Below are 57,671 nucleotides of genomic sequence, written 5' to 3'. Positions count from 1 at the left end.
TCGAAAAGTCGTTGCGCAATGCATTAAGCTCTTGGATTGCCTCATTTTGCTCTTCCATAGTAGAAGCTTGCTTAAATTTTGTTAAAGCCTCATTAAACTTTACTTTGTCTTCTTCCAAATTTGGACGTTTGTACGCATAGTCTTTAAATGTAACCAATGATATTCTCCTCCTGGTCGCTTCTTCGAAATCCGAAACGTTTTCCTTTCCATTGTTCATTATTTTCTGATAAATTGCAACTGAAATTTATAATTTGATATTTTATAGATAATATTATATTATGTTTATAAAATAATAAACAATGAATGGTTGTGTTTGTGTTATGGAGATTTCGGAATTATTTTGGAACGCTGATTTAAAACAATTAAAAGCAGGTTATGTGGAAGAAAAGGAAGCTTTTATTTGCTTAGTTTGTGGTGAAAATGTAGAAAAGTGTATTATTTATCCACATGAAGAGGTTTTATTGGAATCAGAGCGATTTATGAAGCTGCATATGGAACAGGCGCATGGATCTATGTTTCAATATTTAATCGGGTTGAATAAAAAACTAACAGGGTTAACGGACCATCAAAATAGTTTACTCCGATTATTTTACGAAGGGAAAAGCGATGCAGAAATTCAAGCCGAATTAAATATAGGTAGCAGTTCCACTATAAGAAATCATCGGTTCGTATTAAAAGAAAAAGAACGCCAAGCGAAAATCTTTTTAACGATGATGGAATTATTGAAGGAAAAAGACGAACATGCACCAACATTTTTACCGGTTCATAAAAATGCGACAATGGTAGATGACAGATACAATATGACGGAAGAAGAACAACAAGAAGTGGAAAAGAAATTTTTTCTGGAAGGTACGGATGGTCCGCTAGTAAAATTCCCGAAAAAAGAGAAACAAAAATTAGCAACATTGCGCGTCATCATTAAGCGATTCGAACAAGAAAAAGTGTATAGCGAAAAAGAAATAAACGAAGTACTCAAAAATGTATATGCAGACTTCGTTACTTTAAGACGTTATTTAATCGAATATGGATTTTTAGACCGTAAAGACGACGGTAGCGAATACTGGGTGAAAAATTAATATTACTCAGCAAAAAGCCTACTAAGTAAAGTTGAAGCCTCCGACGGATGTTAGCCTAAATACGTTGTATCCATGTGACAATGGCTAATTGATCTGCATCACTACTGGGCTAAGTTTTAATTCGCCAAGGCATATTGAATAAGAGAGGATTGAGAAAAATGGAAAGAAAAAAAGAACTAAAACAAGCATACAAAGAAGTAAAAGTAGAATGCGGCATTTATATGATTACAAATAAACAAAACGGTAAAAAATTTGTTGCATCTACACGCAATTTTAAAACACTTAATGGCACAAAATTCACACTCGAAAATGGATTACATACAAATAAAGAGCTGCAAAAAGAGTGGAACGAATATGGAAAAGATTCATTTGAAATAGAGCGATTAGAAGTATTAAAAATTCCAGAAAACCAATATATGAATGAAAAGAAGGAACTAGAAAAGTTGTTAGATAAGTGGATGGAACAATTGCAGCCATACGGGGATGGTGGTTATCACAAGAGGTCCTAGGATCAAGGCCTAGAAGAAAAGCTTCAAACGCTTATCTATTGCTAATGTAGAGTTCACTTAGTGCAGAAAAAGTAGCCTAATAGGCTACTTTTTTGTATAAACAAATTCACTTACCGTTCAACGGGAAACCAACCTTCAATTTCTAAAATTAATTTCCACAGAGGCGTTGGAATAACTGCCTGATACTTGTCGTTGTGTTTTAAGTGAAAAGAAATGGTGTCCACTTCGCTTTTTTCTACTTTTTCAACCCAATGTGGATCGACAATTAGTGCTCGTCCAATTGCCACAAAGTCTGTTGCGCCTTTTTCTAACAATAGTGCTGCATCATCAGGTGTATGAACACTCCCTACACCAATTAGTGGTACACGTTTATTGATATATTCAGCAATACACTCAGTACGCGATTTTTCACTTATGATACCTCTACGTGGTTTTGCCCAAGCGTCCGTTGTTGCAATATGAAGATAATCAATATCTGCTTGGATTAATTCATCGATTAAAGAGAAGGTTTCTTTCATTGTAATACCAGGTGTTTCTGGCTCTTCTGGTGAAAAACGATAGCCGATTAAAAATGGTTTTGTTGCATATTGTTGAATTACCTTTTTTACTTCGTCAATTAGTTTTAAAGAGAATAGAGCCGTATGTTGAAATTCATCTGTTCTATAATTAGAATGTGGTGAGACAAATTGCTGGATTAAATATCCGCTCGCTCCATGTAATTCAACGCCATCAAAACCTGCTTCAATAGCTCGGCGTGTTGCTTCTCCAAAATTAGTAATAGTTTCATACACTTCTTCAGTTGTTAATGCCCTTGGAGCCTTATTAATGCTATAAAAACCACGATCTTCAAGAGGGGCAATGGAGCTAGCGCTAACTGTTTCTTCATTTGGGATGAGTCTTGGGACAGCTAAACGACCACCATGATAAAGTTGAACAATACCTTTAGCTCCACCAGAATGTATAGCCTCTGCCAATTGAGATAGCCCTTTAATTGTTCCATCATGGTCAATACCCATTTGACCGTTGAATCCCTTTCCACTTTTTGAAACGTATGCACATGCCGTTATTATTGTACCGACACCATTTGCACGTTCTCTGTAATAATCAAGCTCTTCTTGCGAATACATAGTCGTTCTCATCAGCGGAGAAGGTTGTCATTGGAGCCATCATGAGTCGATTTTTTACATGGACACCACTTTTAAATGTATAATCTTGAAATAGATTTTGATAGTTGGCTTTCATTGTAATCTCCTTTAAAAAAACACCTCTTCAAGTAAGAGAAGAGGTGTACTATTTTTTATACGTATTGTTTCATCCATTCCTGGAAGTTGGAAATGACAGCGTCTAAGAAATCGATAGTCGATTCGTCTGTTAAGTTACCTTCTGCATCAAACTTCTCATGTACTGCACCTACATATACTTCATTCATTGGTAATAATGGAGAGTTTAAGCCACTTGCAAATAGTATATCTCGTAAATGCATTTGTGCTTTAACTGATCCTAAAATACCCATTGATGAGCCCATAATAATAGAAGGTTTACCGTTCATTACTTTGTCTACTCGACTTAACCAGTCAATCGCATTCCCTAACACACCAGGAATAGTTGAATTGTATTCAGGCGTTACCCAAAGAACTGCATCCGCATCTTTAACTTTTGCTTTAAAGTCAAGGACTTCTTTTGGTGCATCCAATTCGATATCTTGGTTGTACATAGGTAAAGTAGATAAGTCTAAAATTTCTAAATCAAATTGGCTAGCATACCGTTTTTGAACATGCTTTGCCAGTTGTAAATTATATGAATCTTTTCGAATACTTCCTACGATTGCTACTACTTTCATGTGAATTCCTCCAAAGTTTAATGTATATTGACTAAAGTTTCTATTTCTTTCGTAATGGCTTTGCTTCCAATATTCAACTTCGAAACAATTTGTTTTATGTTGCTCCGAGAAATTTGTTCAGCAGGTGCCGCAATTGCTAATGCAGCAATTACTACCATATTACGAAACACAGGCACGGCTATACAACGGGTCCCAATGTTTCGCTCCTCATCATCAAAAGCAAAGCCATCTTGATGGATCGCTTTTAAATGATACCGAAATAGTTGTGAGTCTTGAAACGTATTTTTCGTTGCACGTTCAAGTGACATTTTATCGAGTAAAGACGCTAATGGTTCTTCGGCTAAATTGGCCAGGATTACTTTACCTAAAGCGGAAAGATGTAGTTTTGAACGATTTCCAATTTCCGTGTCTGCGGGTTCTTGAAATGGGGCATGTAAAATTTGCGTCATGACTAAGTCTGTGCCGTCAACTTTGCCTATATACGTACTCATCTGTAAGTTATTCGCTGCTTGATAAATGGAACGTAACGAAGTCCAATCCATTGCAGAACGTTTTTCAAAACTCTCACAAAACATTTTGTGGTTAATAAAATACTGAGTATGAATTTTATATACGTAACCCATTTCTTCTAATGTTGTTAATAAACGAAATGCTGTAGATTTACTTAAGTTATGTTTGTCCATCACTTCTCTTAAAGTAATACCTTGATGATTCTTTACCAATTCTAAAATTTGAAGTCCTTTTTTTAGTGTAGATACTTCATTCTTTGTCATTTTGCTCACCTCAGTCTTCTGCAAGTATAAATGCTTTATGTTTTAGACTCAAAATAAACAGACGGAGTTTCATTATTTGAAACTCCATGCCTAGTTTCCCAAAGAAAAGAGAGGCTGGTTATGACGTTAGTCACGACCTGCCTCTCTTTTTTAAAAGAATAAGTATAAAATTTTGTATGCTATGAACCCAGTGTTGTTGGTATTTTAAAGAATTGACTCTGCTAACTGAACCATCCCTAGCTACATTTAGACTGTATAACTAAATCATCATTTTCCTGAAATATAAGTCTTTAAAAGTGCGGCGCGCTCACGCAACCGTACCTTCGCCTCCACAACTCTCGGCGTTTCCGCAGCTACAACATCCACTTCCCAGTTTAGCTTATGCGCAAGCATTTTTGCCCGTTGCAAATGATAGTCGCTCGTAATAATTGTCACCGATTCCACATTATCCGGCAATAACTCTTGCGAAAATGACAAGTTTTCATAAGTAGAGGTTGACCGGTTTTCCAAGATGATTCTCTCTTCCGCTAACCCATTTTCCAAAAGAAAATTTTTCATGACGACAGCTTCTTCTATATCTTCATCGGCACCTTGTCCACCAGATACGACAAATTTCACATGTGGATTATTTTTTGAATACGCAAGCGCCGCTTCTAAACGATAACGTAATGCAAGTGAAGGAACATTCCCTTTTTTCACTTTTGCACCAAGCACGATAGCATATTCATTGGATCCATTTGCTTTCGGCTCAAGCCCATCCTCTAGCCATTTAGTCGTGACCATCCACAAGCCAATTCCACCGGTAGCGATAATTACTAAAGGAACAAGCATGATCCACCTCGTTTTTTTCTTCATAAGACTCACTCATTTCGTTTAAACAGACGGTTTCTTTTTCTTTAAAAACGCAGATATTCGTGGCTCTTCTTTTCGAACTAACCGACGAAAGTTTTCGATATGTAAAACAAGTGCCATGACCAACAAAAAAATTGCGACGGCAATAGGGGCAACCCCTTCAGCAAACCAAATGGAAGCAACTATAAATACGGCATAAAATACAAATACACCGATTAATAAGAAGTCCGTTAAAAAAGTCGTACCAATTAATAATAAAAGTCCAATAAGTCCAATAGGCCAATAAATAGCAAATAGAATACCAATAATAGATGCAGTCCCTTTTCCACCTTTAAAGCCAGTATAAACCGGAAAATTATGTCCTAAAATAATGGAAGCACCAGCTAGATAAAGCAATAAATCCTGTTCCACAGCAGTAAATGAGCCATACTGTTGCATAAAAAAGCGCACACCTAAAATAACGAATACACCTTTTAAAATATCAATTATTGCAACGAGGATTCCGTACTTCATTCCTAAAACGATCGCGGCATTCGAAGCTCCTGAATTTTTAAGCCCTTCTTTTTTAATATTAACGCCGCTAAGAACCTGTGCAACTTTGGACCCGTGAATTGCTCCGATTAAATAGCTAATAATTATTATACTCAATATCCAAATTACCATGACATCACCTCATCTCTTTATAAATATATACATAACATTTAACGTATGAATAATAAAGAAGTTTCAGAATTTTTCACAAAAACACTTGACGAACAGATTAATAGAATCTTATACTTTGTATCAAGATGGAAAAACTTAATCTAATACTCTTATCAAGAGTGGCGGAGGGACTAGGCCCTGCGATGCCCGGCAACCAACGAGTTCTAAACTTGGAAAGGTGCTAATTCCTACAAATTCGGTCTGAGAATTTGGAAGATAAGAGGAGGAACATGCGAAATTGCACCCCTCTTCTTAATCGAAGTGGGGTTTTTGTTTGTCCTAAAAAAAATCTGCTCCCAATGTGTCCATCTAAACTATTTTCTAGGAGGAATTCAAAATGACAAATCTTCAAAAAGAAACAGTTCTTTTGCACGGTGGTCAACAACCAGATCCGGTAACAGGTTCACGGGCAGTACCTATTCACAAAACGACTTCTTACGTTTTTCGCGATACAGAGCATGCACAAAATCTTTTTGCATTAAAAGAAACAGGTAATATTTACTCTCGTATTATGAATCCGACTGTCGATGTTTTTGAACAACGGGTGGCTCTTCTTGAAGGTGGAACGGCTGCTGTTGCACTATCTTCTGGTATGGCGGCAATTGCGTTCTCCATTTTGAATATTGCGGGAGCAGGCGACGAAATAATCGCAGCAGAAAACTTATACGGCGGTACATTTAATTTATTCGCACATACATTGCCTCGTTACGGCATTACGGTAAGATTTGTCGATTCTACTAATCCGGAAAACTTCCGTGCTGCAGTGACAGATAAAACAAAAGGTTTCTTTGCAGAAACGATCGGAAACCCAAGCTTAAATATATTAGATATAGAAAAAGTAGCAGCAATTGCAAATGAAGTAGGCGTTCCGCTTTTAATAGATAACACATTCGCTACTCCGTATGGAACGAACCCGATCAAGCACGGTGCTCATATTGTTATCCATTCTGCAACAAAATGGATTGGCGGTCACGGAACTACAATTGGTGGAATTGTTGTAGACGGAGGAAATTTTGACTGGAACTCAGACAAATTCCCAGGATTTACAGAGCCGGACGTAACATATCACGGTTTAAGATATGGAATTGATGTACCAAACGTCGCATTTGCGATTAAATTACGTGTACAGCTTTTGCGGGATTTCGGTCCTTCATTAAGTCCAGAAGCAGCATTTTCGTTTTTACAAGGGTTAGAAACACTACATCTTCGAGTTCCAAAACACAATGAAAATGCACAAATCCTTGCCGAATACTTAGTGAACCATGAAGGAGTAGAGTGGGTAAATTACTTAGGTCTTGAAGATCATCCATCTCATGAATTAGCGAAAAAATATTTACAAAACGGATTTGGTTCCATCTTAAACTTTGGAGTAAAAGGTGGAAAAGAAGCTGGTCGCCATATTATTGATAATATTGAAATTTGGTCACATGTAGCAAACGTAGGAGATGCGAAATCACTAATCATTCACCCAGCTTCTACGACACATCAACAGTTAACACCAGAAGACTTATTAAAAACAGGCGTTACAGAGGACTTAATCCGCTTATCTGTAGGGTTAGAAGCGGTAGAAGATTTGCAAAATGCTTTGGATAAAGTACTCGTAGAAAAAACAAATGTCCTCTCTAGATAGAATTTTGTTGTTTATTGAGCGGGAATAGTCTACAATAAATAAAATAGTCAATCACGAATTACTCAGAATATAAAAAAACGCTCAATTGTGCAGATTTAGTTGGAGGAGAAAGTATGGCGAAAATAAAAGCAGCAATCTTAGGTTTCGGAACAGTCGGCCAAGGGATATATAATATTGTAAACGAAAAAAGAGAAGACTTGAAAAGATCGTTAGGGTTAGACATTGAAATTAGCGCTATTCTTGTCAATAACTTAGCAAAAGATAGAATAGCAACGCCTGGTGTGCTAGTGACAGATGATTTTGAAGATATTATGAATATTCAAGGACTTCAAGTAGTCTTTGAAGCAATCGTCAATGAAGAACCAGCGTATGGCTATTTATGTCGAGCGATCGATAAAGGATGTCACGTCATTACGGCAAATAAAGTGATGTTCTCTAAATATAGTATTCCTCTACAAGAGCGTGCGAAATCACGCGGCGTATTTGTCGGGTATGAAGCAACTACAGCTGGTGGAGTTCCTGTTATTAAAACATTGAAGAATTTACTTCAAGTCAATTCAGTGAAGAAAATTCAAGGGATTTTAAATGGAACATCGAATTACATTTTAACGCAAATGCGTGTAGATGAATGCCAGTTTGAAGATGCCCTCAAGGAAGCACAGCTCTTAGGTTATGCAGAAGCAGATCCATATAATGACGTCTCTGGTCAAGATGCATTCCGTAAATTAATGATTTTAAGTGCGCTCGCTTTTGGTAAACAGCCAAACTGGAACGATGTAAAGGTAGTAGGAATTGATGAAATTTCATTAGAGGATGTTAGAAAAGCGAAGCAAGAAGGTCTTCGTTACCGCCATGTTGCAGAAATCGAACAAGATGAAAACGGAGAACTATTTGCATCAGTTGGACCGCAGCTTGTAGGCCCAGATCATCCTTTGTATGCGATAGAAGGAGTAAATAACGCTGTATCACTGGATACAAACTATATTGGAACACTAACATTAGTAGGACCAGGAGCGGGTATGTATCCTACTGCAAGTGTAATGGTAGAGGATTACGCTGAAATTATTGGAAAACGTGCTGGATTTTTTATTACGATCTAAAATCTACACAAGTAAAAAATAGGATGATCTCTACTTGTAGAGTATCATCCTATTTTTTGTTATGTCTGTAGTTTTTCGACTGTGTGAATCCAATAAATGGCTTAGGGCAACCAATCCATCATTGAAAGCAACCAGTTCTACTCGGAAAGCAACTAAATCAGCACGAGAGCAACCAATTCTTAAAAAAACAAGTTTACTTGGATTGAGGCGCTAATGAATGCGGTGTATTATCTTGGCACCAAAAATCAAAAGAGCTTTCCCACATCTGGAGAAAGCCCCTTTTCGTTTAACTATTTAAACTTTAATCTTCATCTTTCACATCAATATCATCAGGAATCGGCGTGTTTCGCCATTCATCAATTTGGCGTTTTAACTCTTCGACTTGCTCCAAATGTGTGTGGAATTGTGCACTATTAACGTAATAATCTTCACCATCGAAGATTGCACGAATCTTTTTTTCAGCAATATAGCGTTTCACTTGTTCAATAGGCATAGATAAATAATTCGCAGTTTCTTCTACTGTCATATACATGGGGAATGCCTCCTATCTATATAAGTATAAGATACGATGGTCACTATCTCAATATGTGCTATATTGAAAGTAAAACGAGAATTTTCAGGAGAGGTGATGGGTTTGTCTGTAATACCATACATTTTCGTGTTACTTGGTGCCATTTTATGGGGGACGACAGGAACGGCGCAAACGTTTTTACCAGAAAATGCACATCCTTTCGTTATTAGTGCGGGGCGATCAGCGGTTGGTGGTTTTTCTTTATTAATCGTAATGATTCTATTAAAGAAAATAAAGTTTAAAAGTTGGCCTTGGAGAGAGACAATCTATGCTGCAATCTGTATATCACTTTTCCAATTATTATTTTTTTCATCGGTTAAATTAACAGGAGTGGCTATTGCGAGTGTAGTTGCCATAGGAAGTGCTCCTGTATTTTCAGGACTAATCGAGTGGGTATTTTTAAAATTGAGACCGTCAAAAATTTGGAGAATATCGACAGCTTTTGCGTTACTAGGATGCATTTTTTTATTTATGAATAAAGGAGAAATTACGATCAATCCGATTGGCGTCATGTATTCATTAATCGCCGGGCTTGGATTTGCGATATATACGATGTCTAGTAAATCGCTTTTACAAAAAGAAGAGGCCATTCCTGTAGTCGCTATGACTTTTTCTGTGAGTGCCGTATTATTATCGCCATTTTGGTTTTTGTATGATGTTAGCTGGTTGCAAAACGTAGGAAATGTAGGGATTATTTTTTACTTAGGGGTGGCAACGACGAGTGTGGCGTATGTGTTATATGGAAGAGGGCTTCACAAAATCCCTTCTTCATCGGCATTAACGTTGTCGCTCGCAGAACCGACCACTGCTGCATTGTTAGGGGTATTTATCGTAGGAGAAATTCTGAGCGCAACGTCTTGGATTGGGATTTTATTGTTACTTGGAAGTATTGTTGTTTTAACAGTTGGTAGTAGGTCTACTAAGCAAGAAGTAGTTGTTTAATTACCAATAAGTAGGTAAGGGCAACTAATTGGCTCACGAGAGCAACTAAAAGTAACTCTAGAGCAACTAATTCACCTGCGAGAGCAACCAGATGTAAACGGAAAGCAACTAAATCGCATAATAAAAAGCTATCTTCATCTGAGATAGCTTTTTTCGCTATTAAAATCCTAAAGCACTCCTGACATCTGCTGTATACGTCTGGCTTACTGGTAGCTCCGTGCCGTCTTGGAGTAGCACAAGCAAATTAGAAGAGAAATCTCGTATGATTCGATCGATAAAAGCTACATTGACAATATAAGATCGGTGAATGCGTAAAAATGATTCTGGTAGTCGTTGTTGTAATTCTTTCAGCGGAATACTCGTTTTGTAAGGCTCTTTATCTGCGTAAAACCATGTTTTTTTCTGAAGGCTCTCCATATATGCAATTTTCTCAATTGGTATTGGTCGCCATTCTTCTTCTAATTTCCCTGTTAAGAAACGATAGGGAGTTGGATTTATAACCGGTTGTTTTGAAGGCAGTATAACAATAAGAGCTCCAGTTTCTTCTAAAATATTGATAGGATAGGCGATTCCATAATAAGGTTCGCTTAGAATGAAATCCTCTACTATCCCCTCTGTTCTACAACAGGTCTGCATAGCTATTTCAGTAATGCTCCCTTCTTTCACTTTTTGCCCATTCTCTAGCCGCAGATTTTGTTTTTTGGCATCACAATAAATGTACTCATCCCTTACAGCGATAGCGATAGAAGCTTCTTTGGGAATCCAATCCTCCAACATGGCGATATATGGTAATAGTTCATCCTTCGATATTTCCATCCATTCCCCTCCATTATAAGAATTCCTCGTTCATCGGCCTTATTTCCATTTCATCCTCTAAAAACAGTTGTTTATCTGAAAAACCATGCAAAATTCTGAATATTGTTATATAGTAGATTACAAGAAAACAAACTGTTATGGAACAGTGCAAAAGTAATATTTTTAACTGTTTCATACATTAAATGAGGAGAGGATGATGAATATGTTAACAAGACAACAACAAGTAGAACAATTACGTGCAGAGTGGGATCAAGAGAATCGTTGGAAAGGGATTGAACGCCCTTACTCACCAGAAGAAGTGATTAAACTTCGCGGCTCCTTACAAATTGAACATACGCTAGCTCGCAAAGGTGCGGAGCGTTTATGGAATTCGCTTCATAAGGAAGATTTTGTTAATGCGCTTGGAGCTCTAACAGGAAATCAAGCAGTACAACAAGTAAAAGCAGGACTTCAAGCGATTTACTTAAGTGGTTGGCAAGTTGCGGCAGACGCTAACTTGTCAGGTCAAATGTATCCAGACCAAAGCCTTTACCCCGCAAACAGTGTACCAGCAGTTGTAAAACGTATTAACCAAGCATTACAACGTGCAGATCAAATTGACCAAGCGGAAGGAAGAGAAGATCATTTCGATTGGTTCGCACCAATTATTGCAGATGCAGAAGCTGGTTTTGGCGGTCCGCTAAACGTATTTGAGCTAATGAAAGGCATGATTGAGGCAGGGGCAGCAGGTGTTCACTTAGAAGACCAGTTAGCTTCTGAAAAGAAATGTGGTCATCTTGGTGGTAAAGTACTGCTTCCCACACAAAATGCGATTCGCAATTTAATCGCTGCTCGCCTAGCAGCAGATGTGTCCGGTGTTCCAACTGTATTAATCGCCCGTACAGATGCGGATGCGGCAGATATGGTAACAAGTGATATCGATCCACGAGACGCAGAATTTATTACAGGAGAAAGAACGCCAGAAGGATTTTTCCGAACAAAACCAGGTATCGAGCAGGCGATCGCACGAGGTTTAGCATATGCACCTTATGCAGATCTTATCTGGTGTGAAACGTCGCACCCGAGCCTAGACGAAGCAAAACAATTCGCCGATGCGATTCATGCGCAATTTCCTGGGAAATTACTCGCATATAACTGTTCACCTTCCTTCAACTGGAAAGCAAACTTAGATGATGAAACAATTGCAAAATACCAAGTGGAGTTAGGGAAAATGGGCTACAAATTCCAATTCGTAACGCTTGCAGGATTCCATGCATTAAACCACAGTATGTTCGAACTAGCGCATGACTACAAAACAAATGGAATGGCAGCTTACTCTAAGCTTCAACAAGCAGAGTTCGCAAACGAAGAAAAGGGTTACACAGCGACGAAGCATCAGCGTGAAGTAGGTACTGGATACTTCGATGACATTTCACAAGTAATTTCTGGAGGAACTTCGTCTACGACAGCGATGAAAGGTTCTACAGAAGTAGCACAATTTATATAATCAATCATGGGGATGGGAGGTTATTAATAAATGAAACAAACCACTGCTAAAAACATTGAAATAGTTGGAAAAGAAACAACAGCAAGTAGAGAAATTCTAACAGCAGAAGCACTAGACTTCATAGCATCGATTCACCGCTTGTTTAATGAAAGAAGAAAAGAACTTCTAGAAACTAGACAAGAACGTCAAAGGCAACTTGATAATGGCGGAACATTAGACTTTTTAAAAGAAACGAAAGCCATTCGAGAAGGGGACTGGACAATTGCTCCACTTCCGAAAGACCTTCAGGACCGCCGAGTTGAAATTACAGGTCCTGTCAATCGCAAAATGGTCATTAATGCGTTAAACTCTGGTGCCAAAACATTTATGGCTTGCTTTGAAGATGCCACTTCACCTACTTGGGAAAATATGATTGAAGGTCAAATGAACATGCGAGACGCTGTTCGAAAAGCGATTTCTTTTAAGCAAGATAACGGGAAGGAGTATCGTTTAAAGGAAGAAACTGCTGTACTAATGATTCGTCCAAGGGGCTTACATTTGCTTGAAAAGAATGTACTCATTGATGGAGAACAGATTGCAGGTAGCTTCTTCGATTTCGGATTATACTTTTTCCATAATGTGAAGGAATTGCTAGCTCGCGGAACCGGTCCTTACTTTTATTTGCCAAAGCTAGAAAGTCATTTAGAAGCACGATTATGGAATGACATTTTCCTATTTGCACAAAAGCAGTTAGGTGTTCCGAATGGAACGATTAAAGCAACTGTATTAATCGAAACCATTATGGCAGCATTCGAAATGGATGAAATATTATATGAGTTGCGAGATCATTCGGCTGGGCTGAACTGTGGGCGTTGGGATTATATTTTCAGTTATATTAAACGTCTTCGCAATCAACCAGATGTCATTTTACCGGATCGTGGTCAAGTAACGATGACATCACCATTTATGCGTGCGTATACGCAACTTTGCATTCAAACTTGTCATCGTAGAAATGCCCCAGCAATTGGTGGGATGGCAGCACAAATTCCGATTAAAGGTGACGAAGCGGCGAATGAAGCGGCATTTGCAAAAGTGCGAGAAGACAAACGAAGAGAAGCAACCGATGGGCATGATGGAACGTGGGTAGCACATCCGGGTCTAGTCTCTGTAGCTTTAGGTGAATTTAATGAGCATATGCCTACGCCTAATCAGATTCATCGGAAACGAGAAGATGTGAAGGTGGCAGCAAGGAACTTATTGGAAGTCCCTCAAGGCTCCATTACAGAAGATGGTTTACGTTTAAATTGTAGTGTAGGGGTTCAATATATTGCTTCATGGTTACGCGGAAACGGAGCAGCACCGATCAATCATTTAATGGAAGATGCTGCTACTGCTGAAATTTCGCGGACACAAGTATGGCAATGGATTCGCCATCCAGAAGGGAAACTAGAAGATGGCCGTAAAGTTACGGAAAGTTTAGTACGAGAAACATTGCGAGAAGAACTAGAGAAGCTAGAAAAAACATTTGGCAACGAAAACTATGCAAATGGTCGTTACAACGAAGCAGCTGAGCTTTTCCTTTCCTTAATAAGTGAACAAGATTTTGTTGAATTTCTCACGTTGCCAGGCTATGAAAAATTATAGGAGGTGATTTGCATGAAAACAACTACTCAAGAAGTAAATACAAAGCATTGTCGTGAATGCGGATGTGAGATTCATGAGAAAGTAGAATCATCCCTTTACGAATGTGAACGTTGCATCGGCATGAACGAAGAATAAGTCAAAATGAAAGCCCTATCCTTCTTGTACAAGAAGGATGGGGTTTTTAGGGTTTAGGAAACGATAAAGTTTATGATAGGTAAAATAAAATAAAATAAAATGAAATTAGCAGTATTTTCTTGTTGTAAAAAGAACATATGTTTCATATACTAAACGAAAAGGGGGAACATTTGTGCGTGATTTGTTAGAGAAATATTTCATCCGAGGACAGAATATTGAATTAATATACCTATCTAAATCGAATGAAATTAGTAAGAGAAGAGTTAAAATATTGAACGTACAAGAAAACTCTTTTCAAGTGTATTGCTTTAAAAGGAAGGCAAAACGAACATTTCTACTAATGAACGTATTAGCAATCGCTCCTGTTAGTCAAAAAGAAAGCAAGGTGATCTAGGTGGATAGTTTGGATGAAGCGATGGATAGACTAGATTTATCGAAAGTACGGGATCGAGGAAGTAAAAAATGGGTTGCGATGATGCTGCCAGAACACGTCAAACTTCTTAGAGAATACATGGAAGAACAAAAGAAGGCTCCTCGCCCTGTACTAGATGAATGGGATTTAGATATCATTCAAGAAAATATTCAACTAGCGATGAAACGAAATGTAGAAGTTGAAATAAAAACATGGAGAAACGGAGCGTTTTATATTCACTTAGGGAAGGTAACTTGGGTGGATATAAATAGAAGAACTATTGAAATGGAAGACGTTCTTACATCATTCACATTGCAACTAGATGAAATCGTGGATGTAACGATTTTGTTATAACAAAAAGATGCAAAATAAACCACCGACCAAAAAGTGGCAGGTGGTTTTATTGTGCGGAAAAATTTCCGAAATTAAGCTTTTACTGGACTAAATTCATGAACCCATACAGTCATATGAGGCAACCAAGGCATACCCGGATGATAAGACAAAATAGATTGTTTATAGTCTTCTACCGATTCAAAGCCTTCTTGTTGTGCATGCGCATCAGTCAAATCGCCGAGCGGTTGAATATACACATCATCAATAACAAAAGACTGGCCATTAAGTTCCATCATTTCCCCAATATCTGCATAACGTCCGTTGCGTCGGGTAGCAGTTTTTTTCCCCTGTAATACTAGTTCTATATCGGATTCCTTCGTGATTAATCGTTCAATTGAACAAGTTTTGGGAGGTAAATTTGTTTTTTCATTATTTGTCATGTGAAGCCCACCTTGTTAAATAATTTTACTTTGCTATATATATCTAAGTGTATATGTTAAAGGCATTTCGGGCTAGGATTATAAAAGAATATTTTAGTTAGGTGAATGAGTATAGACTTGATCTCGTGTAAATGGCTCTGACACAACGAGATGTGCAAGTGTAACTGGAGATTTACCTTCCTTTTCAAAATAAATTTCTTCTACCTCGGGAAAGTTATCGAAATAGGAACGTACAATCGTTCCGATGAACATGTTCTCCCCAGCACTTCCTTGTACATTACTTAATCCACTGTCCATATTTAATATTAGCTTCGTGTTATTATTCTCCAAACGATAATCAATTAATCCAACTTCCAGCACCATAATCTTATCAAAAATTTGACGGACTATATCATCTGAAGGATCAATGGTTATTTCATATGGTTCTACATACTCGGCATTCGCATCCGCTTGATAGACGGTAATTGTTTCCGTTGATACAGTGCTTCCTGGTTCTTCATTTCCAGCCCACTTATAAGCTGTCTGTTCTTTTTGTTCACTTAATTCATTAGAAGTAGACCACGCAATGAGCGTATAAGAACCAGCAGGTACTTCTGCTAACTCGGTTTGTAGCTCAAGTGGTATGACTATTTCTTCATTTGGCTTTAGTACTTTTTCTTGAAGCATTAAGACAAACGTTTTATTGGCTGAATACGTATAAACAATATTATTTTCATTGTCTAAAAGTTGATATTCAATTTCCTGTCCACTTGGATATATTAAGCTCTTCTCGGCTTCTGTGTCATTTTTAATCGTAAAAGTGGCATTGCCGTCCTCATTTACTTCTAATTTAGTTAAAATAGTTTTGTCTTCCTGCGGTTGCGGGTCTCCTCCACCTGTAGTCGGATCTCCATTACTTGTTCCACAGCTCGCTAGGAGCAAGATGATGAAAATCGAAAATAGGCCCCAAATAAGTTTTTTCATGGAATCACTCCTTTATAGGATTAGACTGTTTACCTCGTAGAAAGTTACATGCTCATCATTTTCCTTTTTTCTTAAGAAATTCTTCATAATTATCCTTCTGAAATGTTAAGAAATGAACGGTACAATAAGAAACATAAGAAGAAAAAGGAAGGCATCCTAAGTACGCCACATCCTGTGGCAACGGATGCATGACCCGCATCGTGCGGGCCCACGGGAGGTAAGCAGATGACGCAGTTTACAGTATTAGTGACTGATGATGACCAAGATATTCGTGATGGTATCGAAATTTACTTGAAAAATGAAGGCTACAACGTGTTGAAAGCCGGAGATGGACTAGAAGCTTTGCAATTAATAGAAGAAAATGAAGTACATGTCATTGTATTAGATATTATGATGCCAAAAATGGACGGGATAGCAGCGACATTTAAAATAAGAGAGCAAAAAAATATCCCAATAATTATGCTGAGTGCGAAAGCAGAGGATTCGGATAAAATTCATGGATTATCCGTTGGAGCAGATGATTATGTAACGAAACCTTTCCATCCAATGGAGCTAGTGGCACGTGTGAAGTCACAACTTAGACGCTATACGAAGCTTGGCACTTACCAAGGGCAGAAAGCGGTTATTGAAGTAGATGGACTCGTGTTAAACAAAGAAGCAAAAGAACTTACTGTTGAAGGGGAATCGGTGAAACTTACTCCAATTGAATTCAAAATAACAGAGCTACTCATGGTGAACGCAGGGCGAGTTTTCTCCATTAATGAAATATACGAGCGTGTGTGGCATGAACCAGCCTACAACGCAGAGAACATCGTAGCAGTGCATATTCGAAAAATACGCGAAAAAATAGAAGCAGATCCGAAAAACCCAAGATATGTGAAGGTGGTGTGGGGAGTTGGCTATAAAATCGACAAGTAAATGGAGCTTACTACTGTCAATTTTAGCAATTGCGTGCGGCATCATTTGTCTAACCTACTGTCTAGCGAACTGGATGCCACTAATCGAAATTAAAGAAAGTTTTGTTCAAATTATACGAAATATGAAAGGGGGAGTTGCAGGATGAAGCATGCAATAGGAAGAAATACATTACTTAGCACGTTGGCGGTAATCGCCATATTAGGGCTGTTTATACTAATCGAACAAGGACGAAACTTTATCGGTACAAGCTATTTCGATAGTGATGATTTTGGGTGGCAGCTATCTGAATTCGAATCATCCATAGTCCCACTACTTTTAGCACCGCCAGATAAAGAAGAAGTGAAGAAAAAAATTACGGTGACACCAGAGGAAATAGAGGAATACCGCTATAGATATGGGGACCTAGAGAGCCAATTAGATTCCATCAGAAATCAATATCAAAGTGAGACAGGGGAAGTAACAACAGAAACAGCGACAGAGGAAGTACAAGAAGGTGCATCTGAAGAAGTAAGGACAGTGCAAACACCGGACGAGGCTAAACTTGCAGAACGTGACAAAAAGTTAGCGGATATCACGAAAAACTTCACAGATGATAGCTATGTAGAACAAAAGATTCGAGCAGAAAAAGAAGCGCAGGTAGATGCTTATTACAAAGCCATCGAACATGCAAAAAATGATTTATTAAGTCAAAAAGAGGACTTTGTATATGACTTAAAAAATGTCGAAACAGGAGAGCGCTTTACGAACGGAGAAATAAGCTCCAAAAACGCTTTTAAAAAGGAGTATTCCACTAAGTATGGACATTTAAGAGAGCGCACTGTTTATCAACAAGTGGATGATAGCTGGCTAGTAACTGATATGATGGGAAATCCATTTGCACGTTTTGAAGGAACCATTGCTATTCCGGAATCGAGTATTTTAAGTGGACATAGAGCTTCTGAATATCAATACTTTTTAACAAACCAACGCAAGTTTTATGGAGTAGTCGTAGCAGGAATTTTAGCGGCGGTTGCATTTATTTTATTATGGAGAAAAAATAGCGAAACGTTTCGACATAAAAGCAAGGAAGAAAAATATCGTCAGTTGCCGATCGATGTAAAATTAGCATTTTTCCTAATAAGTATTTTGTTGGCTATTACTACCACGACAAGTTTAGTGGGATTTGTTTTATATAATGATTATGACATGCAAGTATTTACTTTTATTTTTGCAATAATTTTTACAGCGTTCACGCTATATCAATGGAAGTGGATGCGCGCAGGTTTTGGTACAGTAGATTGGAAAAATAGCCTTACTTATAGCTGGGGAAGATCATTACAAGGGTTTTTCTTGAAACAGTCTATCGGGCTTCAAACGCTCATCATGTTAATCGTTGTGTTTTTCTGGGGCGTTGGAACGTTACTTGTACTCATGCTACCAGTGGCATTAATCGTGTGGATACCAGCAACTTTATTAATAGGAATCCCAGTACTTGTTGTTCTAATGTCCAGAATGTCGTATTTAAACCGTATCTTCGTGAAGACAGAGGAAATGGCGAAAGGTGTTATTGGAAATGAAGTTGAAATAAAAGGGAAGTCAGCAATTGCTGAGCATGCGGAGCGTTTAAATGAAATACGCAACCTAATCAAATCTTCTCATTCTGAGCAAGCAAAAAGTGAACGTTTAAAAACGGAGCTTATCACAAACGTCAGTCATGATCTTCGCACGCCATTAACATCTATCATTACGTATACAGATTTGTTGAAAAATCCAAGTATAACAGATGAAGAGCGAGCATCTTATATTGCAATTTTGGATAAAAAATCGATGCGTTTAAAAACACTGATCGAGGATTTATTCGAAGTGTCGAAAATGGCATCGGGCAATATCGAATTAGATAAAAGAAAGGTCGATTTAACGCAATTACTGCAACAGGCTATAGCTGAACACCAAGAGGAAATTGATAAATCTGGGCTAGAATATCGAGTGGCAATCGGTATAAAACCAATCATGTCTTATGTCGATGGACAAAAATGGTGGAGAGTACTTGATAACTTAATCATCAATACGTTGAAGTATGCACTGGCAAACACAAGAGTGTATATCAACTTGGATCTAGTCGATGGAGAAGCGGTTTTCGTTATCAAAAATATTGCGAAGTATGAATTAGGAAATGATGTGAATGAATTAACCGAGCGATTCAAACGAGCAGACACATCGCGCCACACAGACGGCTCCGGACTAGGTCTGGCAATAGCGCAATCGATCGTCGATTTACACGGCGGCAGTTTACGAATGGAAGTAGATGGAGATTTGTTTAAAGTAACCGTGAAAATTGCAGTGATTTAACAAGAGCGGGGAATCCAATGGAGGATTTCCTGCTTTTTTATGGGGTGTTTGGTGGTTAGTTGGAAAAAAAGAGCGTTTAGTTGGAATGTTGGAGCATTTAGTTGGAATTTTTCATAGTTTAGTTGGAAAAAAACACACTTTAGTTGGAAAACGCAAATTTCACAAAAAAAGGGCCACTGTTCGTTTTTAACAGTGGCTCTATTCTTTAATAGAAATAGTTATTCTTGTAGCTCCGATAACGCTTTGGTTTTTTGCATGATGTAATAACGAGATTTATGATGATTGACGGGATGAAGAGCCATTTTGTTTAGCAGGTAGTTTGCTGCAAACTTGTCTTTGAGTTCGAGAAAGTAGACGCATTCACTATTGGAAATAGTATCTTTGACAAGGTAGAACCAATCTTCAATAGCTTGTTGTTGCATTATCTTTTTAGGTGTATTGCAATTTATGCAGTTTCTTTGGTTGTTTATTTTGACATGACAGTTTGGGCAAAATAATCCTATTTTTATGTGAGAAAGTTCTAATGGATAGACTTTGGCTAATGGCTTAGGGATGAATTCATTCGATCTCGATAATAGATTAGTAAGTGATTGATGAAATTTTTGAGTTGAAATAGCATCAGGGAGTTGGTTGTATTCTTCGATATGGTGGGAAATATCGCAGCCCATCGTAATGTTGGCATACTGTGGGGGAAGTACAACATGTGTTTTAGAATAGGCAAGCACTATGAGACTTTTTATTGGGATGTTCACTTTGTATTGTTGCAATAGAAGTTTCAGTTTTTGTACATGTCGTTTTAATTGCTGTTCGGGGCATTTCAATGGCGTCGTTTCGCCGTCGATTTCTCGAATTAATTGGTTGGGATTTCGTTGGAAGTATATTTTGCCACGGATATTTTTAATTTCTAATATTGCGAAGTATTTTTTGGTTAGAATAAGCGTGTCGATTTGAAGGTAATTATTTTCATCTATTTGGATGTGGAGATCTTTCAAAATAGCATAATGCTTCGGAAAGTTTACTTGTTTGAGAAAGTTGTCGACGTAGCTTTCTCCGCTATATCCAGCTTCGATGGCTCGAATCTTTTTTTCTATTTCGAGATAAAGGCTTTGGTTCTTAGATATACGGTGTAGCAAACGTTTATACACTTGAACAGTTTTGGGTAATATTCGTGGATTATCTACGAGAATTCCTCCTTTTAGACAAAATAGTATTGTATATTGTATTGAAAATACCATTTCATTAGAAAATAAGCAAGGTGTAAATACTTAGTTGGAAAAACAAGAGTTTTAGTTGGAATTTTGGAGCATTTAGTTGGAATTTTTCATAGTTTAGTTGGAAAAAACGAGCGTTTAGTTGGAAAACTGTCATTCAACCCAGAAAACCTTATGGGCATAAAAAATACCCATAAAAAACAGAGGAAAAGCTAGCAAAAACAAAAAAGAGAACTCCCCATCATGCAGCAGGTCATCCTCTTTTATGTCTATAACGGTTTCTGGATTCATCTTTTTCTTTCTTTAACTCTTCCATTTGGCCTAACAATTGATCGAGCTTATTTTGAATGTCAGTAATTTGTTGTTGCTGATCTTGCGCTGCCTTCTCAACTTCCTTAAAATCACGATTTGCTTCATACAACGCAATACCTGTTCCGATGGTATCTACAACATATCCAATCGAAAGAATGACAGATGCTATAAACCCAACAGTTAAGCCAAAGTTAGGTGGTAATCCATCATCATTCGGTTCGTCAGGTCTCATATATGCTAACATCCTTTTCTTCGTCTTTTCATTAGCATATGACAAATATCCATTATCGGTTATTTTTTCGGTGTAACAAGCTGATGTTCAAATGCATAAATAACCGCTTGCGTTCGGTCACTTACTTCCAGTTTCGATAAAATATTACTAACATGCGTTTTCGCTGTTTTTAATGCGATAAAAAGGGTGTCCGCAATGTCTTGATTTGTTTTTCCTTCCGCCATAAGGAGCAATACTTCAACTTCACGGTCCGTTAAATCTTCATGCAATGCATGTTCAGAACCTTGGCGCATGCGCTTCATCATTTTATTCGTTACTTCAGGTTCTAGAACGGCATCACCACTAAGTGTTTTACGAATGGAGTCGGCTATATGGGATGCTTTGGACGTCTTCAGCAAATAACTGATTGCACCGGCTTCAAGCGCGGGATATACTTTATCGTCATCGATAAAGCTTGTGACAATCATTACTTTTGCTTCCGGCCACTTTTGTACGATTTCACGTGTCGCTTCTGCACCATTCATAATGGGCATGACCATATCCATTAAAATGATATCCGGTTTATGCTGGAGTGCCATTTCTACTGCTTCTTGCCCGTTTACTGCTTCTGCGACAACATCCATATCAGGCTGCGCTTGTAAATAAGCAGATACGCCAATTCGAACCATTTCATGATCATCCGCTAATAATATTCGAATCATTTTCTATCTCCTTTTCACGGTTCGTTTCCGTCAGTATTTCACTTTTCTCAATCGGTAATTTCACTTCAACAATCGTCCCTTGAGAAGGAACCGAAACGACTTTGCAAGTAGCACCAATTTCGACTGCTCGTTCTTTTACATTTTCCAAGCCGTACGAGCCTGTTTTTGCATCTGTCAATTCAAATCCAACACCATTATCTTGTACTCTGAAAATAGCAAGACCATCACGTTCAACAAACAATATATCGACCTCTGTAGCTTTTGCATGACGCAACGTGTTTGACAGAGTTTCTTGCGCAATGCGGAATAAATGATCTTCTGCTCCTTTTGGTAGCACCACTTCTTCTAATCGGTAACGTATAGTAAAAAAGACTTTTTGTTGTAGCTCGACTAAAAGCTCTTCCATACCTTGTTTCAATGATTTATCATGCAATGCTGCTGGACGAAGATGGAGAAGTAATGCCCGCATTTCGAGCTGGGCTTGTTGTACAATTTTTTCCGTTTGCATTAATGTTTTGGAGGCTTTTCCGTGCTGCGATTCCTCTATTTCTACCATTGTAGAAAGAAGCATCGATGCCGCAAATAATTGTTGTGAAACTGAATCATGCAATTCTCGTGCTAGTCTTTGTCTTTCTTGGATGATTCGTTCTTGAATAAGCTTATCTTGTGCTTCTGCTTTTTCATTTGTAATTCGTTGTAATGTTTTTCGTTGCGTTAATATAAGTTGTTCTAATTGAGTAGCTGTAACATGTAGTCGCTTGGAATACATATACTTTTTCTTGTTAGGAACATAAGTTTCTGCTTCTAATAGTGGTCGTAAGCTGGATTCGATTTTTTTTTCTTGGTCTCGTACCTTTTGGAGTGTATTTAATGAAAAACTAAAACTCATAAATGCTAAAACAATAATAATCCAAACTCCAAGAGGTATTTCCGCATACGTATTCTCCAGTAAAGACCACCACATTAAATCGTTTGGCCAACCCCAAACGACATATAAAAGAAGTGCTGCGAGTGCCAGTAAAATAATAAATATAGAAAATCCTTGCCCTAGAAATATCTTCATTTGCGAATCACCTCGATATCCCCAATCCAAGTAGATACAGTGATCACTAACTCTGCAGCATATGTCACACCATCCAAATAACCATCCTTTAATACGATTGATTGGTTCCATAAGCGCTGAGCGCCACGTCCGAAAATATTCGCCTCTCCAATAATGGTTGCATAATGGAGTCGCACAGGAATTTCATACGGCACATAAATGACCACTTTTCCGAGCGTTTGGCGAATAGAAATAAAAGAAGTGCCTTTCGGTAAAACTGTTTCCGTTACATCAATCACATGCTCCCCGTAAAAACCTTGTACATGAACATCCTGCCATTCATATGCTTGAAAAGGAGTCGTCTGAGCGGAAAATAACTTATTCTGAATGATACTATTTGGCGTTTCTTCATATACATTCCCAAATGGGCGCACTACGTTACGAATCGGTTCATTTTTCCATAGTTTATAAAGGATGTACAACATAATAGCCATCAATAAAAGTCGTAAACTCCACATAGAAAAAACAGCAATAAGCAGAAAGATAACCCCAGACCAAAATAAAAAACGACGTTGTTTACGAAGGCTAAAGTAGATCATTCCAATGCCAAGAAGGGCTAATACAATACTACCGTTTCCAAAAACTGTAGCCTCAATGAACATAAGAAAAACAAAACAGATGAGAATAAAGGCAAGCTTGTTCGTTTGGTTTTCCTTCATAACGTTTCCCCCCTTTTTACAAACAGTAAGATACAGACTTAAGACGTTAAGTACATAGCTTATTGTTCGTTATGATATAGAGAAAGGAGAAGATTACTTCTCCTCCAATCATTATCTATAGTTTACACAATTTCCTGCTTAGTTTGTGCGTTTTTTTCTAACATTACTAAACGTTGCTCCATTGAAGTTACTTCATGTTCTTTTTCAATCTTTTGTCCTAGGCGTTCAATATAATGTTCCATCTCTTGGAAAGTGCCGAAGTTTTTTTCTTTTTGTTCCGGTTGTAGCACGCGATCCATTTGGTGATGTGCACGTGTGACATTTTCTTTGCCCATTAATTGTAATTGGCGAACTTTCATGTCTTTAATCTTGTGCTTCATCTCTTCGTATTTACGTTCTAAACCGAAAAGTTCTTCTGTCGTTTGTAAAATACTATTTTTTAGTACAGCGGTTCTTTCGCTATAAGCATCTACTTCTGCTTGTGCAAAAGCAACTAAATCTTCTTCACCGCTTGCAGTTGCAAGCTCTACTTGAGAGCTTCGTTTTTCTACCATTTGAGTAGTTTCTTCCAGTTCTTTTTCAAGCTGTTGTTTTAATTGGCCTTGGCGTTCTAACCATTTACCAGTTTGCTCTGTTTGTTTTTCTGCTTCACGAATGTATTGGTTTAGCATTGCGATTGGGTTTTTTTCTTCTTTTTTATCGAATAGTTTGTGTAAATCTGCCTCTACTGAATATTTGAATCGATTCCATAATGATGTCATGTTTGTTTCCTCCTTATTTTGAAAGTTCGTTCCATTGTTTTTCGAAATTGACAAATGGGTCATCTGATTTTACTACTGGTTTGGAAAAGCTTACGGATTCGTTATTCCACTTTTTAACTACGTACCAGACACCTACGATTGCTAAAATTCCGAAGAAACCAGGTACGTTCACTACCGCAGAGATTAATCCTAGAATACCAACGCTTGCCCAAAAGATTTTTAAAAAAGTAGATTCACTCTTTAAATAGAAGTGCATTCCTGCGAATACGATTAACGCTGACACACCTAATCCTAATAGGGAACCTAAGTTAGCAAGAGCTACGATTCCTGCAGTAATACCGAGTACTAATAAACCAAATTTTTTCATGTGAGTGTTCCTCCTCTCGTTTGTAGTTATAGCTTACCAATTCCACGAACTTCTCCAAACGGGCTTAGAATTGATTTTCGTATCGGTCTAGAGACTTAGTAGTAGTTAGATCAATCACGCCTTGGAGTGATTGAGTCCAAATTTTGAATTACAATTAACTCCTTTCAAAATTTGTGACATCCGCCGGAGGCTTAACTTGCTTACGCAGAAGCAAGTTGGAATCTGTTATACTAATGAAAAATACATAAAATGGAGAGCAAAAATGAAGAGAGTGGGCGCTATTGTACTAGCAATTGTTGTTTATACTGCCATTGTGTTTTATTTTGGTTGGTGTGTTTTCACATGGTTGGAAGTATTCTTACCAGTGAATAAGGTGATTTTCTCCATTGTATGGACACTCATTGGATATGCCTTATTTATCGCAAGAATCGACCACCGATTACGGTTATTTCATATAGTAGGCTCCTACTGGATGATTATTATGCAATATGGAATTATCCTTTTTCCAATAGCGACTATTTGCACGTGGATTTTCCCGTCACAACTAATAGTTATTGGTTCGATAGTTCTTTTGCTATTTATAATAAGTATTGTCGTAGGTTCGTACAATGCCTACACGCCAGTCGTTCGCGAGCTATCGATTACATTGCCAAAAAAAGATTCGAAGTTGGAAGAGTTAAAAGTAGTAGTTGCTTCTGATTTCCATCTTGGTTTATTATCCAATAAGGCGCATTTACAACGTTTTGTGAAAAAATCGAATGAACAGCAACCAGATGTCGTATTATTAGTAGGGGATTTAGTGGATGACGATCCGATTTGGTTTGTGAAAAAAGGGATGTCCGAAGTGATGAAACAACTTACTTCTACGTATGGTAATTACGGGGTACTTGGAAATCATGAGTACTATGGCAAGAAAATTCCCTTACTAGTAGAGGAGATGGATGCGTCTAATGTGCAAATGCTATTAGATGAAACTATTTTAGTAGCGGATTCGTTCTATTTAACTGGTAGGGAAGACTTGACGAATAAAGAAAGAAAGCAACTTTCAGAGCTAGTTCCACTTAAACAGAATCTTCCTTGGTTTGTGATGGATCATACGCCTTCGAATTTATTCATTCCAGAAAAAGAAGGAGTCGATTTTCATGTATCTGGACATACACATCGAGGACAGATGTGGCCAAACCATCTTTTTACACGGAAATTATTTGAACTCGATTATGGATATAAGCAAAAAGGAAGCTTGCATGCAATCGTATCATCCGGTTTTGGTTTTTGGGGACCACCAATTCGTTTAGGGAGTCAATCAGAATTTTGGATAGTAAACATTAAGTTAGAGGACGTGGGAGTATAATGGAAGCATGGATTGCAGACTGGATGAACCAGTTTGGATACCTGGGTGTATTTTTATTAATATTAGTAGAAAATATTTTCCCACCAATTCCTTCAGAAGTAATTTTAACACTCGGAGGATTTATGACGACAACAACATTGATGACCAAGTTTGGTATAATTGTTGCGTCGACTGCTGGTTCGGTTAGTGGAGCAGCTATTTTATATTGGATCGGTACACTGTTAGATGTAGAGCGTTTAGAGAAAATAGTGCAGAAGTATGGGAAGTTTTTACGACTGACGATTAAAGATATTCATAAAGCAGACGCTTGGTTCGACAAGTATGGAGTGTGGGCGGTATTTTTCGGGAGACTAGTTCCGCTTGTTAGAAGTCTAATATCCATTCCAGCTGGTATGTCGAATATGAAGTTTAGCTTGTTTTTATTGTTCACCACGCTTGGAACACTTATTTGGAATACGGTTTTAGTTTCAGTTGGAGCAGCAGTCGGTGAGAATTGGGATGAAATTGTAGGGTATATGGATATTTACTCCAATATTGTGTATGCTATTTTAGCAATTGTAGGTATCGCATTTCTTGTTTGGTATTTTAAAAAACGTGACTAAGGAGATCTTATGGAATTTCTAGAATTATTAAGAGCATTAATATTAGGGTTTGTTGAAGGTATGACGGAGTTTGCACCTGTTTCTTCCACTGGTCATATGATTATTGTGGATGATATGTGGCTGAAAACAGAGAGCTTTTTAGGAATGTATTCTGCAAATACGTTTAAGATTGTCGTACAATTGGGGTCGATTTTAGCTGTAGTCGTTGTTATGTGGAAACGTTTATTTAGTCTAGTAGGATTGTATAAAATAGATAGTGAACAATCGAGTAAACAGTTTAATTTGTTGCATGTAATTGTTGGGATGCTTCCTGCAGTTATTTTAGGATTCGCGCTTAAAGATTTTATCGACGATAATTTATTTGGTGTAAAAACAGTTATATTTAGTCTTGTAGCAGGATCTATATTAATGATAATTGCAGATAAGCTCGGACCCAAAAAGCCGAAAATCGTTAGTCTGGACCAAATTACATATGCACAAGCATTTAAAGTAGGATTGGTTCAATGTCTATCATTATGGCCAGGTTTCTCCCGTTCAGGTGCAACGATTTCTGGTGGTGTTTTGTTTGGAATGAGTCATAAAACAGCAGCAGATTTTACATTCATCATGGCTGTGCCAATTATGGCTGGAGCAAGCTTAGTGTCCGTACTGAAAAACTGGGAACATATTAGTATGGATGATATGGGATTTTATGTAGTAGGTTTTATAAGTGCATTTGTATTCGCTCTAATTTCGATCAAATTTTTCTTAAAGCTTATTTCACGTATTAAACTAATGCCGTTTGCTATTTATCGTTTAGTGTTAGCGGCAGTGTTAGCAATTATCGTTTTTATGTAATGAAAAGAGGTGGACATTTGTAGATGTCCATCTTTTTATTTGATCAAATAACTGTTAAAATGATTCTTTTGATGCAATTGATTCTTTCCACTGTACAAGCCTAAACACAATATGTTAGGCTATATAAAGAAATGAAACACTATATGTAGTATGTGAGCGATAATTAGGTACCTTTATGGATTAAAAGGGAATTCGGTAAAATACCGAAGCTGTCCCCGCAACTGTAAATGTGGACGACTGTTGAAATAACCACTGCGAGCAATCGTGGGAAGGACAGCAGGAGGATGAAGCATGAGCCAGTAGACCTGCCTTTTTATCGTACAAAGCAACACTTTCTTCGGGGGTTGAGAGGTGGAAGCGAAGGACACTCTCTTAATCTTTCCGATTTAATTGTCCTGTTGTTTCCTACTTTACATTTTGAGCGTTGGCTCAGCCGAAGAGGTTTGAGACATCGCTTTTTATATCCACAAAAGTGCACACTCCTCATACCAACCCACTAACCCAATAAATAGGGAGGAATTTACATGACAACTATTTCAAACACAGAAAAACAAGAGGTATTACATAAACTAATCCAAGAATTTGGAGAAGAAAAAATAGCACCACTTATAAAAGCACACGAAAGATGGACAATGAAATTTCCAGAAGGGACAATTTCGGAATGGTCCAAGTCGATGTCGCTAGAAGCACTAAGCTATTTAGACGAACAAGAAACGTATTGGACGTTTGTCGCAGCTCGTATCCATTTAGCAGATGTGTATGAAGAAATAGCGATGAATAGAGGGACAACTCCCGACGCAGTATATAGAAAATTTGCAAGCAATGTGCAAAAACTCATTTCCAAAGGACTTTACGACAAGCGCATTGCTGAAGCGTACTCAGATGAGGAATTACAACAGCTAGCGGAAATAATCGTGCCAGAGCGTGATTATTTATTCACCTATATCGCATTGAAAACATTGCTAGATCGATATGTTGCAAAAGACTTTGATAAGTCAACTGTCGAGCTTCCACAAGAACGCTGGATGATGATTGCTATGACGCTAATGAAAGACGAAAAAGAAAATCGTCTTGCCAAAGTAAAAGAGTCTTACTGGGCAATGAGCAGCTTATATATGACTGTTGCAACTCCAACCTTATCGAATGCAGGGAAACCTCATGGGCAGCTTTCAAGTTGTTTCATTGATACAGTCGATGATAGTTTACAAGGAATTTATGATAGCAATACAGACGTTGCGACCCTTTCAAAATTTGGCGGTGGAATCGGCGTATATATGGGGAAAGTAAGAAGTAGAGGTTCGTCGATTCGTGGATTTGTCGGAGCATCAAGCGGGGTATTGCCATGGATCAAACAATTAAATAATACGGCAGTAAGTGTCGACCAGCTTGGTCAACGTCAAGGGGCAATTGCTGTCTACTTGGATGTTTGGCATAAAGATATTTTCACATTTTTAGATTTGCGATTAAATAATGGAGATGATCGTCTTCGCGCACATGATATTTTCACAGGGGTATGCCTACCAGATTTATTCATGGAAAAGGTAGATGCACGTGAAGAATGGCATTTATTTGACCCACATGAAGTTCGCCAGTTAAAAGGTTATTCATTAGAAGACTTTTACGATGAAAAACGTGGCGACGGGTCATTCCGCGAAAAGTACGAGGAATGTGTGAACGACAGTCGTTTATCTCGTGAAACAGTGCCGGCAATCGATTTGATGAAACGTATTATGCGCTCTCAACTCGAAACGGGTGTACCTTTTATGTTTTATCGCGATGAAGTAAATCGAAGCAATCCAAATAAGCATGCAGGTATGGTGTACAGCAGTAATCTATGTACGGAAATTTTCCAAAACCAAAGCGCTACTTCTTTCGAATCGATTCAATTAGAAGACGATATTATTGTAACTCGTCGTAAACCTGGAGATTTCGTTGTTTGTAACTTATCTTCTATTAATCTTGGACGAGCAGTTCCAGCAGATGTTTTGGAACGTCTTATCAAAATACAAGTGCGCATGCTTGATAATGTAATTGACTTGAATATGATTCCAGTTCCGCAAGCGCAGCGCACGAATGCAAGATATCGTGGAATCGGTTTAGGTACTTTTGGATGGCATCATTTACTTGCTTTAAATAGCATTCGCTGGGAATCAAACGAAGCAGTAGAGTTCGCAGATAAGTTATACGAAAAAGTCGCTTTCTTAACGATTCAAGCATCTAATGAGCTTGCGAAAGAAAAAGGGGCATATCCTTTATTTGAAGGGTCGGATTGGCAAACAGGAGCTTACTTTGAAAATCGCAACTACGAGAGCGATCAGTGGAATGAACTGCGCCATGAAGTAGCTACAAATGGTATTCGAAACGGCTATTTAATGGCAGTTGCACCGAACTCATCAACATCTATTCTAGCTGGAAGTACGGCGAGCATTGATCCGATTTTCCAAAAATTCTATTCCGAAGAGAAGAAGGATTATAAAATTCCAGTAACAGTGCCAGATTTGAATTCAGAGACAACATGGTTTTATAAATCAGCTTATTTCATCGATCAACATTGGACATTAAAACAAAATGCGGCACGCCAACGTCATATCGACCAAGGTGTTTCGCTAAACTTATACGTGCAAAACACCATTAAAGCAAAAGAATTACTAGACTTACACTTAGAAGCTTGGAACAGCGGGCTGAAAACGACTTATTACGTTCGTTCTACTTCCGTTGAATTAGTAGATTGTGACTCTTGCTCAAGCTAATGAAAGCAATCATTTGTTACTTAAGCTATAGCGGTAACACAGAAGAAATAGCTGAATTAATAAAGGATCATCTCGAAACAAGTGGATATGTTGTGGATATGTATATGATAGGATTCGGCGCAGTGCCGGACCTATCCACATATGACAAGTTGTTTTTTGGAACGTTTACATGGGATAGAGGAAGCACACCGGATGAAATGAAAGACTTCGCTCGGGAAGTTGGCTATAAACCGGAAAATGTATATGTATTTGGTTCTGGGGATACCCAATTTGGCGGAGATGACTTATTTTGTGGAGCTGTGGATAGATTAGTGAAGTTCTATAACTGTAACTACGACGGCTTAAAGATAGAGCAATCCCCAAGGGGAAGCCAGGAGAAAATAGTAAGTAAATGGATAGAAGGAGTTTTAGAAAATGGAGAAAGCAAAAACATTAGACCCTAGAAATCCTAATAAATCGACAGGAATTTTTAACGGCAAATCAAGTGGTATTTTAAATTGGAATGATATCGCTTATCCACACTGGTATAAAATATATAAGCGATTACTGGGAAATTACTGGCAAGCAGACGAAGTGAATATGTCGAGTGATGTAAAACAGTTCAAAAATTTAACGAAGCCAGAGCAAGATGCTTATTTAAAGGTTATCGGGTTACTTGCAACGCTTGATGCGCCACAAACAAGAACAGCATTATTACTGTCGTTATATGCAACGGATCCTTCCGTTCAATCCATTATGGCTGTAATCGCACAGCAAGAAGCGGTTCATAACGAAAGTTACTCATATGTTTTATCATCCGTTGTATCACTAGACCAACAAAATAAATCATTTGAGTTTGGAAGAACTGACGCTATTTTGTTGAAAAGAAATGAAAATATTGTTAAATACTATAATGAATTTGTGGAAAACCCTACAACTGAAAATATAGTCAAAACATTAACATATACAACATTATTAGAAGGCTTATTTTTCTATTCCGGTTTCGCATTTTTCTACAATTTAGCCCGTTACAATAAGATGGTTGGTACATCTACTATGATTAGCTATATCAACCGGGATGAACTGGAGCATGGTCGCTTTATCTCCGAATTGTTTAGAGCTACGTTATCCGAAAATCCAGAGCTTAATAACGAAGAACTAATAGGCTGGGTTTACGACCAATTCAAAGAATCGGTCGAGCACGAAATCGAATGGTCTAATTATGTTTTAAAGGACATCGAAGGAATCGATTTAGATGATATGGAAGGCTATATCAAATATCGTGCAAATAAAATGCTGCGTCTGCTCGGGCTTAATGAAATCTACCCTGAATATGTAGAAAATCCGATGAAATGGATTCGTGCATATGCGGACAATATAGATGGTACGAAAACAGATTTCTTTGAACAAAAATCTCGCCAATACGTTAAAGTGAATGCGATTGACAATGGATTTGATGATTTGTAATAAGCATAAGCGCTGGATCAGTTATGGATGACTGATCAAGCGCTTATTTTTATACTTTATTCCATTCTAAAATTTCAATCCGATTACCAAATGGATCATTTAAATATATTCGATTAGCCCCTGGTAAATCGGTATCTACAATGTAGCTAACTTCATTTTCCGTTAAATGTGTTTTCAGCGCATCCAAATTTTCTATTTGAAAAGCTGGGTGTGCTTTTTTAGCGGGCGCAAATGGTTCTTCAATGCCAATATGAATTTGATAATTTGCAAATGTGAACCAGACTCCGCCTTTTTTTCTTAATGACTCTGGCTTTTCGATTTCTTGAAACCCTAGTATTCCACTAAAAAACTGCTTTGCAATTGCTTCTGAACCTTTAGGAGCTGCTAATTGAACATGATCGATTGATTTAAAAATAAATGACATGATAAATCCCCCTTGTTTTGTTCTAGTTTAAGCTTAACCTAAAGTGAGTCATTTGAAAATTTTATTATAATTATAGATTGGAATAAATAAAACTAATGACCAGTTGGATTTCCCATTAAAGTATTTTAAACTTTTAACATTAAATGGTGAAGAGCAACTAACAGGCTAGTGAGAGCAATCAATTAAGAAGCAAGGGCAACCAAATCTACAATGAAAGCAACCAATTCACCATTGAAAGCAACTAAAAAAGTTTCCACCTCTAAACAAGGTGGAAACCAATTACATTTTCATCACTATTTTATTTACCGTATTCTTATTTCGAGCGGTAGATGCCATGTCAAGTTTCTTTTCAAAAAAAGCATTCGTAAATTTTGTCTGATGATAATTTTTCGACAAGCTAATAATGACATTTCGACGATTCCATACTACAAACTCATCATCTATTAAACTATCTAATAATGCTAATTGCTCGTCGGAAACTTCATGTGCTAAAAACATGACGTACACTTGATCTTTCAAGAAAATGGGATGTTGCTGAATCTCTTCTAGTTCTTCATTTGACCGGACAACGACTGGTATATCAAAGCCGTACGTTTCACGAAGCGCATTTTCCAATCGTAGAATGTCATACGCTGCGTTATCAAAAATCACATTCCCAGTTTGAATATACGTCCGCACATTTTCATAGTCCATTTCTTCAAACAACGCCTTTAATGACTTCATATCGACTTTATTTTTAGCGCCCAAATTAATCCCACGAAGTAAAGCAACAAAAGACACACTCATCACCCCTTAGTTAATATCTATTTCTATATTAACTAAGCCACAGCCCATTCGTACAGCTTAAAACTAATACAATTAAAAACAAAACGACTAATACTACATCTACTTTTCCAATCGAGATCACTTGGAAATAACTACTTCTACGCTCTCCCGTAAAGCCTCTTGCTTCCATAGCAAAAGCTGCACGCTCAGCCTTTCTAACAGCACCAGCAAGCATAGGAATTAGTATACGACGGATACCAAGCAACCGCTGCAAAGCATTTTTCTCCTGAGCAGCACCTCGAAGTCGATGAGCTTGTTGGATTTGCACAAATTCATCTTTTAAAACAGGAAGGAACTGATAACCGACCATCACACCATAAGCAATTTTAGGAGAAAGCTTTAATTGTTGCATTAAACTTAAAATAAACGTCACAGGATTCGTTGTGAAAGCAAATAATAAAGACAAACTAGAAAATGCTAAAACCCGAAAACTCAACGAAAGTGCATGATTTAACTGTACTTCCGTAATATGCATATTCCAAATAGACCACACAACAGGTCCTGATTGCTCCTCGGCAAAAACAAGCGTCGTCCAAAAGTAACCGAAAGCCGTCACGAAAAACGGCAGCATAAACAACAACCATTTTTTCCAGTTAATCTGGCTTAAGAAAACTTGTAGCACTAACACAGCAATCCAAAATACAAACGGCGTCCAAGGATCGAAAAAAAACGCCATCGTGAACATACAAACAGTAATTGCCAAAAACTTTACGGATGGATTCATCTTATGCAAAGCATGCTTCACGATGCATCACCTCTTTCGGAGGAAGCAGATGATGGTCCAACAACAATTGCTCATCACTCCACATAGCCCCAGCTTCAAACTTCCCAGTCAAACACCCATCCCTCATCAATAACACAGAATCCGCCAAACAATATGCAAATTCCATATCATGCGTGACGATTAAAAATGTCGTTCCCTCGCAAGCACGCTCATCAATCAATTGAAATAACTCAGCTAAAGCTGCAGCATCCTGACCGGAAGTAGGTTCATCCATTAAAATTACTTCTCGACCGTCGGAGAGCATGGCTGCAATCGCCACACGACGTTTTTGCCCGTGACTCACTGCAAAGGGATGTGCATCCGCAATAGGGAACAACTGCAATCGAGTCATCATTTCATCCACATTTATTCCACCGCCAAATCCAACTTCATCTTGCACGCTTTTAGTTAGAAATAAAAACTCAGGAGACTGTGGAACATACCCTAGTAACTTAGGCTCTACAGACCCGCTAGAAGGAATTAGCTGACATAATGCTTTCAACAGCGTGGACTTTCCGCTTCCATTTGGCCCGGCAAGCACTGCTATCTCACCCCGATTTAACGAAAAAGTAGTTTCTTGTAAAAAAGACTTTGCGCTTACTTTATTCACTACTAAAGAAACGTCGTCTTGTTTACTACTTTTTCTCTTGTCAAAGGGAGGGGGCTCCTTGTTTTCCTTTAAAGAAATGCTTCTATCAAAAAAATCTCCCCATAAATCGAGTCTATGCTCAATAGCAACTATGGTCATCGAACGCTTTTGCTGTAGCTCATCTAACCACTCAACATACTTTTTAGCCGTATATGGGTCTAGATGAGAAAGCGGTTCGTCCAATAATAGCACTTCCGGTTGCATTATGAGCGCACATGCAGTAGCAATACGTTGTTTTTGACCACCAGAAAGTTTTTGGATAACTGAGTGGCGAAACTCACTCAAGTCCGTCAGTGTCAACACTTCAGAAATCCTTTTCTCCATTTCTTCTCGCCTCACGTGCAAATTTTCAAGTGTAAAAGCGAGTTCTTCTTCGACTGTTTGCATGCAAAACTGCGAGTCGGGGTCCTGAAAAACTGTAGAAATTCGGTGATTTATTTCCCCGGGAATAAAAGAAGAGCTATCTTTCCCGAAAATTTTTATCGAACCATTCAAAACACCATCGCAATTATCTGGATACAATCGATTACATAAATAAAGCAAAGTTGTTTTCCCACATCCACTTGGACCGTTGATAACTACCCGTTCACCGCGCAAAACGGTAAGTGAAAGATCCTCAAGTATCCATTTTTCCTCATCCGGATACCGAAAACTCACTTGCTCAAATTGAATAATTTTATGCACGAGCCTCACCCTTTTTGGAGCGTGAAATCGCATATCCACGGAGAGAACCAGTGGCAAGTAATCCATCTGCTACTGCTTTACCACCTACTCCGGCAATCATTGCCCCACTTGCTATACGAATGCCAAGCATTAACGCCACATATCCAGTGCTATACACTGAAAATCCACCTAAAAAGTACCCATAAACAAAGCTAAATACCGAAGAACCGACTCCAGCAAGCATCAGTACCCATAGATCAAAGCGTTTATAACGAGTAGCAGCAAACACAGCTTCCGCCCCTAAACCTTGCACGAGACCTGAAAGTATTAAACGTGGTCCAACTGCATTGCCGAGTAAAACTTCAATTGCAGCAGCGATCGTCTCCGAAACGACTGCAGCACCAGGTTTACGAATAATATACATACAAATAATTGAGACGATAAACCAAATACCGAAAATCCATTCATACGCAATTGGACCAATAAAACCTGACCAAATATTACCAACATGTACAAACAATAAATACACGATTCCAAACACTACAGAAAATAAAGACATTAGAACAATCTCTTTTAACTTCCAAGATTTCAACATATTAAAGACCTCCGTGCGAAGGACTATTAATACTCATCGAAACTGTCATGACCAAGTGTTTATGTTCTTCAGAACGGGCGTGCGTAAATGTCTCTTCATAAAATGCAAACACATCATGTATATCTCCGTGAATACCGCTTGCATAATGCATGGATTCATTGAAGACACCAAGCTCTTTTGCACGTTCTACTTCTCTGTAAATGACGTCCATATAATTCGGATTATTCATTGGATATAGTGCAAATTGAGAAGATACGTATTGCTTCGTCGTATCCGTATTTGCGACGTTATCACCTTTATCTAAATACGCATCTCCTGAAGTATCCCCGGGACAACCGGCAGAGAAAGTCCCTGATAACGCAACGTGCTCACCAGTTTTGGCAGCATGTAGCGTAAGTGCTTTTGCGACGTTAAACACATGCACCTGTTTCCCGCGAATAACTGTCGACACATCATCTGTATGCATCCAAACATTCGAGGTATCCGTTTCTTGAAGTGCTCCTTTAATCACCGAAATAAAATCATTTGTCATCGGATGTAATGAAAAACGAAATCCGACGATAGGGCTTAAACCACATTGCATAATAAAAAACCTCCCGATAAATTTTCATAAAAAAAGACTACATCCGTGAAGATGCAGCCACTTATCCAATATGAAAAATTCGGAAAGTCACCGCACTTCCTCACGCAGGTATTATCCTGATCGAGTTATAAGGGATCGGAGCAAATGCTCGCATCTCAGCCATAATGGGCACCCCTAGTGCGAAAAACGGTATGTAGTTTTTTAAATGTGCCCCCAGTATACCCTACGAAAATATTATTGTAAATATAGTTGAAAAATTTCATTAACTCGTCCATGCTTAAATCATTAAGATATATGGAGGTAAAAGGTTTGAAAAAAATATTTATCACTCGTAAATTACCAGATGAAATAGTAAATCCATTAAAAGAAAAATTCGAGGTAAAGATGTGGCATAGTGAAGAAATTCAAATGACATATGAGGAGTTAAAAACGGAAGCAAAAGAGGCACATGCACTTTGGACGGTGCTTTCAGATAAAGTAGATCGTGAATTGATGGAAAGTCTACCGAACTTAAAAGTAATTAGTAACTTAGCAGTTGGCTACAATAATATTGATGTCGAAGCAGCAAAAGAGCGTGGTATCGTCGTAACAAACACACCAGGTGTATTAACGGAAACAACAGCGGATCTTACATTTTCCTTGCTTCTTGCTACTGCACGTCGTGTGACGGAGGCAGAACGTGATCTTCGTGCAGGTAAATGGAAATCATGGACGCCGATGGGGCTAACCGGTATGGATGTTTTTGGTGCAACGCTTGGAATTATCGGCATGGGGCGTATTGGAGAAGCTGTGGCAAGACGAGCAAAAGGATTTGGAATGAAAGTCTTGTATCACAATCGTTCTCGTAAAGTGGAAGCAGAAGAAAAATTCGGCTTCACGTATGTTGAACTGGACACACTTCTGCAAGAGTCAGATTTTGTTGTTTTATTAACTCCCCTAACACCTGAAACGAAGGGGTTAATCGGTGAGCGTGAATTGGAGCTTATGAAAGAAACGTCCGCCATTATTAACGTCGCACGTGGTGGTGTTGTTGATGAACAAGCTTTGTATGAAGCGCTAACGACAAATAAAATATGGGCGGCAGGACTCGATGTATTTGAAGTAGAACCAGTGCCAATGGATCATCCATTACTCACATTACCGAATGTAACGGTGCTACCTCATATTGGAAGTGCTAGTATTCATACTAGAATGGCAATGATGCAGATGAATGCTGAGGATATTGAAGCCGTATTAGAAGACAAAGAACCGGAAAATAGAGTAGTTTAACCTAAATGGCGTTCTTGCATTGAAAAGTTATCAATGTAAGAATGCCTATTTCGATTTCCTTTTGAAACTACTATTGTCCCAATTAGCACTTCGTACTTTACACATATTTTGGTATGAGTATTTCGAAAATATGGTATAGTTTTAGTATAATTATCCAATGGAAGAGGTGGCAATTGTGTTTCGAAATGGCGATCTATCGAATGTAATCGGCCTGGATGTTGAGTACTCTATACCAATCGTAATCTTGTCATTCTTTCTTATTTGTATCGCTTCGTATACAGCATTAGAGATGAACAATCGTACGGAATATCACACTATTTTTCCTCAAAACGTGTGGTTTGTACTAGGTGCCATTGCATTAGGTTTTGGAATATGGTCCATGCATTTTGTAGGAATGTTCGCCTTTACTTTACCCATTGCTATTCGTTTCGATCGTTTTCTAACAGTAATCTCTATTGTTCCAGCACTCCTCGCTTCATTTCTTTCATTTTATATAGCAAATCGAACGACCAGGTCATCGTGGTATAAGCATATTCCAGGTGTAATAACAGGTATAGGAACGGTTATAACCTTTTATGTTGTTATTCTTGCTATGAAAACAGAAGCGTATTATACAGTAAATTTAGGAGTACTATCACTTGCAATAATTGCGACTATTATTTTTTCAATTGTTTCAAACCGGATATATAGAAATGTTAAACGGACTCGATTGACTCAGCTATTAGCTTCTATTGTACTAAGCATAGCTGTCGGTAGTATGCATTACATTGGTGTAGGATCGATCGGTTTTTATATTCCCGATTACTATTCGCCAACTTCCAGAACTTTTCAGATGGTTAATATGGATTTGCTAGTAGTTAATATTACGATAGGAATGATTATTTTACTTGGAATATTAATATTATCGACTGTTATTGATAAATATATAGAATATAAGGCAGTGAATTTTGATATATTAACCAACCTTCCAAATCGACGTTTATTTGAACTAAAACTAAAAAAACCTGAATTTCCACAATATCTAGCTATTTGGCATATACATGATTTAGATCATGTAAATAGAGAGCATGATTACCAATTTGGAGACGAAGTGATTCAGCATATTGCTTCTATTTTAAAAACGCTAGTACCTCCCAAGACGGAAATTTACCGAATAGAAGGACATAGATTTGGTTTTTTGGTAAAAAGTTCAGTTGATGTTCACTTACAACAATCAATGGATAGTATTTCTGATGTGCTTCGTCAACCGCTCGTCGTTCACGGGAAGGAAGTTTTACTACAAGCAGTATGCGCAATATCGAAAGCAAATAATTACGAGGAAGTCGAAAATATTTATACTAATGCACTTGCTGTATTAAACCATCGATCGATCCTGTATAATCACGACGTAATCCATTATGATTCGTCTATACATACATATACATTCGAACGTGAAATCGCAGAAGATATTACACGTGCAATGCAGGAAGAAGAGCTTTTTCTTTTATACCAGCCAAAAGTAAATGGAAAAACAAATGAAATTACTGGGTTCGAAGCATTACTTAGGTGGAATCATCGGACCCATGGGTTTATTTCGCCCGGCGTGTTTATCCCTATTTTGGAAGAATATAATGGAATGGTAGAGGTAACAGATTGGATTGTGGATGCTGTATGTAAACAAATTTCAGAATGGCAAAAAGAGGGGATGTTCTTACCGAAAGTCGCGATTAACATACCAGGTCAATATGTCACTTCCTCGAGGTTATTTACAGTTTTGCAAAATACTATTTCGAATTATAAGACGAAACCACAGCAAATAGAGTTAGAAATTACCGAAACAAGCTTTATGAAAAATATGGAGGAAGCGATGAAAGCAGTTCGTAAATTCCGCCAAGCAGGTTTCTCCGTAGCACTCGATGATTTTGGAACTGGTGTATCTTCGCTATCTTATTTAAAACAAATACCCATATCTACCTTGAAAATAGACAAGTCATTTATCGACGAAGTACCGCACTCAGAAAAAGACTCTTCTATTATTCAAGCAATTATAGGACTCGGAGAATCTTTAGAATTAGCGATTATTTTTGAGGGAGTGGAAACAAAAGGGCAATTAGAGTTTCTAAAGACTGCATGTAGAACCCCAGTAATACAAGGTTACTACTTTGCTAAACCGATGAAACCAAATGAACTAATCAAATGGATCCAACTTTTTAGAAGTTCGAATAGTGAAGTTGAAAATAAAAGCCCTCAATTTACTTAATAGAGGAACAGTCTAAACAAAATATGCACATAGCTTTTCAATATGCTCATGAAGTAGTTGCCTATGATACGTAAAGGTTTGAATGGAATGCTTTCTCCGGGTATATTTATTCCTATTTGGAACTTTGAAGAGACCTTATTTGTTCAAGTGACGATTAATATTCCGGGTCAGTATGTCACTTCACGGAGGTTATTAGAAGTATGAAAGCATACATTAAACGATGATGCCAGAGCAATTACAAGAATGGAGGATTAAAGATGTCGAAAGGACAGTTTGAATCAGAAATGAATAGTCACCCAATCGATTCAAGGTCACTTATTCCATTCATTAGCAAAGAGTTCAAAACCCATTTTACGAAAAATATTACGGCGTTGTATCATTACACGAATCTAGAAGGAGCCCAAGGGATTATTAGCAATAAAACCTTTTGGGCTTCCCATATAAAGTTTATGAATGATTCCAAAGAATATAGCCACGGCTTAGAAATATGTGAAGCGATTGTACAAAACTTAATACAGGAGTTTCCGAAAGAAAATCCAAGGCGTGCCTATTTGGAAGAAGTATTTACAATTTTAGAGGAACAAGATACCGATATTTTTGTCGTATCTTTTTGTGAAAGAGAAGATTTACTTAGTCAATGGAGAGGCTATAGTCGTAGCAAACATGGTGTATCTATTGGCTTTGACTATGTTGCTCTTTTTGACGTATCCTTTCATCTAAGTGAAGAAAATTTTTTTCCAAGAAAAGTAATTTACAATCATCAACTACAACAGCAAATTATTCATCGCATTATCGAAGTTGCATTAGCTAGTATAGAAATGAATGCCGACAAAACGGCATATACACCGAAAGAAGTAGCAAGAACTATTGGATACTTCTTACCTCTCTTTAAGCATTCTACGTTTTCCGAAGAAAAAGAATGGCGGATCATCGTAACAAACTCCAAAAGCATGCCCTATCAACACGAATTGAAATTCCGTGCCCGCGATAATATTATTTTGCCTTATATCGAATTATTAACACATAACAAAGTAACGCAAAATGATAACAAACTCCCAATCAATCAAATAACAGTAGGTCCCTCTGGAACGAATGAGTTCACGGCAAGAAGCCTTAACTATTATTTAAAAAATGTTGGATATCCAACCGTACCAATAAAAATTTCACATATTCCATATCGCTAATGAGGGTAAATCAGCAACGGAATCAAAAAAACCCCCCCAATCATATTGGAAGTCTAGTAATACCTTTTTCATGCGCAAGTAACCATTCTTTTCTCCACAAGCCACCTGCATATCCAGTTAGTTTCCCGTCAGAACCGATAATTCTATGACAAGGAACTACGATACTTAGCTTATTTTTGCCGTTTGCACTTCCTACTGCACGAATCGCTTTTTCATTTCCAATGCTAATCGCAATGTCTTTATAAGATCCAGTTTCTCCATAAGGAATAGTTGTTAAAGCATTCCACACATTTTTTTGAAATTCTGTACCAACGCTAATAGAAGGAAATGAAAATTCTCGTTGCTCCCCTTTAAAATATTCATCCATCTGAACGTAGCATTCTTTAAGTACCGTAGGAGTTTCCTCCGTTAATGAATGTACTACCACACCTTGCTCTGCAAACAGGATAGAATGGACTGCTTCATCAGTACCGACGATTTCCAAAACCCCAATGGGAGTTCGATAGTCTACTTGAAATAGTTTACTCATATAACGCACCCCTTTTTCGATACTCCTAATATTATAAGCTTATAACAATTGGTCAATCTAGGTAAAGGATTTTGGGGTAGCTTCCACGAATTAAATAGTAAAGGAATCGGAAAAGGAATACTTTTTAGTTATTACATGATGCGAACCTGTTTTCACATGTAAGGGGAGGGAAAGAAACGTGACGATTGTAAAAATGACTAACTTAACCAAAAAGTTTGGGAAGTTTACTGCTTTAAATTATGTGAATCTCGATGTGAATGAAGGGGAAGTGTACGGTTTTATCGGTCCAAATGGGGCAGGTAAATCCACAACTATTCGTCTACTACTCGGTATGATTAAGGCAACTGAGGGTGAAGCAAAAATTTTTGGACTAGATGCCTGGAGTGATGCTGTTGATATTCATAAGCGAATTGCATATGTGCCCGGAGATGTTAACTTATGGCCGAACTTAACAGGTGGAGAAGTAATTGACCTATTTATGAAATTACGTGGAACTGGAAATAAAAGCAGACGCGAAGAAATGATTGAAAAGTTCAAATTAGACCCATCTAAAAAATGTAGAACGTACTCAAAAGGGAATAGACAAAAGGTTGCATTAGTTGCCGCATTCGCATCAGATGCGGATTTATTTATATTAGATGAACCGACATCAGGACTTGACCCGCTGATGGAAAGAGTATTTCAAGAATGTGTTATGGATGCCAAAGATGATGGGAAAAGTATACTACTATCCAGTCACATTTTATCGGAAGTTGAAAAATTATGTGACAGAGTAGGGATCATTCGTGAAGGTAAAATTATCGAAACAGGTACCTTAAATAATTTACGTCATTTAACTCGAACAAATTTACTTGTCGAAACGAAAATACCGATTCATGGATTAAGTGAGTTTATTGGGGTTTATGCAATGGAAGAAAAGAATCAATCACTTTCATTGCAAGTAGATGCAGAATATTTGGATAGTGTAATTAGACATATTAGCCAGTTTGGCATTGTGAGATTAGAAAGTGCACCACCTACATTAGAAGAATTGTTTATGCGCCATTACGAGGGAGCAGGAGGTGCACTCTGATGTCAAAAAAGCAGTTCAAACATACATGGATGCTCGGACGATTTCAATTACGTCAGGCTCGTTTACGGATACTTATTTGGATTGTAGCATTAGTACTAATAACATGTAGCACAGCTTCCGCATTTTCGAATTTGTACAAAAATTTGGAAGAAAGACAGGCGATTGCACAAACTATGTTGAACCCTGCAATGACAGCAATGGTCGGTCCTAGTAATGGCTTAGATAACTATACAAATGGAGCAATGATGGCTCATCAAATGCTGCTTTTTACAGCCATAACCGTGGCCATCATGAGCGTTTTATTTGTAGCAAAGCATACCCGAACAGAGGAAGAGGATGGTCAGATTGAAATGGTCCGTTCCCTACCTGTAGGACGTTTGTCGAATTTAAGTGCAACTGTTCTAGTTGTTATTGGAACAAATATGTTGTTGTCAATCCTAATAGGTTTTGGATTGTATATATTAGGGATCGAGAGTATGGATTTAGAAGGATCGTTATTATATGGAGCAGCTTTAGGTGTTACCGGAATTTTCTTCGCAGCAGCCACTGCAGTATTTGCACAACTATCCGAGAATTCGCGCGGGACGATAGGGCTAGGTTTTGGGGTACTAGTTCTTTCATATTTAATTCGAGCAATAGGTGATGTTGGAAATGAAACCTTCTCTTGGTTTTCACCACTAGGAATTGTAGTGAAAACCGAAGCTTATGTGCACAATTACTGGTCACCGATTTTTTTATTGGTTGGTTTAGCGTTGCTTTTAATAATACTTGCATTCTATTTGAACTCTATTCGTGACTTAAATTCAGGATTTCTTCCATCAAAGCCAGGAAGAATTCATGCATCGCCCTTTTTGCAAAGTCCGATTGGTCTCGCTCTAAGAATCCAACGTACAGGAATAATAGCTTGGGGAATTGGGATATTTATATTAGGTGCTTCTTATGGCTCTGTATTGGGGGACTTGGAATCATTTTATAAAGATATAGAAATAATGGATGCTTTAATAAAACCAGTGGAAGGTTTTTCATTAATAGAACAGTTTATTCCTGTGTTAATGATGGTAATGGCAATGTTTTGTACGATTCCTTCACTTATGGCAATTTTCAAGTTAAAGGGTGAGGAGAAGAAGAATCATACGGAGCATTTACTAAGTCGAGCAGTATCACGAACGAAGGTAATCGGAAGTTACTTTGTAATATCGATGGTTATTAGCTTGGGGATGTTATTGTTGGCAGTAATTGGATTATGGTCTGCAAGTACTAGAGTAATGGATAATGCTATTCCGATTAGTACAATATTAGAAACAGCGTTTGTTTATTTGCCAGCCATGTGGACGATGATTGGCCTTGCTGTATTATTGGTAGGCTTATTTCCTCAATTCACAGGCTTCACTTGGGTATTTTTTGTTTATTCATTTGTTGTCGTTTATCTTGGAGGTTTACTTCAGTTACCCGATTGGATGAGTAAACTCACACCATTTGGGTATATTCCACGGATTCCAGTGGAGGAGATGAATGTTATGACGGTCTCCATGTTGATAATTGTTGCGGTGGCTTTAATGATTGTGGGGTTCGTCTTTTATAATAGAAGGGATATTATAGGTTGATAGAAATAAGAATTTATTTAAATTTATCAAAATGTAAGGTGTTGTCATCGAGTATTCCTATTCGGAATATGCTCATGGTAACGCCTTTTTTACATGATCTTTGAAGGTAATTCTGGAAGGTTTGATGAAGAGGTCCAGTTTCGGGATCTATATTTCAAATTGGATTAATGAGAAAATCCAAAAAATGCATGTATATTGACTCAATACTAACCATTGGTTACTATATAACCAATGGTTAGTATTGAGGGGAGGGTGATGTAAATGAAAAGTAAACAAGAGCAACGTTCTGAAGAAACAAAAAAACAAATATTAGAATCAGCCGGAAAATTATTTGCTACAAAAGGATACGATGCTGTAACAATACGGGAAATTGCAAAGGATGCGGGTTGTTCACATACAACCATTTATCTTTATTTTAAAGACAAGGAAGCATTGCTTCACGAGCTATCGATGCCATCTCTGCTGGAATTAAATCAGCAATTACAACAAATTTCAAAGATGAATACGTTATCTGCGGAAGATAAATTAAAAAAAATTAGTCTAGAGTATATTCACTTTTGCCTACAGAATCGAAATATGTACGATATTTTTTTCAACGCAAAGTCTTCAAGGGTAGATGAAGAGGTGCCAGAACTGGCAATCAACAAACTACGATTGGAAATTTTTTCACTTATGAAGCTAATTATTCGAGAATGCCTTTCTATTTCAAATGAGGAACAATTATTGACCTTATCTCGCATTTATTACTATCAGTTGAATGGTATTTTAAGTACTTATTCGTATCAGCATGAACCGCTCGATGTATTAATGGAGCGATTGACGCCAACGTTTGACATTGCTATTGAAATTCTTTTATTAGGCTTCAAAGAAAAATTAAAGTAAGGGGATATGACAATGAAAGCAGAAAAGATTTCTGAACATATTTGGAGTTTAAAAACGTGGATGATAATTCCTATTCATGTGTGGGTAGTCGTAGATGAGGACGGGGTGACGTTAGTAGATGCCGGGATGCCGATGATGGCAAAAGGAATAATGAAATTTATTAAACAACTGAATGCCGGACCTTTGAAACGAATTCTCCTGACTCATGGTCATGTAGATCATGTTGGAGCGGTAAAGACGATCTTGACTGAAAATGAAGTGCCGGTATATGCGCACCAAATTGAAATTCCTCATTTGGAAGGGGAACTTCTATATCCAAAACGAAAAAAAATGGAATACAATTTACCTAAACAATTAACTAAACCGCTCTCAGAAGACGAGTTTGGAAACTTGCAATCAGTTGATGGACTGATACCATATTTGACTCCAGGGCATTCCCCGGGTCATGTTGTATATTATCACGAAAAGGATCAAGTGCTGTTAGCTGGTGACCTTTTTAATTCTAAAAAAGGAAAGCTACATCCTCCTATGTTCACCCCTTTCATGGATGAAGCAGTAAATAGTGCTGCCATTGTAGAGAAATTAAAACCGAAACGATTAGAAGTATGCCATGGTAGCTCAGTGTTTAACCCTGCTGAACAGTTAGAAGAATATGTTCGAAAAGCAGAGAAAAAACACGGAGGGATTTAATCGTGCTAATTGTTCAATATACGGTATTTGGACTGTTTTTTCTAATGGAATTATGTGCACTTGCTGCCTTTTCCTATTGGGGTTTTCAAATGAATCGTGGATTGCTTATAAATAGTTTACTAGGATTAGGAACACCACTTCTAATAGCGGTTTTTTGGGGTACTTTTATTGCTCCAAAAGCTTCCATTCCAGTGTCAATTCCATTAAGAATTATTCTTCAATCTATTATATTTGCTCTAGCCGTAGCAGCTTTATATTTTTCAGATAAAGGAAAGCTTGCAACTATATTTGGTGTTGTTGTATTAATTGAAATGATACTGATGTACACGATAGAAGAATGATAATATAGTGTTTTTTGTAGTAAAATATAAGATATCATCCATAGGGAGGAGATTCTTATATCAGCAGATATGGAGACACAAATTATCGACGACATCATGCATCAGATCGTTTCAAAAACAATGAAGCATGGAGAAAAACTACCTTCTGAAAACGAACTCACGACCAAATATAAAGTGCCAAGAATGACGGTAAGAAATGCTCTAACAAAACTAGAAGAACGTGGATATATTTACTCGGTGCATGGAAAAGGTCGATATTTAAAAGAAGCATCCACTCAAATCCAATTGCATTTAACAGGAAAAACGAGTTTTACAGATAAAATGAAAGAAGCAGGATATGATTTAAAAACAGAGAATATATTCTGCGAAAAAATAGCGTATAATGATCAACTCTTTCAAAATATAAACGCAAGCAAAAAGGATAACGTCTATAAAATAGGTAGAATTCGCTATATTAACGGAGATCCAATTGCCATTCACATTTCCTATGTGTGTGATAAGATGTTCCCGGAAATTGTGGAAGATGGTCCAAAGATCGAGTCGATGTTTACTTACTATCGAAAGCTCGGATACAACGAATTTGCCAGTAAAAAAAGCTTGTTAAGTATTACGTTTCCAACTTCGGATGAACAACAATTACTCTCTTGTAAAAGTATGGTGCCGCTCATCGTCGTGGAAAGTGATTGTATCGACTTAGCTTCAAACAAAGTGCTCGAACATACGAAAATACTGTATCGAAGCGATAAATTTAAATATGATATTACGATGGATTGACCAAAAGCAGGTAAAGGATGAAATTATTCCTTTACCTGCTTTTTAACGTTGTGTAGCAAATCGTTGTTAATAAGTCCTAAAAAAATGTGTAGTTTCTCTATTGATGAATCCAGTAAATGGCTTAGGGCAACCAACAAGTCATTAACAGTAACCAATTCTAGTTGAAAAGCAATCAAATCAATCCTGAGAGCAATCAAATTACTGTTGAAAGCAACCAATTCTCAATGAAAAAGGTTTACTTGAAGTGAGATGACGATGTATATGAAGTATTTTCCCTAAATAACGGCAATTACGCCAACCTACCAAGTCCAATTATTAAGCAAATTTACAAACATTTACGATACCTTAAAACACAGCAACTTGGCGACAAGTTAAGATGAACTTGCAAAGGAGGATTCAACTTTATGAAAAGAAGAAGACGAACCGAAATTCTCATTCAAGAAAATGGCCACTTAGCAGAAAAGCTAGCGGAAACAATTATAGATGTATATGAATGCAAAGAAATTCTCGCACCGCAATATGGATTAACGATGATCAAAATGCGAGAGTCCGCTAAAAACTCCTTATTTTATATAGGGGAAGTCCTTATAACGGAAGCAAAAGTGGAGATAAATAATTGCATCGGAATAGGAATCGTTGCAGGCATGGAAGATGAACTTGCCAAACATCTCGCAATAATCGATGCAGCATATAAAGCAGAATTACCAGAAACCATTACGTGGCAACCGCAGCTAATCGAAGCGGAAAAACAAATCACAAAAGAGCTTGTGAGAAAACAAGCAGAGCTTTTCAAAACGAAAGTTAACTTTGAAACGATGGAAGTCTAACGAAATAAGGAGGGATAGTATGGCTATTGATCAAGTACATGATTTGCAACAAGTTTACAGAAAAATATTGCATAGTATGTCGCGACCAGGCACAATTTCTTCGCTAGCTGATAACACAAGAAAAGTAGATTTCGACCTCTCGTGCTTTCATGCAACATTCTTAAGTGCAATGACATTTTTAGATGCGGAAGTGACTTTTCATATTCTTTCAACAGACCAACAAAACTTAATAGATAAAATTTCCGCATACACATCTTCAAAATTTGCACCGATTAACGAAGCAGATTTTATCATTATTTTACGGGAAGATACAGAAGAGTCCATTCAACATGCATTTTCTCAATGTAAAAATGGCACACTCATAGATCCACAACAGTCGTCGATTTGGATTATGGAAAGTTCACCCCTATCTAATGTGGGCGAACTAACATTAACTGGACCTGGCATACAAAATACAGCCGAATTACATACGAGTTTAACCTCGTCATTGTGGCAAGCAAGAAACGTACGAACGAAGGAATATCCACTAGGCATTGACTTGATTATTACGGATGAGAGCGGCCAAGTTGTCTGCATTCCTCGTACAACTTCAGTGGAAATGAAGGAGGTGCGCTAATGGGTTACGTTCCAGTAAAAGGTGGTACGGAAGCAATTGATGCTTCTATCAAACGTTTAAAATACGAGCGTCTTAAAGGAAATGAAATAATAGAAATCCAGACAATTATATCCACGATGCGTGGAATGATTGATCAAGTAATGTCCGAAAGCAGTTTATATTCACCTTTCTTAGCGGCACTTGCGATTAAACAAGCGGAAGGAAGTATGGAAGAAGCCGTTTTCCTTATGCGAGCACATCGATCTACATTGCCTCGCCCTTATTACAGTAAGACGGTGGAACCGGAAACAATGCTAGTTGAACGTCGTATTTCCGCAAGCTTTAAAGATATCCCGGGTGGCCAACTATTAGGTGCGACTTATGATTATACGCATAGATTATTAGATTTTGATTTGATAGACGAAAGTTCGGAAAGTGTTGAGCGGTGGTTACACAATTATGAAATGGAATTGCAGCAGGTAGAAAATTTCGATGAAGTGAAATATTTCCCTAAAGTAGTCGATTATTTACGCGAAGAAGGGCTGTTTGAAAAATACGAGGAAAACAATACAGCTCCTAAAGATATTACTAAACAAAGTTTACAATTTCCTTCCACTAGAAGTGAGCGACTGCAAGTGATGACAAGAGGACAAACAGGAGCTGTCACGTCTCTTGGGTATGCCTCGCTCAGAGGATACGGGCAAGTGCACCCAACAGTTGGGGAAGTGCGAGTCGGTGCTGTTCCAATTTATGTAGGGCATCCAGATGACATGGAGGATGACTATTATATCGGAGACATTAAAGTAACCGAAGTGGAATCATTCGTCCCAACGCAAGTGAAAAATGCCAACAATGAATATGAACTACAATTTGAAATTGGCTACGGTATTTGCTACGGGCAAAATGAAACGAAGGCGATTGCGATGAGTATTTTAGATCAATGCCTTGAGCATCCGGAAGCTGATTTTCCTACACATGATGAGGAATTTGTTTTATTGCATATTGACTCTGTAGAGTCGACAGGGTTTATTTCCCATTTGAAATTACCACATTATGTGACGTTCCAATCCAAACTGGATAGTGTGCGTCAAGTGAAGAAAGGGGTGCAGGAAGTTGAAGCCTAATACGCATTTTGCTTTTTTCGATGAAGGATCTAAAAAAGAAATTCGCCGTGCGATTATGAAAGCTGTCGCAATTCCTGGGTATCAAGTGCCATTTGCTTCTAGGGAAATGCCGATTGCAAGAGGTTGGGGGACAGGTGGTTTGCAAATTACGCTTTCCATCATCGGAAAATCCGATGTGCTGAAAGTAATTGATCAAGGTGCAGATGAGTCGGTGAACGCCGTTAGCATAAAAAAACTAGTTTATGAAACAACCGGTGTAGAGCTAACTGAACAAACGGATAAAGCGAGCATTATCCAATCGAGACACCGTATACCTGAAGTGGCGCTAACCGAAGACCAAATTATCGTCTTGCAAGTGCCAATGCCCGAACCCCTTCGCCCAGTGGAAGCAAGCGAGTTAAAGACAAAGAGCATGCATGCAGAAGATGATTATAGTGGAGTTTGGCTCATGTTATTCGAACAAATTATGAAGTATGGCAAAACAGCTACTGGAGCAGACCATCCGGTTTATGTAAATGATCGATATGTAATGGCTCCGAGTCCCATACCGCGATTCGATAACCCAAAAATGCACGAATCGGAAGCGTTAATACTGCTTGGAGCAGGGCGAGAAAAGAAAATTTATGCAGTACCACCTTATACGAATGTAGAATCGCTTGCTTTTGAAGATTATCCATTTGCGGTTGAAACTTTCGAAGGTAAGGATTGTCACTTATGCGGTTCAACGGATGTCTTTTTAGACGAACTTATCGATCCGCAAACAGGAGAAACGATTTATCAATGCAATGATACAAGCTTCTGTATAGATCAGTTGAATAAGAAAGAAGAAGTTGAGGTGCAGACGAGCTATGCATGAAGAACCAATATTACAAGTTAGAAATCTACAGAAGCAATTCGGTACAGGGTGTGTAGAATGCCGGCAAATGGAAACTAGAAAACTAGTGAAAAACTTTTGCAAAAGTTGTGGCACTGTATATGCTTGCCAAAATATTTCATTCGACTTGTATCCAGGAGAAATATTAGGGATTGTCGGAGAAAGTGGAAGTGGAAAGTCGACGATGATGCAATGCTTGTATTTTGATAGCGAAGTTTCATCAGGAGAAGCATATATCAACACACCCGAATTGGTGAGCAATAATGTATTTGAAATGTCTGCTCAGCAAAAGCGCTCCATCCGAAATCATGTGTATGGCATGGTTTATCAAAATCCAGTGCAAGGTTTGAAAATGAATTTTTCTTCAGTCGGTAATATCGCTGAGAAACTAATCGCGGCAGGAAACCGAAATGTTGGACAAATGGAAGAGACGAGCAAAAAGCTGTTAGAAAATGTGCACATCCCGTTGCATCGTATGAAAGAAGAACCGAGAAACTTCTCTGGTGGGATGCAGCAACGTGTTCAAATTGCGAAAGCATTATCAAACAATCCACCTATTCTGTTTTTAGACGAAGTAACGACAGGACTAGATTTATCTGTACAAGCGAATGTACTCGATTTAATCAAAGTAATCCAACGTGATTTAGGTATTAGTATGATTGTCGTATCGCATGATTTAGCTGTTATTCGCATGCTAGCAGACCGGACTGTTGTTTTACTGAACGGAAAAATTATCGAAGAAGGCTTAACAGATCAAGTGTTAGAAGACCCACAACATGAGTATACACAACAATTAGTTTACTCATTATTATAGGAGGAACGACTACTTTGTATATTATTCATAACGGAAAAGTTATAACAGAAGAAGGAATTATTGAAGGGAAAGCTGTCGTAGTTGTGGGAGAGATCATTGAGGCGATTATTCCTCAGGAAGAAGTATCCGGTTTTTCTAATGCAGAACTGATTGATGCAAGAGGTGGGTATATTTCTCCTGGTTTCATTGATATTCATTCGGATTATATTGAAACGATTGCATCACCAAGACCAACGAGCATGATGGATTTCAATATTAGTTTAAGAGAAGCAGAAAAGATATTGATCAGTCACGGAATTACAACGATGTTCCATTCTCTTTCTTTTTACAAAGAAGATGTGTTTACCCATAAACCGATGCGAAATCCGAAAAATATTCAACGAATGGTAGATGCAATTGATGCGACGCATAATGAATTGCATTTAATACGACACCGGTTACATGCGCGTTTTGAAATAGACAATATTGATGAAGTGGATAGTCTTGTCCAAAATATCGAAGATGGCAAAGTGCATTTACTATCCTTTATGGACCACACTCCTGGTCAGGGGCAATATCGTAATTTAGAAGTGTACCGTGAAACATTAAAAGGGTATCGCAATATATCAGATGATGATGTAAATGTGCTCATTGCGGAACGACAAAGTACAGAATTTTTAACGATTGAAAAGATAAAAGAAGTGGCGGATATTGCTTTATCTAAGGGGATTGCGGTTGCCTCTCATGACGATGATGACATAAAAAAATTAGCATTAGTGCAATCATTCGGAACCACGATTAGTGAATTTCCTATTACGCTGGAAGTTGCTAGAAAAGCAAAAGAAATCGGCTTACACACAATTGCGGGTGCACCAAATGTATTACTTGGAGGCTCGCACTCAGGAAACTTATCTGCTGCAGAAGCTATTTCGCATGATTGTGTGGATATTCTTTGCAGTGATTATTACCCTGCAGCGCTACTCCATGCCATATTTGATTTGCATGAAAAATACGGGAATGATTTACACAAAATGTTCATGATGGTTACGCTTAATCCTGCGAAAGCAGTACGTATGGATGATGAACTAGGCTCGATAAAAGTTGGGAAAAAAGCTGACATTCTTGTCATTGAAAGAATGGAAGATGGGTACCCAATGCTGACTGCAACAATGGTCAATGGTGTGTTAATCACGACGACCAATTACCGGATTAAATAATGAAATGAGGAGATAGCCATATGGCGATGCTAGAAATAGTGGATTTTGGCAAGCGTTTCACCATTCATCATTTAGGAAAAACGATGAATGCTATCCAAAGTATTAATCTTTCGTTGGAAGCAGGAGAATTCATCGGAATTGTCGGTAAGAGTGGTAGTGGAAAGTCCACCATACTAAAGAGTATTTATCGAACGTATTTGCCTGACGAAGGGAAAATTATGTACGACTCCGAACGCTTTGGGGAAATTGATTTGGCACAGGTTTCAGAAAGACAAATGTTGTATTTGAGAAAATACGAAATTGGCTATGTATCCCAGTTTTTAAGTGTGATGCCTAGAACGACATGCCGCCAGCTCGTAACGAATGCATTATTAGAAATGGGCGAGTCGGAAGCAGTTGCATTTGAAGAAGCAGAAAAAGCATTAGCTCATTTTGAATTGGACCCAAAACTATGGGATAGTTATCCAAATACTTTTTCCGGTGGGGAAAAGTTACGACTAAACATCGCGATGGCAACTGTGAAGAAACCTAGATTATTACTTCTAGATGAACCTACTGCGAGTCTAGACCAACAATCCAAAATAAAAGTTCGAGAAATCATCGAGAAACTTAAAAACCAAGGCACCACTTTAGTTGGAATCTTCCACGATATCGAATTTATGGACGGTTTATGTGACAAAGTGTATGACATGCAGAAAAGACAACTAACGACTACGAAAGAAGTAGTAAGTTATGAAAGTTGATCTACACGTGCATAGTAGTTACTCTGACGGGTCAGAAACTGCTGAAACCGTGATGAAACTTGCAAAGGAACGAGGCGTCACCCAAATTAGTTTTGTCGACCATGATACGGTTAAAGGACTATCTGAAGTACTCAAACTCGGTGAAAAATATGGAGTTGAAGTCATAGCTGGTATTGAAATTTCAGCGTATGACTTTAAAAGAGATCGGAAAGTACATGTACTTGGCTATAACTACCATCCAGATGCAGTGCATATCCAAACTATTTGTGAGGAGCTACTGAAACGACGTCAAGCGCATTCTCTTTGGCAAATCGAACAAATTAAAGCAACTGGATACGAACTAGATTTGAGTGCAATTGCAGAAACTGCTAGGCCATCAGAGACTATTTATAAGCAGCATATTATGCATCATTTAATAGATTCAGACTATACATCACCTGCGTATAAGCAATTGTATAAAAGCTTGTTTAAGGGTGATGGTGTGGCGTCAGGGGACGTTGTGTATATCGATGCGGTTGACGCTGTGAAAGCAATTGTCGCAGACGGGGGAATTGCTGTTTTGGCACACCCTGGTCAGCTAAATTCATATGATTTGATTCCAGAACTTGTGCCCTATGGTTTAGGGGGAATCGAGCGAAATCATCCGGATCACACGACCGAAGATCATCAAAAGGTGGAAGCTTTAGCACAGCAATTTGGTCTGTTCATGACAGGTGGTACGGATTTCCACGGGACATATGGAGCAAACATCGAACTTGGAGAGATTACTAGCCCATCTAATCTTCTTAAAGTTATAAAAAGTTGGTGTAAATAAAGTTAATAGTATATAAAGTTACTGTAAATTCCCACAATTGTAAAAAATAATATGGTTCAATGTAACAGTAAGGTGAACTAACAACTTTGCACTGCCATTTTATTTTGCGAAAAGGAGAATTATTAATGAAGAAGAGTTGGATTGGAATTACCCTGTTTTTAGTAGTTGCTCTATTATTATCAGCATGCTCAGAAGGAACAGCTGGAGCTAAGGATGCAAAAGTGGATGACGTTATTAAAATTGCTTGGTACCCAAATGAATCTGGGACAGATATGAAATCATCACGTGATGAAATCGGTCGAGTAATTGAAGAAGCAACAGGCAAAACAGTAGAACACCAATTAACAACAGATTATGCGATTGCGATTGAAACATTAATCAATAATAATGCAGACCTTGCTTTTATGGGAGCACAAGGATATATTGAAGCAAAAAATGGAAATGATTCTATTCAACCATTAGTAGTACCTACTGGTAAATCAGGTACGTTAGATGATGCATTATACCACAGCTGGTTAGCTGTAAATGTAGATGCACAAGACGATTTTAAAGTAGACGGAGAATTTTCATTGGATACGTTAGAACAAAAAAGTATGTCTTTCGTATCGAATAGTTCAACATCAGGATTTGTTGTTCCAACTTCATCAATTATTGGATATTATGCAGAAAAATCGGGCTTTGAGGATTTAGTTCCGGAAGATTTAATGGAAGGCGGACCGCTTTTCTCGCAAGTATTATTCGGTAACTCACATCAAGGTTCGGCAGTAAACTTATTAAGTAATAATTCAGAAGTAGCGGCTTTCTGTGACACTTGCGTAGGAAACTATGTAGAAGTTGTAGAAGGAGAAGAAAATAAAGTAGGAGCTGTTTATAAAGTAAAAGACGATGCAGCAGAACCTTTTAACACAGTAACTGGAAAAGAATTTATCTTAATGTCCGTGACACCAGTACTAAACGCACCATTCGCAGCGAACTTAGATGCATTAGGTCAAGAAGATTACGATACATTAAAAAAATTATTCTCTTCTGATGAAATTGCAAACAATAAACAAATCTTTGTTCCAAAAGATTCTGGTGAACCAGGTTTATTCTTCAAAACGGAAAATGAAAGATTCGCAGAAGTGGAAGATGCATGGTTCAATCCAATCCGGGAACTTTCTAACTGATGAACGATATTTTTGAAAAATTAGAGCATGCATGTTATACAGTGCATGCTCTAATTTACAAAAAAGGAGGTAAATAGCGTGGCGTTAGTACAAGTGAAAAACCTAGGTAAATCTTATAATCCACAAACGAGAGTGTTAAAGAATGTTAGTTTTGAAGTAGAAGCTGGAGAATTCGTTTCGATTATTGGTCTATCTGGAGCAGGAAAATCGACATTACTACGATGCATTAATCGAATGGTTGAAATCGATGAAGGAAATATCATTTTTGATGGCCTTGATGTGGGAAGTTTAAACAAAAGAGAATTACGTAAAATGCGCACAAATATCGGAATGATTTTCCAACATTATAACCTCGTACCACGCTTATCCGTTATTGAAAATGTATTACATGGTCGTTTAGGATATAAAACGACGCTACAAGGTGTATTTAATCGATTTACTGAGTTTGAAAAAGAGCATGCATTTTTTCTATTAGAAAAGTTAGGTATTGCAGATCATGCATATAAAAGATGCGATCAGTTAAGTGGTGGCCAACAGCAACGAGTTGGTATCGCCCGTTCTCTCATTCAGGAACCAAAAGTTGTGCTTTGTGATGAACCAATCGCTTCACTAGATCCAAACTCTTCTGAAGTTATTATGGACTACTTAAAATCGATTACGAAAGAATTAAATATTGCGTGTATCGTAAATCTCCATCAAGTAGAAATCGCATGTAGTTATTCGGATCGAATTATTGGTTTAAGTAAAGGCAACGTTGTATTTGATGGTCCAAGCTTCATGCTTACTGCTGACAATACAGATGAAATTTATGGAACAAAAACGGTAGAGACTAGAAAGCTAGTCACTGTGTGAGGGGCAACTAAACGTGAATGAAAAAGCAATGCGGAGCCAGCGAAAATGGCAAACAATTATTTGGGTAGCGATTATTATTGTCTTTACGTATTTAGCATCTGACATTACGAATTTTAACATTGTTCATGGGATTGCAACATTACCGAATGCCATTACATGGATATTTTCCAATTTGTATGTAACTCCAGAAACGTTTGAGAGATTGCCGAAAATACTAGAGAAATTAGCCGAAACTATTCTCATGTCTATTGCAGCAACAACAACAGCGACAGTCTTTTCTTTGTTCTTAGGGTTAATGGGCTCTAAAACGACTGGTACTAGTAGTATTCTAGGTGTATTTGCTCGATTTGTTGCTTCTGTTGCACGAAATATTCCAGTAGTCGCTTGGGCATTAATACTCCTTTTATCATTTGGTCAAAATTCGATGACAGGATATTTGGCACTATTTGTAGGTTCCTTAGGCTTTTTAACGAGAGCATTTATTGAAACGATAGATGAAGCTAGTCATAGTGCAGTGGAGGCGCTCCGAGCTACAGGTTCTACTTACTTTCAGATCGTCTTCAAAGCGGTTATTCCTCAATGTCTACCTCAATTGATCAGTTGGATTTTGTTTATGATTGAAACGAACATCCGAAGCGCCACACTAGTTGGCATTTTAACAGGGACGGGAATTGGATATTCTTTTGATTTGTATTATAAGACGCTTAACTATAATGCAGTAGCACTTGTTACTTTTACAATCGTCATCTCCGTAATTATTATTGAGCTTATGTCAAACAGAATACGGAAGGTGATCCTATAATGGAAGCCACTACCTCTTATGTCAAACGAAGAGCAAACGGTCGAATTTCGATTAAATCGGGGAATAAAGTGGAGCAAGTGATGACCGGGACAATCATCACTCTATCGATTCTAACAATACTAGCCTTTTTCTTCTTCAATTATGCAGGACTGGATGTAACTAAAGCTATCCCAGAAACGGCTTATAACTTGAAAACAATGTTCTTAGAGCCTGCTTTAAGCCATTTCACTTGGGGTGAAGCAATATATCAAGTAGGGATTACCCTTGGGTTAGCTTTCCTAGCAACGATTCTTGGCGCAGTTATCGCATTCTTTCTAGCCTTAATGGCGGCAACGAATCTATCTAATCCATGGATTTCCAAGACGGTACGAATTGTCGTAGCCTTCATTCGTGCGGTACCGACTGTTTTATGGGTTCTTATTTTTGCAATCGCAGCAGGACTCGGAAGTGAAGCAGCTGTTCTAGGTATGCTTTTCCATTCCATCGCTTACTTGGTCAAAGCATTTTCAGAGGCTTTTGAAGAAGTAGATAAAGGGATACTGGAAGCTCTGACTGCGACCGGTGCTAACTGGTGGCATATCGTCACACATGCGGTTTTACCATCTACTTTTACTTATTTGTTATCTTGGACGTTCTTGCGATTCGAGATTAATTTCTCTGTAGCAGTCGCAATGGGAGCAGCAGCTGGAGCAGGAGGAATTGGATTTGAATTGTTCATGGCATCTGGATTCTACTTTGACATGCGTGAAGTTGGGTTAATTACCTATATGATTTTATTGCTAGCAGTTGTTTTGGAGATTATGTCTACTCGATTGAAAAATCGCTATTTTCCAGCAAAAGCAAGTAGATAACAAGAAAAAGGCTTTCCTTGTAAAATGTACCCTATAGAGTAGACACTTAAAAAAAGGTCTACCTATAGGGTACTTTTTTGTATAATTAGAAAAAATAAAGAAAATACAGGGGAAGATTATGAGTAAAATAGTTTTTACAGAGAAAGA

The 57,671-nt window shown here is 37.9% G+C and carries 65 protein-coding genes and 3 riboswitches (1 of these 68 running past the window's edge); of the genes, 40 read left to right on the top strand and 25 right to left on the bottom strand.

Going from position 1 to position 57,671, the window contains the following annotated elements; all coding sequences use genetic code 11:
- On the bottom strand, window positions 1–157 hold the 5' end (the start) of the coding sequence (locus FG383_RS11695; RefSeq protein ID WP_142607569.1) for a M3 family oligoendopeptidase. Its footprint begins 1,541 nt before the window's first position; only the first 157 of its 1,698 coding nucleotides appear in the window; its start codon is at window positions 155–157; its stop codon lies beyond the left edge, outside the window.
- A 163-nt stretch (window positions 158–320) separates the two neighbouring features.
- Between FG383_RS11695 and FG383_RS11690 the strand changes: the two genes are divergently transcribed.
- Window positions 321–1,076 carry a DUF2087 domain-containing protein gene (locus FG383_RS11690; protein WP_142607568.1) on the top strand — a complete coding sequence of 252 codons (756 nt, stop codon included), beginning with the start codon at window positions 321–323 and terminating at the stop codon, window positions 1,074–1,076.
- A 158-nt stretch (window positions 1,077–1,234) separates the two neighbouring features.
- Complete coding sequence (locus tag FG383_RS11685; protein WP_142607567.1) at window positions 1,235–1,585, top strand: GIY-YIG nuclease family protein; 351 nt, start codon at window positions 1,235–1,237, stop codon at window positions 1,583–1,585.
- A 110-nt stretch (window positions 1,586–1,695) separates the two neighbouring features.
- Here FG383_RS11685 and FG383_RS11680 read toward each other — a convergent pair whose 3' ends face one another.
- From FG383_RS11680 to FG383_RS11660, 6 genes are all read right to left on the bottom strand, one after another.
- Window positions 1,696–2,712: an oxidoreductase gene (locus FG383_RS11680; protein ID WP_342782140.1), complete on the bottom strand. Its 1,017-nt coding sequence runs from the start codon at window positions 2,710–2,712 to the stop codon at window positions 1,696–1,698.
- Window positions 2,690–2,827: a hypothetical protein gene (locus FG383_RS21530; RefSeq protein WP_342782139.1), complete on the bottom strand. Its 138-nt coding sequence runs from the start codon at window positions 2,825–2,827 to the stop codon at window positions 2,690–2,692. Before FG383_RS21530 ends, FG383_RS11680 begins: the two co-directional genes overlap by 23 nt.
- A 55-nt stretch (window positions 2,828–2,882) precedes the next feature.
- Complete coding sequence (locus tag FG383_RS11675; protein ID WP_142607566.1) at window positions 2,883–3,425, bottom strand: NADPH-dependent FMN reductase; 543 nt, start codon at window positions 3,423–3,425, stop codon at window positions 2,883–2,885.
- Between the two features lie 17 nt (window positions 3,426–3,442).
- Complete coding sequence (locus tag FG383_RS11670; RefSeq protein WP_142607565.1) at window positions 3,443–4,198, bottom strand: IclR family transcriptional regulator; 756 nt, start codon at window positions 4,196–4,198, stop codon at window positions 3,443–3,445.
- 267 nt (window positions 4,199–4,465) lie between these two features.
- Window positions 4,466–5,053, bottom strand: coding sequence for a YdcF family protein (locus FG383_RS11665; RefSeq protein ID WP_246096977.1), 588 nt, complete (start codon window positions 5,051–5,053; stop codon window positions 4,466–4,468).
- Between the two features lie 18 nt (window positions 5,054–5,071).
- Window positions 5,072–5,713 carry a glycerol-3-phosphate acyltransferase gene (locus FG383_RS11660; protein WP_142607564.1) on the bottom strand — a complete coding sequence of 214 codons (642 nt, stop codon included), beginning with the start codon at window positions 5,711–5,713 and terminating at the stop codon, window positions 5,072–5,074.
- A 146-nt stretch (window positions 5,714–5,859) separates the two neighbouring features.
- Window positions 5,860–5,975: riboswitch (SAM riboswitch) on the top strand.
- 114 nt (window positions 5,976–6,089) lie between these two features.
- Here FG383_RS11660 and FG383_RS11655 point away from each other — a divergent pair.
- Together FG383_RS11655 and FG383_RS11650 are read left to right on the top strand one after the other, a co-directional pair.
- Window positions 6,090–7,382, top strand: coding sequence for an O-acetylhomoserine aminocarboxypropyltransferase/cysteine synthase family protein (locus FG383_RS11655; RefSeq protein WP_142607563.1), 1,293 nt, complete (start codon window positions 6,090–6,092; stop codon window positions 7,380–7,382).
- A 113-nt stretch (window positions 7,383–7,495) separates the two neighbouring features.
- Window positions 7,496–8,482, top strand: a complete 987-nt coding sequence (locus FG383_RS11650; RefSeq protein ID WP_142607562.1) for a homoserine dehydrogenase — start codon at window positions 7,496–7,498, stop codon at window positions 8,480–8,482.
- A gap of 301 nt (window positions 8,483–8,783) precedes the next feature.
- On the opposite strand, the gene FG383_RS11645 is transcribed toward FG383_RS11650, so the two are convergent.
- The gene (locus FG383_RS11645) at window positions 8,784–9,014 is read right to left on the bottom strand and encodes an excisionase family DNA-binding protein (RefSeq protein WP_142607561.1); all 231 of its coding nucleotides are present in this window, start codon (window positions 9,012–9,014) and stop codon (window positions 8,784–8,786) included.
- A 96-nt stretch (window positions 9,015–9,110) separates the two neighbouring features.
- Here FG383_RS11645 and FG383_RS11640 point away from each other — a divergent pair, with 96 nt between their 5' ends.
- Window positions 9,111–9,995: a DMT family transporter gene (locus FG383_RS11640; RefSeq protein ID WP_185907921.1), complete on the top strand. Its 885-nt coding sequence runs from the start codon at window positions 9,111–9,113 to the stop codon at window positions 9,993–9,995.
- Window positions 9,996–10,154: 159 nt separating this feature from the next.
- Here FG383_RS11640 and FG383_RS11635 read toward each other — a convergent pair whose 3' ends face one another.
- Window positions 10,155–10,811, bottom strand: coding sequence for a LytR/AlgR family response regulator transcription factor (locus tag FG383_RS11635; protein ID WP_142607559.1), 657 nt, complete (start codon window positions 10,809–10,811; stop codon window positions 10,155–10,157).
- 202 nt (window positions 10,812–11,013) lie between these two features.
- Here FG383_RS11635 and aceA point away from each other — a divergent pair, with 202 nt between their 5' ends.
- The 5 genes from aceA (at window position 11,014) to FG383_RS11615 (ending at window position 14,821) form a co-directional block, all read left to right on the top strand.
- The gene (aceA, locus tag FG383_RS11630) at window positions 11,014–12,297 is read left to right on the top strand and encodes an isocitrate lyase (protein WP_142607558.1); all 1,284 of its coding nucleotides are present in this window, start codon (window positions 11,014–11,016) and stop codon (window positions 12,295–12,297) included.
- Between the two features lie 30 nt (window positions 12,298–12,327).
- Window positions 12,328–13,920, top strand: a complete 1,593-nt coding sequence (gene aceB, locus FG383_RS11625) for a malate synthase A (protein WP_142607557.1) — start codon at window positions 12,328–12,330, stop codon at window positions 13,918–13,920.
- A 12-nt stretch (window positions 13,921–13,932) separates the two neighbouring features.
- The gene (locus FG383_RS21145; RefSeq protein ID WP_218145522.1) at window positions 13,933–14,055 is read left to right on the top strand and encodes a YhfH family protein; all 123 of its coding nucleotides are present in this window, start codon (window positions 13,933–13,935) and stop codon (window positions 14,053–14,055) included.
- Between the two features lie 172 nt (window positions 14,056–14,227).
- Window positions 14,228–14,449, top strand: coding sequence for a transcriptional regulator (locus FG383_RS11620; protein ID WP_142607556.1), 222 nt, complete (start codon window positions 14,228–14,230; stop codon window positions 14,447–14,449).
- The gene (locus FG383_RS11615) at window positions 14,450–14,821 is read left to right on the top strand and encodes a YolD-like family protein (RefSeq protein WP_142607555.1); all 372 of its coding nucleotides are present in this window, start codon (window positions 14,450–14,452) and stop codon (window positions 14,819–14,821) included. It abuts the gene before it with no gap.
- 71 nt (window positions 14,822–14,892) lie between these two features.
- Here FG383_RS11615 and FG383_RS11610 read toward each other — a convergent pair whose 3' ends face one another.
- Together FG383_RS11610 and FG383_RS11605 are read right to left on the bottom strand one after the other, a co-directional pair.
- Window positions 14,893–15,240 carry an ASCH domain-containing protein gene (locus FG383_RS11610; RefSeq protein WP_142607554.1) on the bottom strand — a complete coding sequence of 116 codons (348 nt, stop codon included), beginning with the start codon at window positions 15,238–15,240 and terminating at the stop codon, window positions 14,893–14,895.
- A 93-nt stretch (window positions 15,241–15,333) separates the two neighbouring features.
- Window positions 15,334–16,203 (bottom strand): BsuPI-related putative proteinase inhibitor, encoded by an 870-nt coding sequence (locus tag FG383_RS11605; protein ID WP_142607553.1) that lies wholly within the window; start codon window positions 16,201–16,203, stop codon window positions 15,334–15,336.
- Between the two features lie 225 nt (window positions 16,204–16,428).
- Here FG383_RS11605 and FG383_RS11600 point away from each other — a divergent pair, with 225 nt between their 5' ends.
- Window positions 16,429–17,121 carry a response regulator transcription factor gene (locus tag FG383_RS11600; protein ID WP_142607552.1) on the top strand — a complete coding sequence of 231 codons (693 nt, stop codon included), beginning with the start codon at window positions 16,429–16,431 and terminating at the stop codon, window positions 17,119–17,121.
- Window positions 17,122–17,262: 141 nt separating this feature from the next.
- Window positions 17,263–19,449, top strand: coding sequence for a histidine kinase dimerization/phospho-acceptor domain-containing protein (locus tag FG383_RS11595; protein WP_142607551.1), 2,187 nt, complete (start codon window positions 17,263–17,265; stop codon window positions 19,447–19,449).
- A 218-nt stretch (window positions 19,450–19,667) separates the two neighbouring features.
- Here FG383_RS11595 and FG383_RS11590 read toward each other — a convergent pair whose 3' ends face one another.
- From FG383_RS11590 to FG383_RS11560, 7 genes are all read right to left on the bottom strand, one after another.
- Window positions 19,668–20,594 (bottom strand): nuclease-related domain-containing protein, encoded by a 927-nt coding sequence (locus tag FG383_RS11590; protein ID WP_246096976.1) that lies wholly within the window; start codon window positions 20,592–20,594, stop codon window positions 19,668–19,670.
- 319 nt (window positions 20,595–20,913) lie between these two features.
- Window positions 20,914–21,204, bottom strand: a complete 291-nt coding sequence (locus FG383_RS11585) for a hypothetical protein (protein WP_142607549.1) — start codon at window positions 21,202–21,204, stop codon at window positions 20,914–20,916.
- A gap of 59 nt (window positions 21,205–21,263) precedes the next feature.
- Window positions 21,264–21,905: a response regulator transcription factor gene (locus FG383_RS11580; protein WP_142607548.1), complete on the bottom strand. Its 642-nt coding sequence runs from the start codon at window positions 21,903–21,905 to the stop codon at window positions 21,264–21,266.
- A complete protein-coding gene (locus tag FG383_RS11575; RefSeq protein ID WP_142607547.1) occupies window positions 21,880–22,968 on the bottom strand; it encodes a sensor histidine kinase in 1,089 nt (362 codons plus the stop codon). The genes FG383_RS11580 and FG383_RS11575 overlap by 26 nt, the downstream gene beginning before the upstream one ends.
- Window positions 22,965–23,666, bottom strand: coding sequence for a cell wall-active antibiotics response protein LiaF (liaF, locus tag FG383_RS11570; RefSeq protein WP_142607546.1), 702 nt, complete (start codon window positions 23,664–23,666; stop codon window positions 22,965–22,967). The genes FG383_RS11575 and liaF overlap by 4 nt, the downstream gene beginning before the upstream one ends.
- Window positions 23,667–23,788: 122 nt before the next feature.
- Entirely contained in the window at window positions 23,789–24,427 is a 639-nt protein-coding gene (locus FG383_RS11565) for a PspA/IM30 family protein (protein WP_142607545.1), read from the bottom strand.
- Window positions 24,428–24,440: 13 nt separating this feature from the next.
- Complete coding sequence (locus tag FG383_RS11560; protein WP_142607544.1) at window positions 24,441–24,794, bottom strand: lmo0954 family membrane protein; 354 nt, start codon at window positions 24,792–24,794, stop codon at window positions 24,441–24,443.
- A 262-nt stretch (window positions 24,795–25,056) separates the two neighbouring features.
- On the opposite strand from FG383_RS11560, the gene FG383_RS11555 reads away from it, so the two are divergent.
- The 6 genes from FG383_RS11555 (at window position 25,057) to FG383_RS11530 (ending at window position 31,780) form a co-directional block, all read left to right on the top strand.
- Complete coding sequence (locus tag FG383_RS11555) at window positions 25,057–26,145, top strand: metallophosphoesterase (protein WP_142607543.1); 1,089 nt, start codon at window positions 25,057–25,059, stop codon at window positions 26,143–26,145.
- Complete coding sequence (locus tag FG383_RS11550) at window positions 26,145–26,747, top strand: DedA family protein (RefSeq protein ID WP_142607542.1); 603 nt, start codon at window positions 26,145–26,147, stop codon at window positions 26,745–26,747. Before FG383_RS11555 ends, FG383_RS11550 begins: the two co-directional genes overlap by 1 nt.
- Before the next feature lie 9 nt (window positions 26,748–26,756).
- The gene (locus FG383_RS11545) at window positions 26,757–27,584 is read left to right on the top strand and encodes an undecaprenyl-diphosphate phosphatase (RefSeq protein ID WP_142607541.1); all 828 of its coding nucleotides are present in this window, start codon (window positions 26,757–26,759) and stop codon (window positions 27,582–27,584) included.
- A 148-nt stretch (window positions 27,585–27,732) separates the two neighbouring features.
- Window positions 27,733–27,911, top strand: a riboswitch (cobalamin riboswitch).
- 197 nt (window positions 27,912–28,108) lie between these two features.
- Complete coding sequence (locus tag FG383_RS11540) at window positions 28,109–30,334, top strand: ribonucleoside-diphosphate reductase subunit alpha (protein WP_142607540.1); 2,226 nt, start codon at window positions 28,109–28,111, stop codon at window positions 30,332–30,334.
- A complete protein-coding gene (locus tag FG383_RS11535) occupies window positions 30,322–30,777 on the top strand; it encodes a flavodoxin (RefSeq protein WP_142607539.1) in 456 nt (151 codons plus the stop codon). Before FG383_RS11540 ends, FG383_RS11535 begins: the two co-directional genes overlap by 13 nt.
- Window positions 30,749–31,780, top strand: a complete 1,032-nt coding sequence (locus tag FG383_RS11530; RefSeq protein WP_142607538.1) for a ribonucleotide-diphosphate reductase subunit beta — start codon at window positions 30,749–30,751, stop codon at window positions 31,778–31,780. Before FG383_RS11535 ends, FG383_RS11530 begins: the two co-directional genes overlap by 29 nt.
- Window positions 31,781–31,829: 49 nt before the next feature.
- On the opposite strand, the gene FG383_RS11525 is transcribed toward FG383_RS11530, so the two are convergent.
- From FG383_RS11525 to FG383_RS11500, 6 genes are all read right to left on the bottom strand, one after another.
- Window positions 31,830–32,204 (bottom strand): VOC family protein, encoded by a 375-nt coding sequence (locus FG383_RS11525; RefSeq protein WP_142607537.1) that lies wholly within the window; start codon window positions 32,202–32,204, stop codon window positions 31,830–31,832.
- A 279-nt stretch (window positions 32,205–32,483) separates the two neighbouring features.
- A complete protein-coding gene (locus FG383_RS11520) occupies window positions 32,484–32,984 on the bottom strand; it encodes a DUF1697 domain-containing protein (protein WP_185907920.1) in 501 nt (166 codons plus the stop codon).
- A gap of 34 nt (window positions 32,985–33,018) precedes the next feature.
- Window positions 33,019–33,774, bottom strand: a complete 756-nt coding sequence (locus FG383_RS11515; RefSeq protein WP_246096975.1) for an energy-coupling factor transporter transmembrane component T family protein — start codon at window positions 33,772–33,774, stop codon at window positions 33,019–33,021.
- Window positions 33,755–35,125: an ABC transporter ATP-binding protein gene (locus FG383_RS11510; RefSeq protein ID WP_246096974.1), complete on the bottom strand. Its 1,371-nt coding sequence runs from the start codon at window positions 35,123–35,125 to the stop codon at window positions 33,755–33,757. The genes FG383_RS11515 and FG383_RS11510 overlap by 20 nt, the downstream gene beginning before the upstream one ends.
- Window positions 35,118–35,696 (bottom strand): ECF transporter S component, encoded by a 579-nt coding sequence (locus tag FG383_RS11505; RefSeq protein ID WP_246096978.1) that lies wholly within the window; start codon window positions 35,694–35,696, stop codon window positions 35,118–35,120. Before FG383_RS11505 ends, FG383_RS11510 begins: the two co-directional genes overlap by 8 nt.
- A 4-nt stretch (window positions 35,697–35,700) precedes the next feature.
- Window positions 35,701–36,282, bottom strand: coding sequence for a YkoF family thiamine/hydroxymethylpyrimidine-binding protein (locus FG383_RS11500; RefSeq protein WP_142607534.1), 582 nt, complete (start codon window positions 36,280–36,282; stop codon window positions 35,701–35,703).
- 80 nt (window positions 36,283–36,362) lie between these two features.
- Window positions 36,363–36,468, bottom strand: a riboswitch (TPP riboswitch).
- Window positions 36,469–36,576: 108 nt separating this feature from the next.
- Here FG383_RS11500 and FG383_RS11495 point away from each other — a divergent pair.
- The 4 genes from FG383_RS11495 to FG383_RS11485 all read left to right on the top strand — a co-directional run bounded on the left by FG383_RS11495 (window position 36,577) and on the right by FG383_RS11485 (window position 40,974).
- Window positions 36,577–37,551, top strand: a complete 975-nt coding sequence (locus FG383_RS11495) for a 2-hydroxyacid dehydrogenase (protein WP_185907919.1) — start codon at window positions 36,577–36,579, stop codon at window positions 37,549–37,551.
- Window positions 37,552–37,726: 175 nt separating this feature from the next.
- Window positions 37,727–39,790, top strand: coding sequence for a bifunctional diguanylate cyclase/phosphodiesterase (locus FG383_RS11490; RefSeq protein WP_185907918.1), 2,064 nt, complete (start codon window positions 37,727–37,729; stop codon window positions 39,788–39,790).
- A 63-nt stretch (window positions 39,791–39,853) separates the two neighbouring features.
- Window positions 39,854–39,994, top strand: coding sequence for a hypothetical protein (locus tag FG383_RS20920; protein ID WP_185907917.1), 141 nt, complete (start codon window positions 39,854–39,856; stop codon window positions 39,992–39,994).
- Between the two features lie 53 nt (window positions 39,995–40,047).
- Window positions 40,048–40,974: a DUF2971 domain-containing protein gene (locus FG383_RS11485; RefSeq protein WP_142607531.1), complete on the top strand. Its 927-nt coding sequence runs from the start codon at window positions 40,048–40,050 to the stop codon at window positions 40,972–40,974.
- Window positions 40,975–41,014: 40 nt separating this feature from the next.
- On the opposite strand, the gene FG383_RS11480 is transcribed toward FG383_RS11485, so the two are convergent.
- On the bottom strand, window positions 41,015–41,503 hold the full coding sequence (locus tag FG383_RS11480) for a methylated-DNA--[protein]-cysteine S-methyltransferase (RefSeq protein WP_142607530.1): 489 nt from the start codon (window positions 41,501–41,503) through the stop codon (window positions 41,015–41,017).
- A 193-nt stretch (window positions 41,504–41,696) separates the two neighbouring features.
- Here FG383_RS11480 and FG383_RS11475 point away from each other — a divergent pair, with 193 nt between their 5' ends.
- From FG383_RS11475 to FG383_RS11390, 18 genes are all read left to right on the top strand, one after another.
- Entirely contained in the window at window positions 41,697–42,575 is an 879-nt protein-coding gene (locus FG383_RS11475; RefSeq protein WP_185907922.1) for an ABC transporter ATP-binding protein, read from the top strand.
- The gene (locus FG383_RS11470; protein ID WP_142607528.1) at window positions 42,575–44,179 is read left to right on the top strand and encodes an ABC transporter permease; all 1,605 of its coding nucleotides are present in this window, start codon (window positions 42,575–42,577) and stop codon (window positions 44,177–44,179) included. The genes FG383_RS11475 and FG383_RS11470 overlap by 1 nt, the downstream gene beginning before the upstream one ends.
- 261 nt (window positions 44,180–44,440) lie before the next feature.
- Window positions 44,441–45,061 (top strand): TetR/AcrR family transcriptional regulator, encoded by a 621-nt coding sequence (locus FG383_RS11465; protein WP_142607527.1) that lies wholly within the window; start codon window positions 44,441–44,443, stop codon window positions 45,059–45,061.
- Between the two features lie 12 nt (window positions 45,062–45,073).
- Window positions 45,074–45,751 (top strand): MBL fold metallo-hydrolase, encoded by a 678-nt coding sequence (locus FG383_RS11460; RefSeq protein ID WP_142607526.1) that lies wholly within the window; start codon window positions 45,074–45,076, stop codon window positions 45,749–45,751.
- Window positions 45,752–45,753: 2 nt separating this feature from the next.
- Entirely contained in the window at window positions 45,754–46,092 is a 339-nt protein-coding gene (locus tag FG383_RS11455) for a YrdB family protein (RefSeq protein ID WP_221887524.1), read from the top strand.
- Between the two features lie 69 nt (window positions 46,093–46,161).
- A complete protein-coding gene (locus FG383_RS11450; RefSeq protein WP_185907916.1) occupies window positions 46,162–46,866 on the top strand; it encodes a GntR family transcriptional regulator in 705 nt (234 codons plus the stop codon).
- Window positions 46,867–47,270: 404 nt separating this feature from the next.
- Entirely contained in the window at window positions 47,271–47,693 is a 423-nt protein-coding gene (gene phnG, locus FG383_RS11445) for a phosphonate C-P lyase system protein PhnG (RefSeq protein WP_142607525.1), read from the top strand.
- Between the two features lie 19 nt (window positions 47,694–47,712).
- A complete protein-coding gene (gene phnH, locus FG383_RS11440; RefSeq protein ID WP_142607524.1) occupies window positions 47,713–48,309 on the top strand; it encodes a phosphonate C-P lyase system protein PhnH in 597 nt (198 codons plus the stop codon).
- Entirely contained in the window at window positions 48,309–49,412 is a 1,104-nt protein-coding gene (locus tag FG383_RS11435) for a carbon-phosphorus lyase complex subunit PhnI (RefSeq protein WP_142607523.1), read from the top strand. Before phnH ends, FG383_RS11435 begins: the two co-directional genes overlap by 1 nt.
- Window positions 49,402–50,268, top strand: a complete 867-nt coding sequence (locus FG383_RS11430) for an alpha-D-ribose 1-methylphosphonate 5-phosphate C-P-lyase PhnJ (protein ID WP_142607522.1) — start codon at window positions 49,402–49,404, stop codon at window positions 50,266–50,268. The genes FG383_RS11435 and FG383_RS11430 overlap by 11 nt, the downstream gene beginning before the upstream one ends.
- Window positions 50,261–51,100: an ATP-binding cassette domain-containing protein gene (locus FG383_RS11425; protein WP_142607521.1), complete on the top strand. Its 840-nt coding sequence runs from the start codon at window positions 50,261–50,263 to the stop codon at window positions 51,098–51,100. The genes FG383_RS11430 and FG383_RS11425 overlap by 8 nt, the downstream gene beginning before the upstream one ends.
- Window positions 51,101–51,114: 14 nt before the next feature.
- Complete coding sequence (gene phnM / locus FG383_RS11420) at window positions 51,115–52,296, top strand: phosphonate metabolism protein PhnM (RefSeq protein ID WP_142607520.1); 1,182 nt, start codon at window positions 51,115–51,117, stop codon at window positions 52,294–52,296.
- A 20-nt stretch (window positions 52,297–52,316) separates the two neighbouring features.
- Window positions 52,317–53,039, top strand: a complete 723-nt coding sequence (gene phnL, locus FG383_RS11415) for a phosphonate C-P lyase system protein PhnL (protein WP_142607519.1) — start codon at window positions 52,317–52,319, stop codon at window positions 53,037–53,039.
- Entirely contained in the window at window positions 53,029–53,853 is an 825-nt protein-coding gene (locus FG383_RS11410) for a PHP domain-containing protein (protein ID WP_142607518.1), read from the top strand. The genes phnL and FG383_RS11410 overlap by 11 nt, the downstream gene beginning before the upstream one ends.
- A gap of 125 nt (window positions 53,854–53,978) precedes the next feature.
- The gene (locus FG383_RS11405; RefSeq protein ID WP_142607517.1) at window positions 53,979–55,019 is read left to right on the top strand and encodes a PhnD/SsuA/transferrin family substrate-binding protein; all 1,041 of its coding nucleotides are present in this window, start codon (window positions 53,979–53,981) and stop codon (window positions 55,017–55,019) included.
- A gap of 78 nt (window positions 55,020–55,097) precedes the next feature.
- Window positions 55,098–55,871 (top strand): phosphonate ABC transporter ATP-binding protein, encoded by a 774-nt coding sequence (phnC, locus tag FG383_RS11400; RefSeq protein ID WP_142607516.1) that lies wholly within the window; start codon window positions 55,098–55,100, stop codon window positions 55,869–55,871.
- 13 nt (window positions 55,872–55,884) lie between these two features.
- Entirely contained in the window at window positions 55,885–56,673 is a 789-nt protein-coding gene (gene phnE, locus FG383_RS11395) for a phosphonate ABC transporter, permease protein PhnE (protein ID WP_142607515.1), read from the top strand.
- Window positions 56,673–57,524, top strand: coding sequence for an ABC transporter permease subunit (locus FG383_RS11390; RefSeq protein WP_142607514.1), 852 nt, complete (start codon window positions 56,673–56,675; stop codon window positions 57,522–57,524). The genes phnE and FG383_RS11390 overlap by 1 nt, the downstream gene beginning before the upstream one ends.
- Window positions 57,525–57,671 lie beyond the last annotated feature (147 nt).

Source organism: Psychrobacillus soli (assembly GCF_006861775.1).
In the GTDB taxonomy this organism is placed as follows: domain Bacteria; phylum Bacillota; class Bacilli; order Bacillales_A; family Planococcaceae; genus Psychrobacillus; species Psychrobacillus soli.
The sequence above is the reverse complement of the archived record's forward strand: the minus strand, read 5'-3'. Positions and strand labels throughout refer to the sequence as shown.

Excerpts from the sequence above, each read along its gene's own strand:
- aceB (WP_142607557.1), top strand. The coding sequence starts at position 12,328 with ATGAAACAAACCACTGCTAAAAACATTGAAATAGTTGGAAAAGAAACA.
- FG383_RS11435 (WP_142607523.1), top strand. The coding sequence starts at position 48,309 with ATGGGTTACGTTCCAGTAAAAGGTGGTACGGAAGCAATTGATGCTTCT.
- FG383_RS11530 (WP_142607538.1), top strand. The coding sequence starts at position 30,749 with ATGGAGAAAGCAAAAACATTAGACCCTAGAAATCCTAATAAATCGACA.
- FG383_RS11545 (WP_142607541.1), top strand. The coding sequence starts at position 26,757 with ATGGAATTTCTAGAATTATTAAGAGCATTAATATTAGGGTTTGTTGAA.
- FG383_RS11460 (WP_142607526.1), top strand. The coding sequence starts at position 45,074 with ATGAAAGCAGAAAAGATTTCTGAACATATTTGGAGTTTAAAAACGTGG.
- FG383_RS11665 (WP_246096977.1), bottom strand. The coding sequence starts at position 5,053 with ATGAAGAAAAAAACGAGGTGGATCATGCTTGTTCCTTTAGTAATTATC.
- FG383_RS11680 (WP_342782140.1), bottom strand. The coding sequence starts at position 2,712 with ATGTATTCGCAAGAAGAGCTTGATTATTACAGAGAACGTGCAAATGGT.
- FG383_RS11555 (WP_142607543.1), top strand. The coding sequence starts at position 25,057 with ATGAAGAGAGTGGGCGCTATTGTACTAGCAATTGTTGTTTATACTGCC.
- FG383_RS11480 (WP_142607530.1), bottom strand. The coding sequence starts at position 41,503 with ATGAGTAAACTATTTCAAGTAGACTATCGAACTCCCATTGGGGTTTTG.
- FG383_RS11485 (WP_142607531.1), top strand. The coding sequence starts at position 40,048 with ATGTCGAAAGGACAGTTTGAATCAGAAATGAATAGTCACCCAATCGAT.
- FG383_RS11470 (WP_142607528.1), top strand. The coding sequence starts at position 42,575 with ATGTCAAAAAAGCAGTTCAAACATACATGGATGCTCGGACGATTTCAA.
- FG383_RS11635 (WP_142607559.1), bottom strand. The coding sequence starts at position 10,811 with ATGGAAATATCGAAGGATGAACTATTACCATATATCGCCATGTTGGAG.
- FG383_RS11605 (WP_142607553.1), bottom strand. The coding sequence starts at position 16,203 with ATGAAAAAACTTATTTGGGGCCTATTTTCGATTTTCATCATCTTGCTC.
- FG383_RS11575 (WP_142607547.1), bottom strand. The coding sequence starts at position 22,968 with ATGAAGATATTTCTAGGGCAAGGATTTTCTATATTTATTATTTTACTG.
- FG383_RS11425 (WP_142607521.1), top strand. The coding sequence starts at position 50,261 with ATGCATGAAGAACCAATATTACAAGTTAGAAATCTACAGAAGCAATTC.
- FG383_RS11390 (WP_142607514.1), top strand. The coding sequence starts at position 56,673 with ATGGAAGCCACTACCTCTTATGTCAAACGAAGAGCAAACGGTCGAATT.
- FG383_RS11650 (WP_142607562.1), top strand. The coding sequence starts at position 7,496 with ATGGCGAAAATAAAAGCAGCAATCTTAGGTTTCGGAACAGTCGGCCAA.
- FG383_RS11500 (WP_142607534.1), bottom strand. The coding sequence starts at position 36,282 with ATGCAATGTGGTTTAAGCCCTATCGTCGGATTTCGTTTTTCATTACAT.
- FG383_RS11690 (WP_142607568.1), top strand. The coding sequence starts at position 321 with ATGGAGATTTCGGAATTATTTTGGAACGCTGATTTAAAACAATTAAAA.
- liaF (WP_142607546.1), bottom strand. The coding sequence starts at position 23,666 with ATGAAGGAAAACCAAACGAACAAGCTTGCCTTTATTCTCATCTGTTTT.
- FG383_RS11475 (WP_185907922.1), top strand. The coding sequence starts at position 41,697 with ATGACTAACTTAACCAAAAAGTTTGGGAAGTTTACTGCTTTAAATTAT.
- FG383_RS11405 (WP_142607517.1), top strand. The coding sequence starts at position 53,979 with ATGAAGAAGAGTTGGATTGGAATTACCCTGTTTTTAGTAGTTGCTCTA.
- FG383_RS11580 (WP_142607548.1), bottom strand. The coding sequence starts at position 21,905 with ATGATTCGAATATTATTAGCGGATGATCATGAAATGGTTCGAATTGGC.
- FG383_RS11670 (WP_142607565.1), bottom strand. The coding sequence starts at position 4,198 with ATGACAAAGAATGAAGTATCTACACTAAAAAAAGGACTTCAAATTTTA.
- FG383_RS20920 (WP_185907917.1), top strand. The coding sequence starts at position 39,854 with ATGATACGTAAAGGTTTGAATGGAATGCTTTCTCCGGGTATATTTATT.
- FG383_RS11410 (WP_142607518.1), top strand. The coding sequence starts at position 53,029 with ATGAAAGTTGATCTACACGTGCATAGTAGTTACTCTGACGGGTCAGAA.
- FG383_RS11640 (WP_185907921.1), top strand. The coding sequence starts at position 9,111 with ATGGGTTTGTCTGTAATACCATACATTTTCGTGTTACTTGGTGCCATT.
- FG383_RS11660 (WP_142607564.1), bottom strand. The coding sequence starts at position 5,713 with ATGGTAATTTGGATATTGAGTATAATAATTATTAGCTATTTAATCGGA.
- phnL (WP_142607519.1), top strand. The coding sequence starts at position 52,317 with ATGGCGATGCTAGAAATAGTGGATTTTGGCAAGCGTTTCACCATTCAT.
- FG383_RS11550 (WP_142607542.1), top strand. The coding sequence starts at position 26,145 with ATGGAAGCATGGATTGCAGACTGGATGAACCAGTTTGGATACCTGGGT.
- FG383_RS11675 (WP_142607566.1), bottom strand. The coding sequence starts at position 3,425 with ATGAAAGTAGTAGCAATCGTAGGAAGTATTCGAAAAGATTCATATAAT.
- FG383_RS11525 (WP_142607537.1), bottom strand. The coding sequence starts at position 32,204 with ATGTCATTTATTTTTAAATCAATCGATCATGTTCAATTAGCAGCTCCT.
- FG383_RS11465 (WP_142607527.1), top strand. The coding sequence starts at position 44,441 with ATGAAAAGTAAACAAGAGCAACGTTCTGAAGAAACAAAAAAACAAATA.
- FG383_RS11600 (WP_142607552.1), top strand. The coding sequence starts at position 16,429 with ATGACGCAGTTTACAGTATTAGTGACTGATGATGACCAAGATATTCGT.
- aceA (WP_142607558.1), top strand. The coding sequence starts at position 11,014 with ATGTTAACAAGACAACAACAAGTAGAACAATTACGTGCAGAGTGGGAT.
- FG383_RS11645 (WP_142607561.1), bottom strand. The coding sequence starts at position 9,014 with ATGTATATGACAGTAGAAGAAACTGCGAATTATTTATCTATGCCTATT.
- FG383_RS11585 (WP_142607549.1), bottom strand. The coding sequence starts at position 21,204 with ATGAGACCTGACGAACCGAATGATGATGGATTACCACCTAACTTTGGC.
- FG383_RS21530 (WP_342782139.1), bottom strand. The coding sequence starts at position 2,827 with ATGAAAGCCAACTATCAAAATCTATTTCAAGATTATACATTTAAAAGT.
- FG383_RS11540 (WP_142607540.1), top strand. The coding sequence starts at position 28,109 with ATGACAACTATTTCAAACACAGAAAAACAAGAGGTATTACATAAACTA.
- FG383_RS21145 (WP_218145522.1), top strand. The coding sequence starts at position 13,933 with ATGAAAACAACTACTCAAGAAGTAAATACAAAGCATTGTCGTGAATGC.
- FG383_RS11655 (WP_142607563.1), top strand. The coding sequence starts at position 6,090 with ATGACAAATCTTCAAAAAGAAACAGTTCTTTTGCACGGTGGTCAACAA.
- FG383_RS11685 (WP_142607567.1), top strand. The coding sequence starts at position 1,235 with ATGGAAAGAAAAAAAGAACTAAAACAAGCATACAAAGAAGTAAAAGTA.
- FG383_RS11595 (WP_142607551.1), top strand. The coding sequence starts at position 17,263 with ATGAAGCATGCAATAGGAAGAAATACATTACTTAGCACGTTGGCGGTA.
- FG383_RS11610 (WP_142607554.1), bottom strand. The coding sequence starts at position 15,240 with ATGACAAATAATGAAAAAACAAATTTACCTCCCAAAACTTGTTCAATT.
- FG383_RS11560 (WP_142607544.1), bottom strand. The coding sequence starts at position 24,794 with ATGAAAAAATTTGGTTTATTAGTACTCGGTATTACTGCAGGAATCGTA.
- phnH (WP_142607524.1), top strand. The coding sequence starts at position 47,713 with ATGGCTATTGATCAAGTACATGATTTGCAACAAGTTTACAGAAAAATA.
- phnG (WP_142607525.1), top strand. The coding sequence starts at position 47,271 with ATGAAAAGAAGAAGACGAACCGAAATTCTCATTCAAGAAAATGGCCAC.
- FG383_RS11565 (WP_142607545.1), bottom strand. The coding sequence starts at position 24,427 with ATGACATCATTATGGAATCGATTCAAATATTCAGTAGAGGCAGATTTA.
- FG383_RS11450 (WP_185907916.1), top strand. The coding sequence starts at position 46,162 with ATGGAGACACAAATTATCGACGACATCATGCATCAGATCGTTTCAAAA.
- FG383_RS11495 (WP_185907919.1), top strand. The coding sequence starts at position 36,577 with ATGGAGGTAAAAGGTTTGAAAAAAATATTTATCACTCGTAAATTACCA.